We start from the raw sequence: 54,891 nt of genomic DNA on the forward strand, positions 1-54,891 counted from the left end.
CCCATTGCGCGGCTCGAACGCGCTGAATTCGACGCTGCCCAGGCACAGCCGGGGTTGCGGCGGCGGCGCCTGGGGCAGGGGAGTGTCGGCCGTCATCGCCTCAAGCTGCCTTGGGTTCCAGGCGTTCGAGCAACGCCTCGAGCACGTTGAAGCGCTCTTCGGCGCGCTCCATCGGCACGCTGAAACGGAACAGCGTGGCGCCTTCGAACTTGTAGCGGTTCGGCTGGCTCTGGATCAGTTTGATCAGCGTGAGCGGGTCGACCGGGGTTTGCCCGCCGAATTCCAGGCGCCCGCCCTGGGGCCCGGCATCGATCTTGACGATGCCCAATTGCTCGGCCTTGAGCTTGAGCAGTGTCAGGCGCATCAGGTGCTTGCTCGGCTCGGGCAGCAGGCCGAAGCGGTCGATCATCTCGACTTGCAGGTCTTTCAGGGCGTCTTCGTCCTGGGCCGAGGCGATGCGCTTGTAGAGGATCAGCCGCGCGTGCACGTCGGGCAGGTAGTCGTCGGGGATCAGCGCCGGCACCCGCAGGTTGATTTCCGGCCCGCCGCCCAACGGCTGCTCCAGGTTCGGCTGCTCGCCCTTCTGGATGGCCTTGACCGCGCGTTCGAGCATTTCCATGTACAGGGTAAAGCCCACGGCCTGGATCTGCCCGCTCTGGCCCTCGCCGAGCAGCTCGCCGGCGCCGCGGATTTCCAGGTCGTTGGTGGCCAGCACGAAGCCGGCGCCGAGGTCCTGGGTGTTGGCGATCGCCTCGAGGCGTTTTTCCGCGTCGGCGGTGATCGCCTGGCGCGACGGGGTGAGCAGGTAGGCATAGGCCTGGTGGTGGCTGCGCCCCACGCGGCCGCGCAACTGGTGCAACTGGGCCAGGCCGAACTTGTCGGCGCGCTCGATGATGATGGTGTTGGCGCTGGGCACGTCGATGCCGGTCTCGATGATGGTCGAGGCCACCAGCACGTTGAAGCGCTTGTGGTAGAAGTCGCTCATCACCTGTTCCAGCTCGCGCTCGCGCATCTGCCCGTGGCCGATGCCGATGCGCGCCTCGGGCACCAGCTCGGCGAGGTCGGCGGCGCATTTTTCGATGGTTTTCACATCGTTGTGCAGGAAGTACACCTGGCCGCCGCGCAGCAGTTCGCGCAGCAGCGCCTCCTTGATGGTGCTTTTGTTCTGCTCCATCACGAAGGTGCGCACCGACAGCCGCCGCGCCGGCGGGGTGGCGATGATCGACAGGTCGCGCATGCCGGCGATGGCCATGTTCAGGGTGCGCGGGATCGGCGTGGCGGTCAGCGTGAGGATGTCGACCTCGCTGCGCAGGGCCTTGAGCTGTTCTTTCTGGCGCACGCCGAAGCGGTGTTCTTCGTCGATGATCGCCAGGCCCAGGTTCTTGAACTTGACGTCGTCCGAGAGCAGCTTGTGGGTGCCGATGACGATGTCGATCTTGCCCTCGGCCAGCTCCGCCACGGCGGCATCGACTTCCTTGGCCGACTTGAAGCGGCTCATGACCTCGACCCGCACTGGCCAATCGGCGAAGCGGTCGCGGAAGCTGTTGTAGTGCTGCTGGGCGAGCAGGGTGGTGGGCACCAGCACCGCCACCTGGCGGCCGCTGTGCACGGCGATGAACGCCGCGCGCATGGCCACTTCGGTTTTGCCGAAGCCCACGTCGCCGCAGACCAGGCGGTCCATCGGCTTGGGCGCGAGCATGTCGGCGCGCACCGCTTCGATGGCGGTCTGCTGGTCGGGGGTTTCCTCGAAGGCAAAGCCGGCGCTGAAGGTGTCGTAGTCCAGCGCCGGGTCGCTGAACGCATGGCCCACCCGCGCAGCGCGGCGGGCGTAGATGTCGAGCAGTTCGGCGGCAACGTCGCGCACCTGCTCGGCGGCCTTGCGCTTGGCTTTCTGCCAGGTTTCCGAGCCCAGCCGGTGCAGCGGCGCCAGGGCGTCGTCGGTGCCGGTGTAGCGGGCGATCAGATGCAGGCTGGTGACCGGCACGTACAGTTTGGCCTCGTCGGCGTACTGCAGGGTGAGGAACTCGGCGGCCTGGTTGTCGACCTCCAGGGTAGTCAGGCCGAGGTAGCGGCCGACGCCGTGATCGATGTGCACCACCGGCGCGCCTTCGCGCAGCTCGGTGAGGTTCTTGATCACCGCGTCGCTGGCGCCGTCGTTGCGTTTGTCGCGGCGGCGGCGTTGCATCACCCGGGCGCCGAACAGCGGGCTTTCGGCCACCAGCGCCAGGGCGGGGTCTTGCAGGCACAGGCCTTCTTCGAGCGGGGCGATGGTGATCGCCAGGCGCGCGCTGCTGTGGGTGAAGGCTTCCCAGCCGTCGACCACCGCCGGGCGCAGTTTCAGCCGTTCGAGCAACTCCAGCAGCACCTCGCGGCGCCCGGCGCTCTCGGCGGTGAACAGCACCCGCCCGGGGAATTCATCGAGAAACCGCGCCAGCTTGCCCAGTGGCTGGCTGGCCTTGGCTTCGATGGCCAGGTCTGGCAGCGGCTGGCTGGCGAGGGTCAGCTCGGCGCGCGGCGCGTCTTCGCGGCTGAGCACCACCCGCGGCCAGCCCTTGAGCCGGGCAAAGCAGTCTTCCACCGGCATGAACAGCTCGGCCGGCGGCAGCAGTGGCCGCAGCGGGTCGATGCGGCGCTCTTCATAGCGCCCACGCACATCGCTCCAGAACTGCTCGGCGGCGCCTTCGATGCCCGGCAGCGACAACACCTGGGTGTTGGCCGGCAGGTAGTCGAAGAGGGTCGCGGTCTCTTCGAAGAACAGCGGCAGGTAATACTCGATGCCCGCCGGGGTGATGCCGCTGTTGAGGTCCTGGAAGATCGGGCTGCGGCGAAAATCCACGTCGAAGCGCTCGCGAAAGCGCGCCTTGAAGCGGGTCACCGCTTCTTTTTGCAGGGGGAATTCCCGCGCCGGCAGCAGCCGCACCGAGTCGACCTTGTCGACCGAGCGCTGGGTCTCCGGGTCGAAGGTGCGCAGGGTTTCGATTTCGTCGTCGAACAGGTCGATGCGGTAGGGCGCCTGGCTGCCCATCGGGAACAGGTCGATCAGCGCGCCGCGCACGGTGAACTCGCCGTGCTCGTACACGGTGTCTACATACCGGTAGCCGGCGGCCTCCAGGCGGCTGCGCATGGCGTTGACGTCGAGCTTCTGGCCGGCGTCCAGGACCAGGCTGCTGCCGAGCAGAAAGGAGGTCGGCGCCAGCCGATGTAGGGCCGTGGTGATCGGGACTACCAAAACCCCGTGGGCCAGCTCCGGCAGGCGATACAGGCTGCTGATGCGCTGCGAGACGATGTCCTGGTGCGGCGAGAAGAGGTCGTAGGGCAGGGTTTCCCAGTCGGGGAAGTGCAGCACCGCCAGCTCCGGGGCGAAAAACCGCAGCTCTTGCTCCAGGCGGTCGGCGCTCTGGCTGTCGGCGGTGAGCAGCAGGGTGAAGCGCCCGGCGCCGCGCGCGGCCTCGGCGATCGCCAGCGGCAGGGCCGCGCCGTGCAGGCCGGCCCAGGTCTGTTTGCCGGAGGCTGCGGCGGCGGCAGCGGTGGGTAGGGCGGGTAGGCGCAATACGGGCACGGTCGGGGAGCACTCCTGAAACGAACGGGCAACGACGAACAATCGACAATCATAACGGCGCGGAGTGCCACCTGTCAGTTCTGGGCGCGCGGGCGCGAACTTGCGGGGCGCTGGAAGGGTCTATGGCGCCGTGGTGACGGTCGTACGTTGCTATTCAAGGATGGGCGAAGTCATAATGTAGCCCTGTTTTTCATCCCCTACATATGGAAGGTTCACCGTGACTCAGAAGCCCGACCAGTGCCTTGGCGAATGGATCGACCGTGAAGCGCTCGCCGAAGCGATGATTCCGCTGATTGGCTCGCTTTACCGTAACAACAACGTGGTGACCTCGATCTACGGCCGCAGCCTGATCAACCGTTCGGTGATCCAGATCCTCAAGGCCCACCGCTTCGCCCGCCACCGCCAGGCGGATGAAAGCGAGTTGTCGGTGCACGAAACCTTCCCGCTGCTCAAGGCCATGAGCGAACTGAAACTCGGCGCCGCCTCGGTCGACATGGGCAAGCTGGTCGAGAAATTCAAGGCCGAAGGCAACGGCCGCAGCGCCGACCAGTTCGTGCGCGAAGAAATGGCCGACGTGGTCGGCAAGCAAACCACCACCGTCGGCGTGCGCAAGGGCCAGGACGTAGTGCTGTACGGCTTCGGCCGCATCGGCCGCCTGCTGGCGCGCATCCTGATCGAAAAAACCGGCGGTGGCGACGGCCTGCGCCTGCGCGCCATCGTGGTCCGCAAGGGCTCCAACGACGACCTCTCCAAGCGCGCCAGCCTGCTGCGCCGCGACTCGGTGCACGGCACCTTCGAAGGCACCATCCTGGTCGATGAAGAGCACAACACGCTCAACGTCAACGGCAACCTGATCCAGGTGATCTACGCCAAGCAGCCGAGCGAGGTCGACTACACCCAGTACGGCATCGAGAACGCCCTGCTGGTCGACAACACCGGTGTATGGCGTGACGCCGACGGCCTGGCCCAGCACCTGGGCTGCCCAGGCGTGGGCCGCGTGGTACTGACCGCGCCGGGCAAGGGCAAGCTGAAGAACATCGTGCACGGCATCAACCACGGCATCATCACCGACGACGACCAGATCATCTCGGCCGCCTCGTGCACCACCAACGCCATCGTGCCGGTGCTCAAGGCCGTGAACGACCGCTTCGGCATCGTCAATGGCCACGTCGAAACCGTTCACTCGTACACCAACGACCAGAACCTGATCGACAACTTCCACAAGGGCGAGCGCCGTGGCCGCAGCGCCGCGCTGAACATGGTACTGACCGAAACCGGCGCCGCCACCGCCGCCGCCAAGGCGCTGCCGGAGCTGGCTGGCAAGCTGACCGGCAACGCCATTCGGGTGCCGACGCCAAACGTGTCGATGGCCATCCTCAACCTGAACCTCGACAAGGCCACCAGCCGCGACGAGATCAACGAGTACCTGCGTGACACCGCGCTGCACTCTGAGCTGTCCAAGCAGATCGACTATGTCGATTCCTCCGAAGTGGTCTCCACCGACTTCGTGGGCTCGCGCTACGCCGGTGTGGTCGATGCCCAGGCCACCATCGCCAATGACAACCGCGTTGTGCTGTACGTGTGGTACGACAACGAATTCGGCTACAGCTGCCAGGTGGTCCGCGTGATGGAAGAAATGGCCAAGGTCAACCCGCCAAGCTTCCCGCGTTAAGCGTTGTCTGAAATGAAAAACCCGGCCTGGTGCCGGGTTTTTTTATGGGTGGTTGAAGGCCGGCTGCGCCGTAATGCTGTGCACTTAAGCCTTAAGGATGGGATCAATCTGTGAGCTCTGCTGATTTTGTGCATGAGCTTCAGGGCCCATCGCCCGGCACAGCCGGCCTCCCACGGGTTCTATGCTGCCTCGTAAATCAAGTACTTACACAAATCTGGTGGGAGGCCGTGGTCCGGCACTCCGGCTGTGCCGGGCGATAGGCCCTACAGCCCCTCCGCTTTATCCGTCACGATCTCCAGCAACGCCCGCGCCGCCGCGCTGGGCTCGTGGTCGCGCCGCGCCAGGGCGTACACATGCACATCGATCGCCGGCGAAATCGGGCAGGTGTCGAGCCCGGCGTTGCGCGCCGCCTGGGCGGTGAACGGGTCGACCAGGGCCAGGCCTTCGCCGGCTTCGACCATCGCCCGCAACAATTGGTAGCTTTGCACCCGCACGTGCACCCGCGGCGCCGGTGCCAGTTTGCGCAGGCGTTGCTCCAGGGCCAGCCCAAGGCCATCCGGGTGTTCCAGCCCCAACAGGCCTTGCCCGGCCAGTGCTGGCAAGCCCACATGGCGCTGGCGCGGCCCCAGCCAGCCGTGGGGGGCGATCAGGTGTACCTTGCCGGCCGCCAGCGCGGTGCTTTGCACCTGCGGGTGCTCGGCCGGCTCCAGCGCCAGGGCCAGGTCACAGTCGCCCAGCAGCAGCCCGCGCACTAGCTCGGCGAGGGTGGCGCTGCGCAGTTGGCACGTGCAATCGGGAAAGCGCCGGCGCAACGCGGCGACGCTGTGGGGCAGCAAGTGCGCCACCAGTGGCTCGCTGGCCCACAGGCGCAGGGGGGGCGCGCGGTGCTCGCGCAGTGCCTCGACCTGCCGCCGCACGCTGTCGAGGCGGTCAAACAGCGGCTGCGCCAGGGGCTGCAGGGCGAGCAGGTCGGGGGTGGGTTGCAGCCGGCCACGGCTGCGGGAAAACCACAGCAAGCCGCTGTCGCGCTCGGTTTCAGCCAGCAGGCTTTCGACCTCCGGCGGGTTCAGCCCCAGCCATTGGGCGGCGGCTTGAACGCTGCCGGTGCGCAGCAGGGCGTCGATCACTTCGAGGTGGCGCAAGTGCATGGGCGGGTTCCTGGGCGGACCTTAAGCGGGCCGCGCCCATGCTAGCGCATGGCCGCTTATCGAATCATCAGGGAATGCGGATGATTTCCACGCCGCTTTGCACAAGCTGGAAACGGTCATCGCCCAGATGGGTCACGCGGTCGCCAATGGCCAGGCGGTAGGTGGTGACGGGCGTGGCGGCGAAGCTGCCGTCCGCGCCCTGTGGGACTTCGTGGAATTCGTGAACCGGGTAAATGCGCCCCTCGGCATCACGTGCGTGGAATTGCCCAACCAAAATGGCGCTCATGTAAACCTCAACCTCTGCGAACGATCCGCTACCTGCCGTGTGCGGGTAGACCCTTGTTTTTACAACAAGTTTTACGGGGCATGAAAAATAGTCGCCGGGTGCTCAGCCGCGGTGCTGGAATCAGAATGCTCTGAAAAGGGGCGGGCGGTGAATCGATGCTGCCGCTGGCGCCCCGCAAAGGTGCGTTTTTGCCGGTTTTACGGTAGGCTGGCCGCCCTTGGCAGGGGCCTCCACAAGAAGCCGCCGCGCCACGCGCCCGATCCGGGTGCGCCCATGCCGTTCACCCACAAGGTCAAGGTCCCTTCCCAGACTTTTATTCCCCCGCAGTGTGGTTTCGCAAGCAATGAACGTGTTGAAAGGCCAGGACATCCTGGCACTCGGTTTTATGACCTTCGCGCTCTTCGTGGGCGCTGGCAACATCATCTTCCCGCCCATCGTCGGGCTGCAGGCCGGGCCCCATGTGTGGCTGGCCGCGGCGGGGTTCCTGATCACCGCCGTGGGCCTGCCGGTGATCACCGTGGTCGCCCTGGCCAAGGTCGGCGGCGCCATGGATGCCCTCAGCTCGCCGATCGGCCGCGCCGCCGGCACCTTGCTGGCGGTGGTCTGCTACCTCGCGGTGGGGCCGCTGTTCGCCACGCCACGCACGGCGACGGTGTCGTTCGAGGTGGGCGTCGCGCCGCTGGTGGGTGAGGGGCCGCTGCCGCTGTTCCTCTACAGTGTGGTGTATTTCGCGCTGGTGCTGTTGGTTTCGTTTTACCCAGGGCGCCTGCTCGACACCGTTGGGCGTTTTCTCGCCCCGCTGAAAATCCTCGCCCTGGCGGTGCTCGGCGCGGCTGCCTTCATGGCGCCGGCCGGCCCGGTGGGGGAGGCCACCCCGGCCTACACCGCCGCGGCGTTCTCCCAGGGCTTCATCAACGGCTACCTGACGATGGATACCCTCGGCGCGCTGGTGTTCGGCATCGTCATCGTCAATGCCATTCGCTCGCGCGGCGTCGAGGCGCCACAGTTGGTCACCCGCTACGCGGTGATCGCCGGGCTGATCGCCGGGCTGGGCCTGGTGCTGGTGTATGTCAGCCTGTTCCGCCTGGGCGCTGGCAGCCACGCGATCGCCGCCGGTGCCAGCAACGGTGCCGAAGTATTGCGCCAGTACGTGCAGGTCACTTTCGGTTCGCTGGGCAGCCTGTTCCTGGCGCTGCTGATCGCGCTGGCCTGCCTGGTGACCGCGGTGGGCTTGACCTGCGCCTGCGCCGAGTACTTCGCGCGCCTGCTGGGCGCGCCGTACAAGGCCCTGGTGGTGGCGCTGGCGGGGTTCTCGCTGCTGGTGTCGAACCTGGGGCTGACCCAACTGATCCACGTGTCGGTGCCGGTGCTCACGGCCATCTACCCGCCGTGCATCGTGCTGGTGGCGTTGAGCTTCTGCCACGGGCTGTGGCGCTCGCCGCGCACGGTAGTCGGCCCGGTGATGCTGGTGGCGTTGGCGTTCGGGGTGGTCGATGGGCTCAAGGACGCGGGGCTGGCGATGCCGATGGCACTCAAACACCTGCCGCTGGCGGAGCAGGGCATGGCCTGGCTGGTGCCGGCGGTGGTCACCCTGGCGTTTGCGCTGCTGTGTGACCGTGTACTCGGTGCCCAGGCCCTGCGCAAGGCCTGAGCCCGTGGCCGCCAGGTGCTCGCCTGGCGGCTGAGGGTGTTACTGCTGCTTTTGCGCGGCCGGGTTGGCGGCGTCCGGCGCCGGTGCCATGGTGCCGGCCGGGGCGCTTTCCTGCTGGGCCTTTTGCTGCGCTTCGGCAGCGTCTTTGTTGCCCTCGGCGTTCTCTTTGGCCGCGTCGTTCACGTGCTCCTGGGCTTTGTCCATCTGCTGCTGGGCAGCTTCCTTGTGCTGCTGGGCGTCCTTGGCTTTGTCCGAGGCGTTGTCGCAGGCGGCGAGGCCCAGGGAAGCAGCAAGGATCAAGGCAGTGGCGAGGGTCTTTTTCATGGGGTGTTTCTCCTTATGGGTGATCTGCACCTTCAGAACCTGAGCGCGCGCGTTGGTTCCGTTTACCCAATAAAGTAAACCGTGGATCCGTAAGGAAATTTTCGTCACCTCCTGCCCCTTGAAATCCGTTCGGCTGGGCCCCATCTGCTTGTCATCGCGCCGGGTAAACCGGCATTGACCTGAACTGCCAGAGCCATCAGATCGGAGTGACAACCATGAGTGTGGAGACTCAAAAAGAAACCCTGGGCTTCCAGACCGAGGTGAAGCAACTGCTGCACCTGATGATCCATTCGCTGTATTCCAACAAGGAAATCTTCCTTCGCGAATTGGTCTCCAACGCCTCGGACGCCGCCGACAAGCTGCGTTTCGAATCCCTGGCCAAGCCTGAACTGCTCGAAGGCGGCGATGCCCTGCGCATTCGCGTGTCGTTCGACAAAGACGCCCGCACCGTTACCCTCGACGACAACGGCATCGGCATGAGCCGCGAAGACGTCATCGCCCACCTGGGTACCATCGCCAAGTCCGGCACCGCTGACTTCATGAAGCACCTGAGCGGCGACCAGAAAAAAGACTCGCACCTGATCGGCCAGTTCGGCGTGGGCTTCTACTCGGCCTTTATCGTCGCCGACAAGGTCGACGTGTACAGCCGCCGCGCCGGCCTGCCGGCCAGCGAGGGCGTGCACTGGTCGTCCCGTGGCGAAGGCGAGTTCGACGTCGCGACCATCGACAAGCCCGAGCGCGGCACCCGCATCGTGCTGCACCTGAAGGCCGACGAAGCCGAGTTCGCCGATGGCTGGCGCCTGCGCAACGTGGTGAAGAAGTACTCCGACCACATCGCCCTGCCCATCGAGTTGCCCAAGGAGCAAGCCGCCGCCGAGGGCGAAGAAGCCCCGGCCGAGCAGGAGTGGGAAACCGTCAACCGCGCCAGCGCGCTGTGGACCCGTTCCCGTTCCGAGGTCAAGGACGAGGAATACCAGGAGTTCTACAAGCACATCGGCCATGACTTCGAGAACCCGCTGGCCTGGAGCCACAACAAGGTCGAAGGCAAGCTGGAGTACAACTCGCTGCTGTACGTGCCCGGCCGCGCGCCGTTCGACCTGTACCAGCGCGAAGCGCCCAAGGGCCTGAAGCTGTACGTGCAGCGTGTGTTCATCATGGACCAGGCCGAGTCGTTCCTGCCGCTGTACCTGCGCTTCATCAAGGGCGTGGTCGATTCCAACGACCTGTCGCTGAACGTCTCGCGGGAAATCCTGCAGAAAGACCCGATCATCGACTCGATGAAGTCCGCACTGACCAAGCGCGTGCTCGACATGATCGAAAAACTCGCGCAGAACGAGCCCGAGAAGTACGCGGGCTTCTGGAAAAACTTCGGCCAGGTGCTGAAGGAAGGCCCGGCCGAGGATTTCGCCAACAAGGAAAAAATCGCCGGCCTGCTGCGCTTTGCCTCCACCAGCGACGACAGCGGCGAGCAGTCCGTTGGCCTGGCCGCCTACCTGGCCCGCGCCAAGGAAGGCCAGGACAAAATCTACTACCTCACCGGCGAAAGCTACGCGCAGGTCAAGAACAGCCCGCACCTGGAAGTGTTCCGTAAAAAGGGCATCGAGGTGCTGCTGCTGACCGACCGCATCGATGAGTGGCTGATGAGCTACCTCACCGACTTCGACGGCAAGGGCCTGGTCGACGTGGCCCGTGGCGACCTCGACCTGGGCAACCTCGACAGCGAGGAAGACAAAAAAGCCCAGGAAGAAGTGGCCAAGAGCAAGGAAGGCCTGGTCGAGCGCCTCAAGGGTGCGCTGGAGCAGAGCGTCAGCGAAGTGCGCGTGTCGCACCGCCTGACCGATTCGCCGGCCATCCTCGCCATTGGCGAGCAAGACCTCGGCCTGCAAATGCGGCAGATCCTCGAAGCCAGCGGGCAGAAGGTGCCAGACTCCAAGCCGATCTTCGAATTCAACCCGGCCCACCCGCTGATCGAGAAGCTCGACGGCGAGCCGGATGAAGACCGCTTCAACGATTTTGCCCACATTCTGTTCGACCAGGCCGCGCTGGCCGCCGGTGACAGCCTCAAGGACCCGGCCGCTTACGTGCGCCGGCTGAACAAGCTGTTAATCGAGTTGTCGGTGTAAAGCCGCTACGCTACAAGGCCCGCTTCGGCGGGCTTTGTATTTGGGATGTTTTTTTCGGGGTTTCTTAGGAGCAACCAATGAGCACGATCACCCTTGAATCGCTGGTGTATCAGGTCGCTGGCAAAGCGTACGAAAGCCGCCTGGTGTTCGACGCCGACATCAGCTCGCCGCGCCCGGGCCTGGTCATGGCGCCTAACTGGATGGGTATCTCCGAAGGTGCCGAGCGCATCGCCCAGGCCGTTGCCTCGCAGGGCTACGTGGTGCTGTTGGCCGACCTCTACGGCCAGGGCGTGCGCCCGACCAGCGCCGATGAAGCGCTGGCCGCGATGATGCCGCTGAAGAACGACCGTGGCCAGTTGCGCACCCTGATGAACGAGGCCCTGAGCCAACTGCAAAGCCAGAGCAGCGCCACCGTCGACACCGCCAACCTGGCGGCGTTTGGCTTCTGCTTCGGCGGTTGCTGCGCCCTCGACCTGGCCCGCACCGGCGCGCCACTCAAGGCGGCGGTGTCGTTCCATGGCACGCTCGATGCCACCGACCCGGCCGAAGCCAAGAATATCAAGGGTTCGGTGCTGGTGCTGCACGGCGAGGCAGACCCACTGGTGCCGCGCGAGCAGTTGCCAGCGTTCGTCGATGAAATGAACGCCGCCGGCGTGGATTGGCAGTTGGTCAGCTACGGCGGCGCCTACCACTCGTTTACTGACCCGGAGGCCAACAACCCGGGCAAGCAGATGTTCGACAAGAAGGTCTCTGACCGGGCGTTCCAGGCCATGTACAACCTGCTGGGCGAGGTGTTCCCGCCCAAGGCGTGAAGGCCTTTTGGCAGGCAATAAAAAACGGCGCCCTCAGGCGCCGTTTTTTATGTCACTTACCTTGCCAGCGCTTGAGCACCAGGGTGGCGTTGGTGCCGCCGAAGCCGAAGCTGTTGCTCATCACGGTGTCGATCTTGGCGTTTTCGCGGGTTTCGCGCAGGATCGGCAGGTCGGCCACTTCAGGGTCGAGTTCGTCGATGTTGGCGGAACCGGCGATGAAGTTGCCTTCCATCATCAGCATGCAGTAGATGGCCTCGTGCACGCCAGCGGCGCCCAGCGAGTGGCCCGACAGGCTCTTGGTCGAGCTGATGGCTGGGGCCTTGTCGCCGAACACGGCGCGTACGCCCTTCATCTCGGCCACGTCGCCCACCGGCGTGGAGGTGCCGTGGGTGTTCAGGTAGTCGATCGGGGTGTCGACGGTGGCCAGCGCCTGCTGCATGCAGCGGATGGCGCCTTCGCCGCTCGGGGCGACCATGTCGTAGCCGTCGGAGGTGGCGCCGTAGCCTACGATTTCAGCGTAGATCTTCGCGCCGCGGGCCAGGGCGTGTTCCAGCTCCTCGACCACTACCATGCCGCCGCCGCCAGCGATGACGAAACCGTCACGCTTGGCGTCGTAGGCGCGGGAGGCTTTTTCCGGGGTGTCGTTGTACTCGGTGGACAGCGCGCCCATCGCGTCGAACAGGAACGACTGCGACCAGTGTTCTTCTTCACCGCCGCCGGCGAACACGATGTCTTGCTTGCCCAGTTGGATCTGTTCCATCGCGGTGCCGATGCAGTGCGCGCTGGTGGCGCAGGCCGAGGCGATGGAGTAATTCAGGCCCTTGATCTTGAACGGGGTGGCCAGGCAGGCCGACACGGTGCTGCTCATGGTGCGGGTCACGCGGTACGGGCCCACGCGCTTCACGCCTTTTTCGCGGAGGATGTCCAGCGCTTCCATCTGGTTCAGCGTGGAGGCGCCGCCGGAACCGGCGATCAGGCCGGTGCGCGGGTTCGACACCTGCTCTTCGCTCAGGCCCGAATCGTCGATGGCCTGCTGCATCGCCAGGTAGGCGTAGCCCGCGGCGTGGCCGACGAAGCGATAGACCTTGCGGTCGATCAGCTCTTCGAGGTTGATGTCGACGGAGCCAGATACCTGGCTACGCAGGCCCATTTCCTTGTACTCGGGATTGGAGCGGATACCCGGACGGCTTTTACGCAGGTTGTCGGAAACGGTCTGTTTGTCATTGCCCAGGCAGGAAACGATGCCAAGGCCGGTGATTACGACGCGACGCATGCCAATAACCCTTAGAAGTTTTCAGTGGAGGTGAACACGCCGACCCGCAGGGCTTCGGCGGTGTAGATCTCGCGGCCGTCGACACTGACCGAACCATCGGCGATGGCCATGTTCAGCTTGCCCTTGAGCACGCGCTTGATATGAATGTTGTAGGTCACCTTCTTGGCGGTGGGAAGCACCTGGCCAAAGAATTTGACTTCGCCCGAGCCCAGAGCCCGGCCGCGGCCCGGCAGGCCTTGCCAGCCGAGGAAGAAACCGACCAGTTGCCACATGGCGTCGAGGCCCAGGCAGCCTGGCATCACCGGGTCGCCCTCGAAGTGGCAGGCGAAGAACCACAGGCTCGGATCGATATCGAGCTCGGCGACCAGTTCACCCTTGCCGTACTTGCCTCCCTCGGCGCGGATGTCGGTGATGCGATCGACCATCAGCATGTTGGGGGCGGGCAATTGCGCGTTACCTGGGCCGAACAGCTCACCGCGACTGCAGCGCAGCAGGTCTTCCCGAGTAAAGGCGTGTTGTGTGGTCATGCGAGCTCCTCAATAGTCCCTGCCTGTGCAGGGCGAATCTTTCCGCCGGCCATCCCCGTATCGCGTTACTGGCCGTTATGCACAGTCATAGACTATTGCGTATTGTTTAAAGTCACAGCGCCAGGTGCAGACGATGTACACCTGTGCACTGAAATTGTATCGCCACGCCGCTGCCTGCGGCGGGCAAGCCCATGGGCCGCAGCACTTTACCACCGTTCCCGGCATGATTCGACCGTCTCTCTACGTTCAGGCCAGCCAGCGTTGCAGCAAGTGCTGCAGGTCGGTGCGCTTGAACGGCTTGGCCAGGTAATCGTTCATCCCGGCGGCCAGGCATGCCTCGCGGTCGCCCAGCAGGGCATTGGCGGTCAGGGCAATGATAGGCAATGCGCCACAACCCGGTAGCAGGCGGATTTGCCGGGTACTCTCGTAACCGTCGACCACCGGCAAGCGGCAATCCATCAGCACCGCGTCGAAGCGCCCGTCGCGTACCTGGGTCACCGCTTGCGCGCCGTCGCTGGCCACGCTCACTTCATAACCCAGGCTGCGCAGCATCGCTTCGATCACCGTCTGGTTGACCGGGTTGTCCTCGACCAACAGTACATGTTGATTGTGACCGGCAAGTGCCGCGGTGGTTCGCCCCGGCCCGGCCAGGGCCTGTTCGTGGCGCGCCGGCGGCGGCTGCAAGGCCAGGGGCATCTCCAGGGTGAACACCGAGCCCTGGCCCTGCTCACTGCGCGCCTGCAGGGTGCCACCCATGCGTTCGGCCAGGGTGCGGGCGATCGGCAGGCCCAGGCCGGTGCCGCCGTAGCGGCGGGAAATCGAGCTGTCGGCCTGCTGGAAGGCGATGAACATGCGCTCGAGGGTTTCGGCGGCAATGCCGATGCCGGTGTCGGCCACCTGGCAGGTGAACCAGATCAACTGCGCGTCGAGCACCTGGCAGTCGGCCTGGATGCGCACGCTGCCCTGGTCGGTGAACTTCAGCGCGTTGCCCACCAGGTTGACCAGGATCTGGCGGATACGGGTCGGGTCACCGGCCACCTGCCAGCGCTCGAAACCCTCGGCCAGTTGCAGGTCCAGGGCCAGGCCGCGTTGCTGGGCGGCGTGCACGAAGGGGCTGGCGCTGTCGCGGATGAGCTCGGCAAGGTTGAACGGAATGTGTTCGATCTCGACGTTGGCGCGCTCGATGCGGGAGAAATCGAGGATGTCGTTGATCACCTTGAGCAGGTGTTCGGTCGACTGAGTGGCGAGCATCGCGTATTCGTGCTGTTCATCGTTCAGCGGCGTGGTTTCAAGCAGTTGCAGCATGCCCAGCACGCCGTTCATCGGTGTGCGCAATTCGTGGCTCATCATCGCCAGGAATTCGCTCTTGGCATTGTTGGCGCGTTCGGCTTCCTCGCGGGTCTGGATCAACTGCGCCATCGCTTCGCGTTGCTCGCGGCTGGCCTGTTCCAGGCCCAGGGCGAGGTCATTGATGTGCCGCGCCAGCTCGCCCAGCTCGCTGCCCTGTTCCTCGGGCAGGGTGGTGCGAAACTCACCGCGGCGGATCGCCTTGACCGCCTCGCTCATGTCGCTGATCGGCTGCGACAGGCTGCGCGCCAGGCGCCGCGCCAGCAAGAAGGTCATCAGCAGGGTGAACAGCGCCAGCACCCCGGCCTTGAGGAGGATTTCCTGCTGGCGCTCGTTGAAGGCGTCGTCGCTCATGCCCACCAGCACGCGGCCGAGGTAGTCGTCTTCGCGCAGCGGTTCGCCGCCGGGGTGGTCACGGTCGCTGGTGAGGTAGCGCTGGGCGCGGATCGGCGCCTGGAACAGCTCGATTTTCGGCGCCCGCGGGCCGGCCCCGGGCTGCTCGACGTAGACCAGGGTGTTGCCGGCGTGGTCCTGTACTTCCAGGAAACGCACATGGGGGATGCTCAAGGTGGCCCGCAGCAGGCTGTCGAGCACGCCGTCGTTGGCCGAGACCACGCCATATTCGGCGGCCGGCGCCAACTGGTTGGCGATGAGCTGGCCGGTGTGGTTCATCTCCTGGCGCAAATCCTGGATGCGCACGAAGGTGAAGAAGCAGATCAGCAGCAGCGTCAGCAGCAGGGCCGGGCCCAGGCTGATGATATGGGTGCGGGCATGGATGTCGCCGCGCCACCTTAAACTCATGGAAACGATTCTCCGAAGGCGCGGTCGAGAGCAGGGTGGACGGCCATGTTACCCGGCTTTTAGGGGCGCCGGCCATGCGCGGCTGACCGAAAGCGCAACGGCATGGGGCTGGCCGTGCCCGGCCGGCGCCGTATAATGCCCGCACCCTCTCGCAAGAGCGTTCTACTGGACTGATTTATGACTGAACGGCAACCGATCGCGGTGCTTGGAGGCGGCAGCTTCGGCACCGCGGTGGCCAACCTGCTGGGCGAGAACGGCCACGCCGTGCGCCAGTGGATGCGCGACCCCGAGCAGGCCCGCGCGATGCGCGAGCAGCGCGAGAACCCGCGCTACCTCAAGGGCATCAAGCTGCACCCGGCGGTCGAGCCGGTCACTGACCTGGCCGCGACCCTGCGGGGCGCCTCGCTGATTTTCGTCGCACTGCCCTCCAGCGCCCTGCGCGCGGTGCTGGCGCCCCATGCCGGGGTGCTGGCCGGGCGCATGCTGGTCAGCCTGACCAAGGGCATCGAGGCGCACACCTTCATGCTGATGAGCGAAATCCTCGCCGAAATCGCCCCCCAGGCGCGCCTGGGCGTGCTTTCCGGGCCGAACCTGGCGCGGGAGATCGCCGAGCACGCGCTCACCGCCACGGTGGTCGCCAGCGAAGACGACGCCCTCTGCCAGGCGGTGCAGGCCGCCCTGCATGGGCGCACCTTCCGCGTGTACGCCAGCGCCGACCGTTTCGGCGTTGAACTGGGCGGCGCGCTGAAGAACGTCTACGCGATCATGGCCGGCCTGGCCGCGGCGTTGAACATGGGCGAAAACACCAAGAGCATGCTGATCACCCGTGCGCTCGCCGAGATGACCCGCTTCGCCGTGAGCCAGGGCGCCAACCCGATGACCTTCCTCGGCCTGGCCGGGGTGGGCGACCTGATCGTCACCTGTTCCTCGCCGAAAAGCCGCAACTACCAGATCGGCCAGGCGCTGGGCCAGGGCTTGTCGCTCGATGAGGCAGTCACCCGCCTGGGCGAGGTCGCCGAAGGCGTGAACACCATCCGCGTGCTCAAGGCCAAGGCCGACCAACTGGGCATTTACATGCCGCTGGTCGCCGGGTTGCACGCGATCCTCTTCGAAGGGCGCACGCTGGCCCAGGTGATCGAGTTGCTGATGCGTGGCGAGCCGAAAACCGATGTCGACTTCATTTCCCTCGACGGCTTCAAATAACAAGGAGGCCCAGATGGCCGGCCCACGTGATACCGATGCCCGCGAGTCGATCCTGCTGCGGGTGATCTGGATGCTGCTGTACCTGCTGGTGTGGCAGGCGGCGCAGATGCTGTTGGGGGTACTGGTGGTGGCGCAACTGGTGTACCGCCTGATCTACGGCGCGCCCAGCGGCACGATGATGACTTTCGGCGACAGCCTCAGCCGGTTTCTCGCCCAGATCGGCCGCTTCGGCACCTTCCATACCGAACAGAAGCCCTGGCCGTTCGCCGACTGGCCAGCGCCCCGCGCGCCCCAGGGCGAGGCCCCGCACCGGGTACCGCCCGCGCCGCACCCGGTGCGCGACGAGGAGCCCAAGCTATGAAACTGTGGGTGCTGCGCCACGGTGAGGCCCAGGCCCAGGCGCTCACCGACGCCCAGCGCCGGCTCACGCCGCGTGGCCGCGAGCAGGCGCTGCAAAGCGCCGGGCGCCTGCTCGGCGTGCCGCTGGCCGGCATTCTCGCCAGCCCCTATGCCCGCGCGCAAGAAACCGCGCTGCTGGTGCGGCAAGCGCTGGGCGGCGAGCTATCCTTGAACACCGTGCCCTGGCTGACCCCCGACAGCGACCCTGCCGCCACGCTGCTGGGGCTCGACGAGCACGGCCCGGGCGACTGGCTGCTGGTCAGCCATCAGCCACTGGTGGGTTGCCTGTTGGGTTGGCTCGAGCGCGGCGAGCGCGCGGCGCTGCACCCCATGGGCACCGCCAGCCTGGCCGAGCTCGAGGGCGAGGGCGCGCTGGCGGGGCTGATGACCCTGCGCAGCTTGTATCACCCCACTCACTGACAAGGACCGGCCCATGAGCCTGTGGCACGATACCCCCGACATAGACGCCATGAACGCCAAGCAGCGCAACAGCATCGGCGAGGTGCTCGGCATTCGCTTCGAGGCCTTCGACGAGCACTCGCTGACCGCCAGCATGCCGGTCGACGCGCGCACCCACCAGCCTTATGGGTTGCTGCATGGCGGGGCGTCGGTGGTGCTGGCTGAATCCGTAGGGTCTTCGGCCAGTTACCAGTGCATCGACACCAGCCGCTTTTATTGCGTGGGCATCGAGGTCAACGCCAACCACCTGCGCGCGGTGCGTACCGGGCGGGTGACTGCCACCGCCCGGCCGGTGCATATAGGCCGCAGCACCCATGTATGGGATATTCGCCTGACAGACGACAGCGGCAAGCCCAGTTGCATTTCACGGCTCACCGTGGCCGTGGTGCCGCTGGGTGAAACCCCGGCGGGGCGCTGAGCCCAGTAGTGAGGCGCCCGTAGTGAGGCACCCGTAGTGAGGCAAGAGGTAGCGCATGAAGCAATCGCAAGCCACGATTCAGCCGTTGCATGGCCCAGTCGAACCGGTCGATGGCCCGGCGCAGTTCGTACGTTTTCAGGTGCTGCGCGACGGTGCCGAAGCCGAGCTCGACGCACTGTTGCGCCAGTACGACGATCACCCTGAGTTGCTGAGGGTACAAGAGGCCTCCCGGGTGCTGGCGCGGGCCCTGCAAGCCGCCTGCCTCGACCTGCGCCGGCAGAACCCGGCAAGCCAGGCCGAGGTGCGCCAGGTGCTCGAAAACCAGCTCGATTACCTGCAGGCCTGCCTGAAGCGTTCGTTCAGCGATTACTGACCTGTTCGCCCTAGGCCTTGGCCATTGCGCGCATTGCCGGCGCCGGGGCCAAGGCCAACAATGGCGGCACTTCGTTGACTTTCCAGGGCGGCAGCATGGCCGACACGCTGTTCTTCGCGCACGCCAATGGCTTCCCCTCGGGCAGCTACGGCAAGCTGTTTCGGGCCCTGGCGCCGCAGTTCGAGGTGGCGCACCTGGCGCTGCATGGGCACGACCCACGCTTCCCGGTCACCGATAACTGGCCCCACCTGGTGCAAGAGCTGATCCACCACCTGCAGGCCCAGCCCGGCAAGGTGTGGGGCGTGGGCCATTCGCTGGGCGGCGGGCTGCACCTGCACGCTGCGCTGCTGCGGCCTGACCTCTACCATGGCTTGATCCTGCTCGATGCGCCCTTGCTGACAGCCTGGGAGCGCTGGTTGCTGGGCTGGGCCAAGCGCGCGGGTTGGATCGACCGCATCACCCCGGCCGGGCGCACCCTGGGCCGGCGCGAGCGCTTCGCCAACCTGGCCAGCGCGCGCCGTTATTTCGCGGGCAAGGCGCTGTTCCGCGGGTTCGACCCCGACTGCCTGGAGGCCTACCTGCAGCATGGCTTGTGCGAAGATGAACACGGCCTGCGCCTGCGCTTTAGCGCGGCCATCGAAATCAGCATCTACCGCAGCTTGCCGCACCGAATACCCGCGCCGCTGCGGCGCCTGCAATTGCCCGTGGCGCTGGTACGCGGCGAGGCCTCCAGGGTGGTAGCGGCGTACCATGGGCGGCAGGTGCGGCGCTTGCCGCGCGGGGAGTGCTACCGGGTGCCGGGTGGGCATATGTTCCCGCTGGAACAGCCCGAGCACACTGCGGCGTTGATCACACAGGTTCTGGGCCGCTGGCGCGCGCCCGCTAATACAGGAGGCTGACCGTGGCCGAGCTGGAACCCTTTCATCTGAGTTTGCCGCACATCGAACTGGCGGGGTACTTCAGCGGCCCCGTGGGCGGCCGCCCGGCGTTGTCGTTGCACGGCTGGCTGGATAACGCCGGCAGCTTCAGCCGGCTGGCGCCGCGCCTCGAAGGGGTGCGCGTGCTGCACCTCGACATGGCCGGGCATGGGTTGTCTGGCCACCGCGCGGCGGGCGCCGACTACCCCTTATGGGCCTATGCCGAAGACGTGCTGCACGTGGCCGAGCACCTGGGCTGGGCCCGTTTCGGCCTGCTCGGCCATTCCCTCGGGGCGATCGTCGCGGTGCAGTTGGCCGCGGCCTGCCCGCAGCGCATCGAGCGGCTGGCGTTGATCGACGGCCTGCTACCGCACACTGAAGCCGCCAGCGAGGGGCCGGCGCGGCTGGGCCAGGCCCTGGCCGAGCGCTTGGCCCTGGCGAGCAAGCGGCGGCCGCTGTATGCCGAGCGCGAACAGGCCATTGCCGCGCGCCTGCGCGGGCGCCTGGCCGTCACTGAAAGCGGCTCCGCGCTGCTCGCCGAGCGTGGCCTGCAAGCAGTACCGGGCGGCTTTACCTGGCGTACCGACAGCCGCCTGATGCTGAGTTCACCGGTGCGCCTGAGCTTCGAGCATGCCGTGGCTTATGCCCGCGCGGTGCAATGCCCGGCGCTGTTGATTCTGGCGGATAAAGGCGTGTTGATGGCCCACCGCGAGGCCATTGGCGGGTTGGCCATGGAGCAGGTGGTATTGCCCGGGGGGCATCATTTGCACCTCGACGACGAGGCTGGCGCAACCCTTGTAGCAGACTGTATCAATCGTTTTCACGCCGCGACTTGACTTGCCAGGGGCAACTGCCGAGGCTTGGCGCCCTGTTCAGGAGATCGCCATGCCGTTGCCCATTGCCCTTGCCGTCAAATGCGCCCGCTGCATTGCCCACCTTGGCCGCGCGGCGCTAGCCCTGGGCGTGCTCGCCGTGGCCGGCGCGGTACAGGCCGCGCAACCCCTCGAGGCACTGCTGCCCCAGGCCGATGGCCAGGTGCTCGAACAGCGCCCGGCGCAAGCGGCCGAGCGCCTTTACCCCTTGGGTGCGCTGCGCAAGATCAGCGGCCAGTTGCGCATGGAAGGCCGCGTGCTGGCCCAGGGCACGGTGAGCTCGATCACCTACGAACTGCCGCCGGAGCGCTCGGTGGCGTCCACCTTCGCCCAAGCCCGCGAGGGCCTGCGTGACCCGCAGGCGCAGGTACTGTTCTGGTGCCAAGGCCGTGATTGCGGCGAGAGCAGCCTGTGGGCGAACGAGATTTTCGGCAATGCGCGCCTGCTCGGCAGCGACGGCCAGCAGGCCTTCCTGCTGGTGCGCCAGGGCCCCAGCACCTTGCTGGCGGTGTACGCGGTGACCCGCGGTAACCGCCGGGTGGCGCTGCACCTGGAGCGTTTCGAGGCCAGCCAACCCTTGGGTACGCTGCTGCCAACCCCCGCCACGTTGCTGCGTGAATTGCGCGAAAGCGGCCAGCTCAACTTCGCTGAACTGGGCAATGGCCCCGACGCGCCGTGGGTCAGCGTGATCGCCCGGGCGTTGAACCTCGACAGCGCGCTGCGGGTGAAGGTCAGTGGCACCGGCGCGCAAGGGTGGAGCGAGGCGCTGGAAGCGCAGGGCGTGCGGGCAGCACGCCTGGAGAGCGACGAACGCACGGGCCCGTTAGCGCTCCAATGGTTGCGGTAAACGTGCCGCGGTGATTTTCAGGATATTTCAATGATCAATACTGACCGGCTACTGGTGCAGATCCTGCTGTTGGTGCTGCTGGTGGCCTGTGTGTGGGTGCTGATGCCGTTCGCCTCGGCGTTGCTGTGGGGGGCGATCCTGGCCTATGCCAGTTGGCCGCTGATGCGCGGGCTCACCCGCCTGCTGGGCGGCCGCGCCACCCTGGCGGCGGCGGTGCTGACGCTGGGGTGGGTGCTGCTGGTGCTGCTGCCACTGGTGTGGCTGGGCTTCAACCTGGTCGACCACGTTCGCGATGCCACGGCCTTCGTACGCGACGTGCAGGTCGACGGCCTGCCTGACGCCCCGGCCTGGCTCGGCCAGGTGCCGCTGTTCGGCGAGCGCCTGGTGGCCTGGTGGAACACCCTCGATCAGCAGGGCGCGGCCATGCTGCAATCGCTCAAGCCGTACATGGGCCAGTTGGGCAACTGGCTGCTGGCGCGCAGCGCGCAACTGGGCGGTGGGGTGCTGGAACTCACCCTGAGCCTGGTTTTCGTGTTCTTTTTCTACCGTGACGGGCCACGGGTCGAGGCCTTTGTGCTGGGGCTGCTGCAGCGGCTGATCGGCGAGCGCGCCGAGCATTACCTGCAACTGGTGGCCGGTACCGTGCAGCGGGTGGTCAACGGGGTGATCGGCACCGCGGCGGCGCAGGCGGTGCTGGCGCTGATCGGCTTCCTCATCGCCGGCGTGCCGGGCGCGCTGGTGCTGGGCATCTTCACCTTCCTGCTCAGCCTGATCCCCATGGGCCCGCCCTTGGCGTGGATCCCCGCCACCGCCTGGCTGTTTTGGAACCAGTCGTGGGGCATGGGTATCTTCCTGGCGGTGTGGGGCACCTTCGTGATCAGTGGCGTGGATAACGTGCTCAAGCCCTACTTGATCAGCCGTGGCGGTGACCTGCCGCTGGTGATCGTGCTGCTCGGGGTGTTCGGCGGGTTACTGGCGTTCGGCTTCATCGGCCTGTTCATTGGCCCGACCTTGCTCGCGGTGGGCTACAACCTGCTCACCGACTGGACCCGGGGCCAGGGCGTAAAAACACCCTGACCCACGGGCTTAGGCGGCGGTGCTAACGGTGCTGCCGCTGCTGCTGGTAGCGGTGCCGTACTGCTTGTTGAGGTTGGCGATCATCCGCTGCAGTGCCTGCGCGGCCAGTTGCTGGCTGCTTTGCGAGCTGCTGCTGGTGCTGCTGCCACTGCTGCTGGCCTGCACGCTGTCGTCGCTGTTGCTGCTGCTGAAGGCATCCGCGGCGGGTGGCGGCGGGGGCGGCATCATCGCCGCGGCCAGTTCGCTTTCGCTGATCGCGCCGCTGTCGTCGCTGTCCAGTTCGCTGAGCAGGTCGGCCACCTGGCTGCTGCTGGTGCTCGAGGTGCTGTCGCTGCTGCTTAGCGCGCTGGTGAGTTCGTCGCTGCTGATTTCCCCATCGCCGTCGGTGTCCAGGCTGCTGAACAGGTCGTCGACCGAGTCCTGGCCGCTTGGCGGTGGCGGTGGCGGCGCCATGGCCGAGAGCTCGTCAAGGCTCAGGCTGTCATCGCCGTCGCTGTCCAGCTCGCTGTAGTTCTGGCTGAGGCTGACCAGCACGCCGGCCTTGCCCTGGTCGCCACTTTGCTCGGCGCTGTCTAGCGCGGTGGTCAGCTCGCTGCTGCTGACCTTGCCGTCGCCGTCGGTGTCGAGCTCTGCAAGCAGTTTTTTCTGGAACGAGGTATCGCTGGTTTTCGCCGAGGTACTGCTGCTCGAGCTGTTGTAGTAATAGCTCGAGGAACCACTGACGCCACTGATCATGGGGCTGCTCCTGTGTTGTGCCTGCGCTGTTACGCAGGCTTCGCACGCTGCCGGAGCCAGGTGTCGGGGGTATCTAGACTTTGTAACGGGGGTTATATCTGCCTAGCGCGGCAAGCGCACCGTCGCGGTCAGGCCGCCCCCGGGGGTTTCCTCCAGGCTCAGCGTACCGCCCAGGCGCTGCGCGGCCTCGCGGGCGATGGTCATGCCCAGCCCGACGCCGCCGGAGTTGCGGTTGCGCGAGCCTTCCAGGCGGAAGAACGGCTCGAACACCGCCTCGCGCTTGTCGGCGCTGATGCCCGGCCCGTGGTCGATCACCCGCACCACCAGCTCGGTGGGGCTGTCCTGCAGGGCCACCAGGGTGGCGCCACCGTAGCGCAGGGCGTTGTCGAGCAGGTTGGAGATGCACGAGCGCAGCGCCATCGGTTGGGTCACCAGTGGCGCGCATTCACCCTCGGCCTGGGCCGGGCTGCCGTTGTCCTGGGCGTTTTCGCACAGCGACTCGACCAATGCCTGCACGTCGTAGCGTTGCAGCGCCTCGCTGGTGCGCTGCTCGTGCAGGTAGGTCAGGGTGGCGTCGAGCATGCCGATCATGTCGTCCAGGTCCTGGCGCATCTGGTTTTGCAGTTTTTCCTCGGGCACCTGCTCGAGCCGCAGCTTGAGCCGCGACAGCGGCGTGCGCAGGTCGTGGGACACCGCCCCGAGCATGCGCGCGCGCTGTTGTACCTGCTCGCGAATGCGCCGTTGCATGCGGTTGAAGGTTTGCGCGGCCTGGCGCGCTTCGCGCGGGCCGACGTCTTCGTCCAGTGGCGCGCTGTCGAGGTTTTCAGACAGCCGCTCGGCCGCCTCGCTGAAGCGGCGGATCGGCCGGGTGAGGAACTTGGCGCCATACCAGGCGGCAACCACCAGCGTCACCAGTTGAAACAGGAACGGCACGATCGGGCCGCGCAGCGGGCCCGGTGGCGGCGGCCGGAAGCGCCCTTCATCCTCGCCGGGCGCGCCGTCGTGGTCGCCGGCGAACGGGCCGTCGCGGTCTTCACCGGGGCGATGCTCCGGCGGCCCGGCGAACGGCCCTTCAGCGCCCATCATGTGTTCCGGCGCGGGTGGCGGGGGCGGGAAGCCATACTGCTGGAACCACAAGAAGGCGAGCACATGGGCCAGCACGATGGCCACCAGCGATACGCCGAACAAACGAGCGAACAGCGTATCGGCGCTGCGCATCAGCTGATGTCTCGGGCGTCGAACAGGTAGCCTTCACCGCGCACGGTCTTGATCAAGGCAGGAGATTTTGGGTCATCGCCGAGCTTCTGGCGCAGGCGCGAGACCAGCAGGTCAATGCTGCGGTCAAAGGCTTCGATCGAACGGCCGCGGGCGGCATCGAGCAGTTGCTCGCGGCTCAGCACCCGCCGTGGGCGCTCGAGGAACACCCACAGCAAGCGAAATTCGGCGTTGGACAACGGCACCACCAGGCCCTCGACCGACACCAATTGGCGCAGCACGCTGTTCAGCCGCCAGTTGTCGAAGCGGATGTTGCCGCGCTGGTCGCTGCGGTCGTCGCGCACCCGGCGCAGGATGGTCTGGATGCGCGCCACCAGTTCGCGGGGTTCGAAGGGCTTGGCCATGTAGTCGTCGGCGCCCAGTTCCAGGCCGATGATGCGGTCGGTGGGCTCGCAGCGGGCGGTCAGCATCAGGATCGGGATGTCGGATTCCGCGCGCAGTTGGCGGCACAGCGCGAGGCCGTCTTCACCGGGCAGCATCAAGTCGAGCACCACCACGTCGTAGCTGTCTTGCTGCATGGCTTCGCGCATGGCCACGCCATCGGTCACGCCGTGGCCGAGGATGCCGAAGCGCGCGAGGTAGTCGATCAGCAGTTCGCGGATCGGCACGTCGTCGTCCACGATCAGCGCGCGGGTGTTCCAGCGTTTGTCATCGTCGAGCGTGCTTTTGGCATCGCCGGGGGCGGTTGTTTGCATGCTTAGGTTCATCTGCCCCAGGGGGCGCCCGTGAAGGAGAATGGAAGGATAAGCCCTGTACGGCAAGGCCGAAAGGGCTGGAGTGGCGGCAGGCTAAGCGGGCAAGGTGTAGGGGGGATTTCCTGAAGGTATCGGCCTTGATACAAAGTGTGTTTCAAGCTGCATAATTGGGAGAGGTAGAGCAAGTTTCCAGTTACAAGGGGCAAGTCACAGCCACTTGAAGCTTGCCGCTTGCTCCTTGCCTCTCTCTTCCCCCCTCAGTCCTTCGCGATCACATTCCCAGCATGCAACCCACATTCCTTCTGGGTAGCTTCTTCCCACCACCAGCGGCCTTCGCGCTCGTGTTGGCGCGGCAGCACCGGGCGGGTGCAGGGTTCGCAGCCGATGCTGATGAAGCCGCGTTCGTGCAAGCTGTTGAACGGCAGTTCGAGCATGCGGATGTACATCCACACCTCTTCGCTGGGCATTTGTGCCAGCGGGTTGAATTTGTACAGCGGGCGCTCGGGCGTGGAGAACGCGCCGTCGATTTCCACCGCGGCCACGTGGCTGCGGGTGCCCGGGCTCTGGTCGCGGCGCTGGCCGGTAGCCCAGGCGCGCACGCCGGCGAGCTTTTTGCGCAGCGGGGCGATCTTGCGGATGCCGCAGCATTCGCCGTGGCCGTCTTTATAGAAGCTGAACAGGCCTTTTTCCTTCACCAGGGCCTGCAGCGGCTCGGGCTCCGGGGAGAGTACGTCGATGCTGATGCCGTAGTGCTCGCGCACCTGGTCGATGAAACGGTAGGTTTCCGGGTGCAGGCGGCCGGTGTCGAGGCTGAACACCTTGACCTGCTTGTTCAGCTTGTAGGCCATGTCGACCAGCACCACGTCTTCGGCGCCGCTGAACGACACCCACAGCTCATCGCCGAAGTGCTCGAACGCCAGCTTGAGGATGTCTTGCGGGCTTTTGTTTGCATACGCCGCCGCGGTCTCGGCAACATCGAAAGGATGGTTCATCAGGCGGGTTCCTAATCAGGTTGGCGCTTAGGCGCTCGAATGGCCAAATGGTAACAAAAAGTCACGGCGCCGGGTGCGCCAGCGCCTCCAGCAGCACCCGCACCTTGTAGTAAGACTCCTCGAACTCCGCCTCGCAGGTTGAGTCGGCCACCACTGCGCCGCCACCCCAGCAGTGCACGCGGCCGTGCTTGACCAGCAGCGTGCGGATGGCGATGGAGCTGTCCATTTCGCCGCGTACGTCGAGGTACAGCAGCGAGCCGCAGTAGATGGCGCGCTGGGTCGGCTCGACCTCATCGATGATCTGCATGGCCCGCACTTTGGGCGCGCCAGTGATCGAGCCGCCGGGGAAACTGCCGGCGAGCAGCTCGAGGGCGTCGCGGCCGGGCGCCAGCTCGCCGCGCACGCAACTGACCATATGGTGCACGTTCGGGTAGCTTTCGAGGGCGAACAGCTCCGGTACCTGCACGCTGCCGATGCGGCAGTTGCGGCCCAGGTCGTTGCGCAGCAGGTCGACGATCATCAGGTTTTCCGCCCGGTCCTTGGGGCTGGCGAGCAATTCGGCGGCGTTGGCGCGGTCTTGCTCGGCGCTCGCGCCGCGCGGGCGGGTGCCTTTGATCGGGCGGGTTTCGACCTGGCCGCCGTGCACGGCGATGAACCGCTCTGGCGACAGGCTGAGCAGGGTGCTGCCATCGGCCAGCGGCATGTAGGCCGAGAACGGCACCGGGCAAGCCTGGCGCAACTGCCGGTAGGCGGCCCAGGGCTCGCCTTCGCAGTGGCCGCTGAAGCGCCGGGTGAGGTTGATCTGGTAGCAATCGCCAGCCGCCAGGTAGGCCTGCACCTGGTCGAAGGCCTGGCGGTACTGCGCGGCGTCGATATCGCTGGCCATCGGTGCCAACAGGCGGAACGCGGCGTTGCTGGGCGCCGCCTCGGCGGTGAACAGCGCGCGCAGGCGCTCGCCCTCGGCCGCCGGCAGGCTGGGGTGCAGCATCAGTTGGCTGGTGCGCGCCTGGTGGTCAGTGATCAGCGCCCAGGCATACAGCCCGAGGGTGGCCTGGGGCAGTTGCAGGTCATCGTGGTTGGGCTGCGGCAGCGGCGCCAGGCGGCGGCCGAAGTCGTAGGCCAGGTAGCCGATCAGGCCGCCGGCGAAGGGCAGCGCGCAGCCGCCGGGCAGTTGTGCCTCGCCCAGCTCGGCCAACGCCTGCCGGGCCCGTTGCAGGAACGCCGCGCCCGCCTCGCCGGTGGCGGGCTGCAGCACGGCCCGTGGCCAGGCGCTGAGCAGATCGAAGCGGCCTCGCTCGGCGGCCGGGCGGCCGCTGTCGAGCAATACCGCGCCCGGGGCGTGGCGGATGGCTTGGAAATACTGGGCCGGGTCGGGCCGGTAGGGCAGGGGCAGCAGGGTACACACAGGCATGGCGGCGGGAGAAGCACTCAGGGGCTGACGTGGCCGAACAGGGTTTGGGTGAATCGTACCCGTTCTTCAGGCGTTTGGCTGGTGCCGTGTTGCGCCAGTTCCAGCAGGTGCCGCTCCACCGCTTCGGTGCGATGGGTCAGCCCGCAGTCGTTGGCGATCTGGATGTTCAGCCCGGGGCGGGCGTTCAGCTCGAGGATCAACGGGCCTTGGGCTTCATCCAGCACCATGTCGACGCCGATGTAACCCAGCCCGCACAGCTCGTAGCAGCCGGCCGCCAGTTGCATGAAGCCGTCCCAGTAGGGCAGTTGCACGCCATCGACGGCATGGGTGGTGTCGGGGTGCTTGCGGATGATCTTGTTCAGCCAGGTGCCGCGCAGCGTGACCCCGGTGCTGAGGTCGACACCCACGCCGATGGCGCCCTGGTGCAGGTTGGCCTTGCCGCCGGATTGCCGCGTGGGCAGGCGCAGCATGGCCATGATCGGGTAGCCCATCAGCACGATGATGCGGATGTCGGGCACCCCTTCGTAGCTGATGGCGCGGAAGATCGGGTCGGGCTTGACCCGGTATTCGATCAGCGCGCGGTCGCGGTGGCCGCCCAGGGAGTACAGCCCGGTGAGGATGCTCGAGATCTGGTGTTCGAGGTCGGCGCGGCTGACCAACCGCCCCGACACGGTGCGGTAGTGCTCCTCGAAGCGGTCGGCGATCACCAGGATGCCATCGCCGCCGGCGCCCTGGGCCGGCTTGATCACGAAATCGTCGCGCCCGCCAATCAGCTCATCGAGCCGGCTGATCTGTTTTTCGGTGCTGATCACCCCATACAGCTCGGGCACCCGCAGGCCGGCGGCGAGGGCGCGCTCCTTGGTGATGATCTTGTCGTCGACCAGCGGGTACAGGCGGCGGTCGTTGTACTTGAGCACGTAGTCGGCGTTGCGCCGGTTGATGCCCATGATGCCGCGGGCGCTGAGGGCCTTCCAGGTGTTCCAGAAGCCGAACATTACAGGTCGGCCTCGCGGTCCTTGAGGAAGGCCTTGAAGCGCACCAGTTCGCTCAGGCGGTAGCCGCGGTACCTGCCCATCGCCAGCATGAAACCGACCAGGATCAGCAGGATGGCCGGGAAGGTGAACACGAAGTAGACCATTTCCGGCACGGTCATGATGATGTGCGCCAGCGAGGCGGCGAACAGCGTGCCGATCGCCACCTTCATGGCATGGCCGGCGCCGCGCTCCTCCCAGGTGATCGACAGCCGCTCGATGGTCATGGTGAGGATCACCATCGGGAACAGCGCCACCGACAGCCCGCGCTCCAGCCCTAGCTTGTGGCTGAACAGGCTGATGGCGGCGATCATCACCACCACGAAGGTCAGCACAACAGACAAGCGCGGCAGCATTTGCAGCTTCAGGTGCTCGAGGTAGGAGCGCAGCGACAGGCCCAGCGCGGTGATCAGGCTGAACAGCACGATGCCGTAACCCAGCTGGGTTTCGCGGAAGGCCAGGGCGATCAGCACCGGGGTGAAGGTGCCGAGGGTTTGCAGGCCGATCAGGTTGCGCAAGATGAGGATCACCAGCACGCCGATCGGGATCATCACCATGATCATGAAGGTTTGCTGGGTTTGCAGCGGCAGGCTGTACAGCGAGTATTCGAGAAAATCCGCGTCGGTGTTGGCGTCGGTCAGCTTGGCCAGGCGGATGGCGTTCATCTCGCTGTTGTTGAGGGTGAAGGTCACCAGCGACTTGCGCCCGCCCTCCACGCTGATCAGGTTGTCATCGCCCGTCCACCAGATCAGCCGGTCGGCCGGCAGGCCCTGCTCGCCGGTTTCCGGGTTGAAGTACAGCCAGTCGCTGCCATTGAAGCTGCGCAGCCACAACTCGGGGGTTTGCGGCACTTCGGCGGCCAGGCGCAGGGTGTGCACGCGCTCGATCGGCACGTGGGCGACCGACAGCAGCAGGTCGACCACCCGCGCCTTGTGCGCCGGCGAGGCGTCGCCGCCGAGCAGCAGCTTGACGTTGTCGTCGGTGGTGGTGTTCACCCGCTTGATGGTCTCGCCGATGAAGGTCTCGACATCCGCCGAATGCTGGCGGATGGGGGCCAGCAGCGCGTCGGCGGCGATTTTCTCCGGGCCTTCGAGCACCACCGAGTCGCGGAAGATCGGCCCCTTGGCCTTGGTTTTTTCCGTGCTGTAGCGTTTGGTCAGCACCAGCCGGTAGTACAGCGTCTGGTTGCCGCTGGCGCGCCGGGCCGACCAGGTAACCTTGCGGTTGCCGTCGATGCGGTTGACGTTCACCCCGTAGTTGTTGGAGATGAAGCTCTCGTTGAGGCTCACGTAGTCGCGGGTCAGTGGCGGCACGAACATCTGCACCTTGACCGGGGTGCTGGGGCTGGCGACGAATTCGATCTTGGCGTCGATGTTCCACAGGTCGTCGGTTTCATCCTCGCTGACCGGGATGCCGAGCACGAAGATCTGGTAGCCGGTGATGCCCGCGCCGAGCAGCACCAGTACGGTGATGAGGATCTTCAGGTGAAGGTTCAGCGAGCGCATTGTTATTACTCTGACGTGGGCGCGGTATTGGCGCAGGCGGGTTTGCCGGCGCTGTACTTCACGCTGGGATCGACCATGGCGTTGAACCGTTTCAGCCCTTCGGCGCCGATCAGCAGCGGGTATTGGAATGCGCTACGGTCGGTCAAGTTCACCTCCAGGGTGCGTTGCACGTTGCCCATGCACACGTTCAGCGCCACCACCGGCCGCGCGGTGTAGGCCTCGCCTTGGCGCGGGTCGTAATCGCCGGCGCGGCGCTTGATGCGGCTGACCCGCGCCAGTGGGCGTTCGATGGGGTGGGAGTGGGCGTTGTCGATCGCCAGGTAAAAGCGTACCCAGGGTTGCCCATCGCGCTTGAAACGCTGGATGTCTCGGGCGCTGAGCGAGGCGGTGACCGCGCCGGTGTCGAGCTTGGCGGCCACTTCGAGGTCGATGTCGAGCCGGGCGTACTCGTTGAGGCCATACACCACCTTGCCCTGGGCCAGGCTCAGGCCAGGTAGCCACAGCAGGCCAAGCAGGGGGAGGAGGGTGGCGTAGTTCATGAGTCCTTGGAGGCGGCAGGCTGCCCGTCAATGGGCGGCGGATTCTAACATGATGGTTTTATGGCGCCAGCGCGGGCGGCCCGCTGGGGGCCGCCACGTGGCGAATGGCGGTTTGGCCGGTTTTTGACGGTTTTGTTCCCATTGCCCGGCGTTCGCCTTATTTGAACCGCCGTTCGACGCCCATATCGGCGAGAATCCGTGTAGAAATCTCCTCCACGGAAAAGTGTGTCGAATTGATATTCGGAATGTTCTCGCGGCGGAACAGGTTCTCCACCTCGCGCACCTCGAAGTCGCACTGGGCGAAGCTCGAATAGCGGCTGTTGGGCTTGCGCTCGTGGCGGATGGCGGTCAGGCGGTCGGCGTCGATGGTCAGGCCGAACAGCTTCTGCCGGTGCGCCTTTAGCGCGTTGGGCAGTTGCAGGCGTTCCATGTCGTCTTCGGTGAGCGGGTAGTTGGCGGCGCGGATGCCGAACTGCATGGCCATGTACAGGCACGTCGGGGTTTTGCCGCAGCGCGACACGCCGACCAGGATGATGTCGGCCTTGTCGTAGTAGTGGGTGCGGGCGCCGTCGTCGTTGTCGAGGGCGAAGTTGACCGCCTCGATGCGCTCCATGTAGTTGGAGTTGCGCGCGATCGAGTGGGACTTGCCCACCGAGTACGAGGAATGGTCGCCCAGCTCCTGCTCCAGTGGCGCGAGGAAGGTGGAGAAGATGTCGATCATGAAGCCGTTGGAGGTGGCCAGGATGTCGCGGATGTCGCGGTTGACGATGGTGTCGAAGATGATCGGGCGGACCCCGTCGCGCTCTGCCGCGGCGTTGACCTGGGCGACCATGGTGCGCGCCTTGTCGATGCTGTCTATATACGGCCGGGTGAACTTGTTGAAGGTAATGTTTTCAAATTGTGCCAGCAGGCTCTGGCCCAAAGTTTCGGCGGTGATGCCGGTACCGTCGGAAATGAAGAAGGCTGAACGTTTCATCTGCGTAGGGGGCCTGTAGCGGCTGATTGTTTGCGGCTATGATACGCCCGTTTCGCCGGTAGCCGGTGCCCTTCTCACAATAACAGAGGGCACGCTATCCCGATGCCAGGAGGCATTCGTTGCCTCTTCTGGCCCTGAGTTGTTCCAACCCCGTCAGTGGAGAGATCACCTTGGTAGAGTACGTAGTTTCCCTCGATAAGCTCGGCGTCCATGATGTAGAGCACGTGGGGGGCAAGAACGCATCCCTGGGCGAGATGATCAGCAACCTTGCCGGCGCTGGCGTGTCGGTGCCCGGGGGCTTTGCCACCACCGCCCAGGCCTACCGCGACTTCCTCGAGCAGAGCGGCCTGAACGATCGCATCCACGCTGCCCTCGATGCGCTGGACGTCGACGACGTGGTCGCGCTGGCCAAAACTGGCGCGCAAATCCGCCAGTGGGTGATGGAAGCCGAATTCCCCGAACAGCTCAACAGCGAGATCCGCCAGCACTTCGCCGAGCTCTCCAAGGGCAACCCGGACGTCGCCGTGGCGGTGCGCTCCTCGGCCACCGCCGAGGACCTGCCGGATGCCTCGTTCGCCGGCCAGCAGGAAACCTTCCTGAACATCCGTGGCGTCGACAACGTGATCCGCGCCGCCAAGGAGGTGTTCGCCTCGCTGTTCAACGACCGCGCGATTTCCTACCGCGTGCACCAGGGCTTCGACCACAAGCTGGTGGCGTTGTCGGCCGGCGTGCAGCGCATGGTCCGTTCGGAAACCGGCGCCGCCGGGGTGATGTTCACCCTCGACACCGAATCGGGCTTCCGCGACGTGGTGTTCATCACCTCGTCCTATGGCCTGGGCGAAACCGTGGTGCAGGGCGCGGTCAACCCGGACGAATTCTACGTGCACAAGGCCACCCTGCAGGCCGGGCGCCCGGCCGTGCTGCGCCGCAACCTGGGCAGCAAGGCGATCAAGATGATCTACGGCGACGAGGCCAAGGCCGGCCGTTCGGTGAAAACCGTCGACGTCGAGCCCGCCGAGCGCGCGCGCTTCAGCTTGACCGACGGCGAGGTCAGCGAGCTGGCCAAGCAGGCGCTGATCATCGAAAAACACTACGGCCGGCCGATGGACATCGAGTGGGCCAAGGACGGCGACGACGGCCAGCTGTATATCGTCCAGGCGCGCCCGGAAACCGTTAAAAGCCGCGCCAACGCCAACGTGATGGAGCGCTACCTGCTCAAGGAAAAGGGCAAGGTGCTGGTCGAGGGCCGTGCCATTGGCCAGCGCATCGGCGCCGGCAAGGTGCGGGTGATCCACGACGTCAGCGAAATGGACAAAGTCCAGCCCGGCGACGTGCTGGTGTCGGACATGACCGACCCGGACTGGGAGCCGGTGATGAAGCGCGCCAGCGCGATCGTCACCAACCGCGGCGGGCGTACCTGCCACGCGGCAATCATCGCCCGTGAGCTGGGCATCCCGGCGGTGGTGGGCTGCGGCAACGCCACCCAGTTGCTCAAGGACGGCCAGGGCGTGACCGTCAGCTGCGCCGAGGGCGACACCGGTTTCATCTTCGAAGGTGAACTGGGCTTCGACATCAAGCAGAACTCGGTCGATGCCATGCCCGACCTGCCGTTCAAGATCATGATGAACGTCGGCAACCCCGACCGCGCCTTCGACTTCGCCCAACTGCCGAACGCCGGCGTGGGCCTGGCGCGGCTCGAGTTCATCATCAACCGCATGATTGGCGTGCACCCCAAGGCGCTGCTCGGTTATGCCGACCTGCCGGCCGAGGTCAAAGACAGCGTCGACAAGCGCATCGCCGGCTACGCCGACCCGGTGGGCTTCTATGTCGAGAAACTGGTCGAAGGCATCAGCACCCTGGCCGCGGCGTTCTACCCGAAAAAAGTCATCGTGCGCCTGTCGGACTTCAAGTCCAACGAGTACGCCAACCTGATCGGCGGCAAGCTGTTCGAGCCGGAAGAAGAAAACCCGATGCTGGGCTTCCGCGGCGCCTCGCGTTACATCAGCGAGAGCTTCCGTGACTGCTTCGAGCTCGAATGCCGCGCGTTGAAGCGGGTGCGTGAAGTGATGGGGCTGGACAACGTCGAGATCATGGTGCCGTTCGTGCGCACCCTGGGCGAGGCCAGCCAGGTGGTCGAGCTGCTCGCCAGCAACGGCCTCAAGCGCGGCGAGAACGGCCTGAAGGTCATCATGATGTGCGAGTTGCCGTCCAACGCGCTGCTGGCCGATGAGTTCCTCGAGTTCTTCGACGGCTTCTCGATCGGCTCGAACGACCTGACCCAGCTCACCCTGGGCCTGGACCGCGATTCGGGTATCATCGCCCACCTGTTCGATGAGCGTAACCCGGCGGTCAAGAAGCTGCTGGCCAGCGCCATCGCCGCCTGCAACAAGGCCGGCAAGTACATCGGCATCTGCGGCCAGGGCCCTTCGGACCACCCGGACTTGGCCAAATGGCTGATGGAGCAGGGCATCGAAAGCGTGTCGCTGAACCCCGACACCGTGCTGGAAACCTGGTTCTTCCTCGCTGAAGGCCAGGCGTGAACCGTGCCCCGGGGCAACCCGGGGCGCACAGTTTTGACAGGGCGGGCCCACACACCCGCCCTTTTTCATGCAAGAGCACCATGCAGAGCAGTAGCCAATTGTTTCCCGTCGCCTTGATCAGCGCCGAACGCCGGGGCGACCTGAGCGAAGACGTGTACCTGATCAAGGCCAACAACAGCCTGGACTTCACCACCGAGCTGGCGGTCACCCGCCTTGGCCTGGCCGATCGCGCCGGGCCACCGGGCGCCGCGGTGGTGCTGGTGCATGGCAGTTTTTCCAACCGGCGCTTCTGGTATTCGCCCAAGGGCCAGGGCCTGGGGCCCTGGCTGGCGCGCGCCGGCTTCGACGTGTGGATCGCCGAAATGCGCGGCCACGGGCTGTCGCCGCGCAACCAGGGCTATGCCAGCAACCGCCTCGACGACTACGCCCGCTATGACCTGCCCGCCATTGGCGCGTTCGTCGCTGAAATGAACGGCCACCCGGCCTACTGGGTGGGCCACTCGATGGGCGGCACCACCCTGGCCATGGCCTTGGGCCTGGGCACGCTGGCAGGCGCCCGCGGCGTTGCGGTGTTCGGCAGCCAGGTCAGCCGGCGCTACGCCGGGCTGCGCCTGCCGCCACTGAACTGGGCGCTGCGCCGAGTGCTCAAGGGCTTCGGCCGGGTATCTGGGGCGCGGTTCAAGCGTGGCCCGGAGGATGAACCGGCCGGCATCGCCATCGAACTGCTGCGCTGGCAAAGCCTGCTCGGCCGCCCCGGCGCCTGGTGGGCGGGGCTGGCGCAGAGCCAGGCGCCGGTGTTGGTGGCCGCGGGCAGCGCCGATGAGCAAGACCCAGCCTGGGCCTGCCGCGCACTGTTCGAGCAACTGGGTGGCGAGCACAAGCAGTTCATCGAGCTGGGCCGGGCCCAGGGCCTGGCCCAGGATTTCGGCCATGTCGACATGCTCCACGGCCCCCAGGCCCAGGCCGAGGTATGGCCGTTGCTCGAACGCTGGTTGCGCCAGCCCGAGGCACCGCTGCTGCGCGAGGCGCCGGCGGCCCCTGGGGCGCCGATAAGCGGCTAAGCTGTTGCCTTCACCCGCCTTTTTGGAGCCTGCCATGCACTACAGCACCCCGGACCTGTGTGACGCCTACCCCGAGCACGTGCGCGTGCTCGAGCCGATGTTCAGCAACTTCGGTGGCCGCGATACCTTTGGCGGGCAGATCGTCACGGTCAAATGTTTCGAAGACAACTCGCGGGTCAAGGAGCAGGTCGAGCTGCCCGGCCAGGGCAAGGTGCTGGTGGTCGATGGCGGCGGTTCGCTGCGCTGCGCGCTGCTCGGCGACATGCTCGCCGAAAAAGCCGCGCACAACGGCTGGCAGGGCTTGGTGATCTACGGCTGCGTGCGCGACGTAGACGCCCTGGCGCAAACCGACCTGGGCGTGCAGGCGCTGGCCTCGCACCCGCTGCGCACCGAAAAACGCGGCCTGGGCGACCTCAACGTGGTACTCAACTTCGCTGGCGTCACCTTTCGCCCGGGCGAATTCATCTACGCCGACAACAATGGCGTTATCGTATCGGCGGTGGAACTCAGCCAGCCTGAATAAAAGGAAGCAGTGGTCAGGATGTTCGAAGACGAAAACGCCCCTTACGGCCTGGTGTACGCCCTGGTCCTCGATGGCCAGGGCGGTGCCCGCGGGCTGCGCTACAGCGAACTGGCCAGCCTGCAATTGGCCCCCGAGCAAAGCCTGTGGTTGCACTGGGACCGCAGCCACCCCGAAGCCCAGGCCTGGTTGCGCCGTGACAGCGGCCTGAACGAGTTCGTTTGCGACCTGCTGCTGGAAGAAAACACCCGGCCGCGGCTGGTGCCGCTGCCAGAGTCGGAACTGCTGCTGTTCTTGCGCGGGGTCAACCTCAACCCCGGTGCCCAGCCTGAAGACATGGTCTCGGTGCGCATCTACGCCCAGGCCCAACGGGTGGTGTCGCTGCGCTTGCGGCAACTGCGCGCCACCGACGAAATGATCGCCCTGCTGATGGCCGGCAAAGGCCCGCGCACCGCCTCGGAGCTGGTGCTGTACATCGCCCAGCGCCTGACCGAGCGGGTGCAAGAGCTGGTCACCGGCCTGACCGAAACCCTCGACAGCGAAGAAGACCGCATCGACGCCGACGAATGCTACGAGCCCGAGCACGGCAGCCTGCTGCAGTTGCGCCGGCGCGCCGCCGGGCTGCGGCGCTTCCTCGCGCCGCAGCGCGACATCTATGGCCAGTTGGCGCGCATTCGCCTGCCGTGGTTCGTCGAAGACGACGGCGACTACTGGAACGAACTCAACAACAGCCTGACCCGCCAGCTCGAAGAGTTGGAACTGTCGCGTGAGCGCGTGGCGCTGTTGCTCGAGGCCGAAGACCGCCGCCTGGGCGAGCGCATGAACCGCACCATGTACCGCTTCGGGGTGATCACCGGGATTTTCTTGCCGATGACCTTCCTCACTGGCCTGCTCGGGATCAACGTCGGCGGCATTCCGGGCTCCTCCAGCCCCTATGGCTTTTTTGCCACCTGCGCCTTGCTGTTGCTGCTGGCGGCGGGGCAGTGGTGGATGTTCCGCCGGTTGCGCTGGCTGTAGCGGCGATGAAACTTCGCTCAGCCCATGTGACCTGCCGGCGGCCGGCCTCGTCTCCCGTTGACCTTTAACGAGGAGTGCCACAATGCACGATCCGTTCGAACAATCGCTGCGCGACATGCTCAATGCGCCTGGCAACCAGCAAGACCACGGCAAGCGCCTGGGCCGCGTGCTGAAAACCGCCAACCGGCAGGTGGGCGCCACCGACCTGTTCGGCCTGATGGGGCGTTGCCTGAAGGCCTGCATGATCGCCGTGAACAATGGCTCGGCCCATGTGGCCCCCGTTTCCCGTCGTACCGACCGCGCCAAAGGCGCGGATAAGGCTGATTGAACATGGAACTCGATCTCTGGACGCAAAGCCTGGTGACGGCAATGACCGCGCTGTGGACCAAAATCGCCCAATTCATCCCCAACCTGCTCGCCGCGCTGGTGGTGATCCTGCTGGGCTTCGTGGTAGCCAAGCTGCTCGATGCGCTGCTCTCGCGGCTGCTCGCCAAGGTCGGCCTGGACCGCCTGATGGCCGGCACCGGGCTGACCAAATTGATGAGCCGCGGCGGCATTCGCGTGCCGATCTCGGCGCTGGTGGGCAAGATCGTCTACTGGTTCGTGCTGCTGGTGTTCCTGGTCTCGGCCGCTGAGTCGCTGGGCATGACCCGCGTGTCGGCCACCCTCGACGTGCTCGCGCTGTACCTGCCGAAGGTGTTCGGTGGTGCGCTGGTGCTGCTGGTGGGCGTGCTGCTGGCGCAACTGGTCAACGGCATCGTGCGCGGCGCCGCCGAAGGGGTAGGGCTCGATTATTCCGCCAGCCTCGGGCGTATCGCCCAGTGGCTGGTGATCATCATCAGTATTTCGGTTGCGATCAGCCAGCTCGAGATCAAGACCGACCTGCTCAACCACGTGATCGTGATCGTGCTGGTGACCATCGGCCTGGCCGTGGCGCTGGCGCTGGGCCTGGGCAGCCGGGATCTCGCTGGGCAGATCATCGCCGGCATCTATGTGCGCGAGCTGTTCGAGGTGGGCCAGCACGTGAGCCTGGACGGCGTCGAGGGCCACATCGAGGAAATCGGTACGGTCAAGACCACCCTGCTCAACGACGCGGGTGAGCTGGTATCGCTGGCGAACAAGCGTTTGCTCGAGCACAACGTGACTAGCCGCTGAGAGGGCAAATGCTGGTAGTATGCCGCCCCGAAAAATGCCCGCTGGCGCGGGCATTGGTGGATGTGAACCTGACCCGGCCCAACCCGACTTGACTAACGTGCCTGCGCCCCCTCAGCGATACGACCCGCGAGCGCTCTCCGACGAGGAGTTGGTGGCGCGGTCGCATGACGAATTGTTTCATGTAACGCGCGCGTACGAAGAGCTGATGCGGCGCTATCAGCGCACCCTCTTCAACGTCTGCGCGCGGTACCTGGGGAACGATAGGGATGCTGACGATGTCTGTCAGGAGGTGATGTTGAAGGTGCTGTACGGCCTGAAGAACTTCGAGGGTAAATCGAAGTTCAAGACCTGGCTCTACAGCATCACCTACAACGAATGCATCACGCAGTATAGGAAGGAACGGCGCAAGCGCCGCCTGATGGACGCCCTGAGCCTCGACCCGATCGAGGAGGCATCCGAGGAGAAGGCGCCGAAGCCGGAGGAGCGAGGAGGACTTGACCGCTGGTTGGTGTATGTCAACCCGATCGACCGTGAAATTCTCGTGCTGCGCTTTGTCGCGGAGCTGGAGTTTCAGGAGATCGCTGACATCATGCACATGGGGTTGAGCGCTACCAAAATGCGATACAAACGTGCCCTGGACAAGCTGCGAGATAAATTCGCAGACATGTCTGAAACTTAAAACGGCACGGCTATCTCTAACGGGCGTCAAGTTCTGCTAGAATTGACGCCGAGTTGCCCCTCCAACGCATTTGGGTAGGGGCCGCTTAACAATCACCATATGGGGATTTAACGGATGAAATTGAAAAACACCTTGGGCCTGGCCATTGGCTCTCTTGTTGCCGCAACCTCGTTCGGCGTATTGGCACAGGGCCAAGGCGCAGTCGAGGGTGAGCTGTTCACCAAGAAGTACTACACCGACAGCTCGCGCGACCTGGACAACGGCAACCTGTACGGCGGTTCGGTCGGTTACTTCCTGACCGACGACGTCGAGCTGCGCCTGGGTTACGACGGCATCCACAACATGCGTTCGAACAACGGTACCGGCAACCAGAAGATCCACGGTGGCGACGCCGCGATCGACGCCCTGTACCACTTCGGTACGCCTGGCGTTGGCCTGCGCCCGTATGTTTCGGCTGGCTTCTCCCAGCAGAGCATCAGCAACGTGCAAGCTAACGGCCACAGCGGTCGTGACCACTCCACCTTCTTCAACGCAGGTGCCGGTGCCAAGTACTACTTCACCGAAAACCTGTACGCCCGTGCTGGCGTAGAAGCCATGTACAACATCGATCGCGGCGAAACCGAATGGGCGCCGAGCGTAGGTGTTGGCGTGAACTTCGGTGGCGGCACCAAGAAGGTCGCTGCTGCTCCTGCCCCGGCTCCGGTCGCTGACGTCTGCTCCGACGCCGACCAAGACGGCGTGTGCGACAACGTCGACAAGTGCCCGAACACCCCGGCCAACACCCCGGTTGACGCTGATGGCTGCCCAGCCGTCGCTCAAACCGTTCGCGTTGAGCTGGACGTCAAGTTCGACTTCGACAAAGCTGTGGTCAAGCCCAACAGCTACGCCGACATCAAGAACCTGGCTGACTTCATGAAGCAGTACCCACAAACCTCCACCACCGTGGAAGGTCACACTGACTCCGTGGGTACCGACGCTTACAACCAGAAGCTGTCCGAAAAACGTGCCGCTGCTGTTCGTAACGTGCTGGTCAACCAGTACGGCGTTCAAGGCAGCCGCGTGAATTCGGTTGGCTACGGTGAGTCCAAGCCGGTTGCTGACAACGCCACCGAAGCCGGTCGCGCTGTTAACCGTCGCGTAGAAGCTGAAGTAGAAGCCCAAGCCAAGTAATTGGTAAGCGCTTGAAAAAACCCGGCCTCGGCCGGGTTTTTTCGTTGTTGGGTTGCGTGGGTGCCCTTCAAGCAACCCCCTTTCTAACCCCCTCCCACAGCCCATTCAGATACACCGCGCCCAGCGCCCGGTCGTACAGGCCATAGCCCGGCTTCCCCTGCTCACCCCAGATCATTCGCCCATGGTCCGGCCGGTAATACCCCTCGAAGCCCACCTCCACATAGGCCTTGACGATTTCGCCCATGTCCAGCGAGCCGTCTTCGGAGCGGTGCGCGGTTTCGTGGAAATCCCCAGCGGCGTTGACCTTCACGTTGCGCAAATGGGCGAAGTGAATGCGCCCCTGGGCGCCGAACTCGCGCACCAGCGCCGGCACGTCGTTGCCCAGGTCGGCGCCGAGCGAGCCGGAGCACAGCGTCAGGCCGTTGGCCGGGTCATCGACCATGGCCAGGATGGTGGCCAGGTCCTGGCGGTTCTTCACCACCCGCGGCAGGCCGAAGATCGGCCGGGGTGGGTCGTCCGGGTGCAGCGCCATGCGCAGCCCCACCTCGCGCGCCACCGGGATGATCCGCTGGAGAAAGTACTCGAGGTTGGCCCGCAGCGCGTGCTCGTCCACGCCCTGGTAGGCCTGCAGCAGCTCGCGCAGCGCCTCGGGGGCGTAGCTCATGTCCCAGCCGGGCAGGTGGATGCCCTGGTCGGGCCGCACCTCGGCGGCCAGGCGGGCGTCGAAGGCGAGGGTGGTCGAGCCGTCTGGCAGCACTTTGGCCAGTTCGGTGCGGGTCCAGTCGAACACCGGCATGAAGTTGTAGCACACCACCTTCACCCCGCATTGGGCCAGGTGGCGCAGGGTTTGCCCGTAGTGCTCGATCAACTGGTCGCGCTCGGCGCCGCCGAGCTTGATCGCCTCGTGCACTGGCACGCTCTCGATCACCTCCATGGCCAGCCCATGGGCCTCGACCTTGGCCTTGAGCGCCTGGATGTGCGCCAGTGGCCACACCTCGCCAACCGGAATGTCGTAGATCGCCGTGACCACGCCGGTCATGCCGGGGATCTGGCGGATGTAGCCGAGCGGGACGGGGTCGGTGTCGCCGAACCAGCGGAAGGTCATCTTCATCGGGGTGGGCCTTTTGTTGTTATGGGTGCCCAGCAGTATAGATTGGTCAGTCCAGTTGCGCGGGCGAACCGCCACTGAGCGATGAAAGGCCGGCTATTTTACGGGCGTTTCTTTGCGCTATTGCCCTGGCGGCACTAGGCTCTGACCTAGCCCAAGAGAAGAGGTCAGGCCAATCTGACCGCTTGCGGTAGTCACATCGAGTCTTGCGCATAACAATAACGACGGAGAACTCGCCATGCAGAAGAAGGGTCGTTGGCTCGTCATCTTCCTGTGCTTCCTCGCAGTAGCCATCAACTACATCGACCGCGCCAACCTGGCTGTGGCCGCCCCCTACATCCAAAAAGAACTGAACTTGAACGCCGGTGAAATGGGCCTGCTGCTGAGCGGGTTTTTCTGGACCTACGCCTTGATGCAAATGCCCTTTGGCTGGTTCGTCGACCGCGTGGGCGCGCGCGTGGCCTTGCCGCTGGCGGTGGGCTGGTGGTCGCTGTTCACCGCGGTCACCGCCGCGGCCCACAGCATGCTCGCGCTGTTTGGTTGCCGGCTGTTGTTGGGGATTGGCGAGGCGGGCGCCTACCCCTCGTGCGCCAAGGTGGTCAGCCAGTGGTTCGACGTGAAAGAGCGCGCCTTTGCCACGTCGATTTTCGACAGTGGCTCGCGGGTCGGCTCGGCGCTGTCGATCCCGGTGGTGGCGCTGATCATCGAGCACTGGGGCTGGCGCGCCTCGTTCGTGATCACCGGGGTGGTCGGGGTGGTGTGGATCCTCGGCTGGATGATGATCTACCGCGAACCCGCCGCGGTCGCCGAGCGCGACCAGCGTGAGGCGGCCGCCGGGCAACCGGCGCTGGCCCCGGCCTACCCCAAGGTGCGCTGGGCGCAGCTGTTTCGCTACCGCACCCTGTGGGGGATGATGCTGGGGTTCTTCTGCCTGAACTTCGTCATCTACTTCTTCATCACCTGGTTCCCCACCTACCTGGTGCAGGAGCGCGGCTTTTCACTGAAATCGCTCGGCACCCTGGGGACCTTGCCGGCGATCTTCTCGATCGCCGGCGGCTGGGTCGGCGGGCTCACCTGCGACGCCCTCTACCGGCGCGGCTGGAGCCTGACCAAGGCACGCAAGACCTGCATCGTCGGCGGCATGCTGACCAGTTCGTGCATCGCGTTGTCGGCGTTCACCGAGAACACCTACATGATGCTCGCGCTGTTCGCCCTGGCCTACGCCAGCCTGGCCTTCGCCGCCGCCGGCATCTGGAGCCTGCCGGCCGACGTGGCGCCGACCCCGGCCCACGTGGCCTCGATCGGCGGCATTCAGAACTTCGCCTCGAACCTGGCCGGGATCTTCATCACCACCTTCACCGGGCTGATGCTGATGCTGGGTAATGGCTCGTTCGCCGCGCCGTTGATGACCGCCGGCGGTTTCGCCGTGCTTGGGGCGTTCAGCTACCTGTTCATCGTCGGCAAGATCGAGCCGCTGCCGCCGCTGCCGGAGAAGGGCAGCGCTGAAGTGGCGGCGAGTGCTCGGGGCGCAAGCTAAAAGGACGAACGGCGTGCGCGGCGTCAGATTTCACGGGCGCCGCGTGCTGGCTGTGGGAGAATTGGCGGTTATTGTCCGCCGCTCAATTGGTCCTGCTCGTGCCGTCCACCCTGCCTTTCAATTCGTTTTGCCAAGCCATTGCCCAAGCCCTGTGTGACGACGGCGTGGCCTGTGACGCCGTGCGCCTGCGCCACGGTGTGCATGCCACGCTCAAGGCCATGGGCCTGTATGGGCGCACCGAGCCGTTGCCGGCGCCGGCGTTGTTGATCCAGCCGTTTCTGGAGCGCTGGGTGCCGCTGCTCGAAAGCGAACTGGGCCTGACCAGCGATGGCCAGCAGGACGAAGTGCGCTTTCGCGACATGCCCGCGCTCAACGCGCGCTTGGCCCAGCTGCGCCAGGCGGCGCCGCGCAAGGCGGTACGCATGGAGCTCGACCTGCCGAGTTTTTGCGAAGGCCTGAGCCAGGCCCTGGCCGCCGATGGCGTGCAAGTGCCGGCGCGCTGGGTCGAAAGCACTTGGCTGGCGGTGGTCGGCGCCGAGCACGGCGAGGCCCAGGGCCTGCGCCGTGAAGACGGCCGCTGGAAGCTCGAACTGGGCACCCTGGCCCAGCACTACCCGGCCTGGTTGATGCGCCTGGCGGCGGTGCTGGGCGTGGCCGGGCAGCCGGCCGGCTGGCTGCATGCCTGGCCCCACGCCCAAGCCAAGCTCGAGCAACTCGAACAGGTGCTGCACACCCAGTTGGAACTGGCCGGCGGCAAGGTCGGCGGTTTTCGCGGCTGGGTCGGCCAGGCGATCGCCGCCGCCGCCGCCGGCGAGCCCGCCGAGCAGGTCAATGCCCGCGTGCACCGCGCCCGTTTTGGCCTGCGCGCGGTCCAGTGAAGCGCCGCCGCGGGGCTTCTGCTATGCTCCGCGGCCGTTTGCCTAGCCCCCTGAGTGTGTGCGCCCGATGAAGCCCCAGTTGCTCGAACTCATCACCCTGATCAGCTCCGGCTGCCTGCCCGCCGAGGCCATCGAGCGGATTGCCAGCGAGGCCCACGAGGCCCGCGAGGGCGCCGACGCGTTCCTGGCCGCCAACCCCGACATCAACTACGACGCCAGCTTCCCGTTCCCATTGTGGCAGTGGGTGGTGGTCGGCAGCCTGCCCGACACGGTGTTCTTCCAGGCCGACACCTACTCGGAACTGTTCGAGCAGATCAGCGCCTCGTTCGGCGCCCAGGTCGACATCCACCTCAAGCCCAAGCAACTGGCGCGCACCGAGCCGCTGGCCGCGCTCAACCGCATCCAGACCCAACTCTCGGCCCTGAGCAAGGACCTCGGCGGCTACGTGCTGGTGGATTTCGCCGCGCCGCTGGATTTCGACCTGCAGGCAGTGCTGGTCTTTGGCCAGGACCTGCCGCGGGTGCTCGAGCTGTGCGAGGCGCTGGGCATCGCCGCCGCGCCGTCGCTCGAAGCCCTGCGGGTGGCGCTGCACCAGTAGGGAACCGAGGCGGCCCGGGGGCACCTAACAGGTACCGACAACCGCAAGGAGTGCAGCATGGGCGCAACCTTCAACAGCCTGGTGGGCCTGGTGATCCTGGCCCTGGATATCTGGGCGATCATCAATGTGCTGAAGAGCCGGGCCGAGATCGGCATGATGGTGCTGTGGATCCTGCTGATCGTACTGCTACCGGTGCTGGGGCTGATCATCTGGGCCGTGGCCGGCCCGCGCGGCAACGTTCGCTTATAAACCCCTGGGTTCTATTTCCTCCCGCAAACCCCTTAAAATGCCGACCTCCTGCCCATGGCCCGGTACTGGCCGCGGGCAAGGAGGGCGCGAGCCTGCCTGATTCACAACGAATTTTTCACCGGCGATCACTGAGAATCGCCGGCTAGCCACGCGCGGCCTCTTTACACCTGGGCCCGCGCACTCCCATTACATCCGCGCACGGAACCACACCCTACATGGCCACACAGGACGCCCTGAGCCCGAACCGCCAGCCACCCCGGCGGCGCCAGCCCACCCTGAAGTCGCACCTCGCCTACCTGTTGCTCTGCGCCATTGCCCTGCTGTTGCTGCAGGCTGGCCTGCGCCTGGCCCTGTTGATGTACAACCGCGACCAGATCGGCGACACGCCCGCCTCGACCTTTCTCGAGGCGTTGTTCAACGGCGCCCGGTTCGACCTGAAAATCGCCGTGTTCCTGCTGGTGCCGGTGCTGTTGGCCACGCTGTTCGCCTTTACCCTGCGCTGGCGCGGGCTGTTCCGCCTGTGGCTGACCGCCACCTCCAGCCTGGTGCTGTTCCTCGGGGTGATGGAGCTCGACTTCTACCGTGAATTCCACCAGCGCCTGAACGCCCTGGTCTTCCAGTACATGAAGGAAGACCCGAAAACCGTGATGAGCATGATCTGGTACGGCTACCCGGTGGTGCGCTACCTGCTCGCCTGGGCGCTGGTCACCTGGTTGCTGAGCCTGGTATTCAAGGGCATCGACCGCCTCACCCTGCGCCGTGACGCGCTGGAGGCCGACCTCGGCGGCCGCCGCGTGGCGCCCTGGTACGGCCGCGTGGTGGTGTTCCTGGTGCTGCTGTGCGTGGCCGTGGTCGCCGCCCGTGGCACCCTGCGCCAGGGCCCGCCCCTGCGCTGGGGCGATGCCTTCACCACCGATTCGATCTTCGCCAACCAGTTGGGCCTCAACGGCACCCTGAGCCTGATCGAAGCCTACCGCACCGCCAACGGCGAAGACCGCGCCAATATCTGGAAGGCCACGCTGCCCCAGGCCCAGGCCACCGCCGAAGTGCGCAAGCTGCTGCTGACCCCGAACGACCAACTGATCGACGCCGATTCGGCGGCCGTGCGCCGGGTGTTCACCCCGCCAGTGGAAAACACCCTGCCAGGGGTGAAGAACGTGGTGGTGATCCTGCTCGAAAGCTTTGCCGGGCACTCGGTCGGCGCGCTGGGCAGCGACGCCGGCATTACCCCGTATTTCGACGCGCTGGCCAAGCAGGGCCTGCTGTTCGACCGGTTCTTCTCCAACGGCACCCATACCCACCAGGGCATGTTCGCCACCATGGGCTGCTTCCCCAACCTGCCGGGCTTCGAATACCTGATGCAAACCCCGGAAGGCAGCCACAAGCTGTCTGGCCTGCCGGCGATGCTCAGCCCGCGCCACTACAGCGACGTGTACGTGTACAACGGTGATTTCGCCTGGGACAACCAGTCCGGCTTCTTCGCCAACCAGGGCATGACCACCTTCATCGGCCGCAACGACTTCGTCAACCCGGTGTTCTCCGACCCCACCTGGGGCGTGTCCGACCAAGACATGTTCAGCCGTGGCAACCAGGAGCTCGACAAGCTCGCGGCCACCGGCAAGCCGTTCTACGCGTTGCTGCAGTCGCTGTCGAACCACGTGCCATACGCCTTGCCGCCGCAACTGCCGGTGGAGCGCGTGACCGGCCACGGCAACCTCGACGAGCACCTCACCGCCATGCGCTATTCCGACTGGTCGCTGGGGCAGTTCTTCGAGAAGGCGAAAAAATCGCCGTACTACAAGGACACCCTGTTCGTGATCGTCGGCGACCACGGTTTCGGCACCAACTACCAAGTGACCGAGCTGGACCTGGCGCGTTTCAACGTGCCCATGCTGATGATCGCCCCGGGCATCCAGGAGAAGTTCGGCGCGGTGAGCCACACCGTCGGCACCCAGATCGACATCGTGCCGAGCATCATGGGCCGCCTGGGCGGCGCCGCCCAGCACCAGTGCTGGGGCCGCGACCTGCTCAACCTGCCCGCCGGGGACCCAGGCTTCGGCGTGATCAAGCCCTCGGGCAGCGAGCAGACCATCGGCATCGTGCGTGGCGACCGCTTGCTGATCGAATCCAAAGAGCTTGACCCGCGCCTGTACCAGTACACCCTCGGCCGCCACTTCGAGGCGCAGAAGGTCGAAGACCAGGCCACCGTCGACAGTTGGCGCCTCCAGCTTGAAAGCTTCATCCAGACGGCGACCAAGAGCCTGCTCGACAACACCGCCGGTGCCCAGCAAAGCACCCGGGAATAAAAAAAGGCCCGGCAAGTTATTGCCGGGCCTTTTTTGTGTGTACGGGGTTGGGGCCCTTAAGCCCCCTTCCCGAACCCGGTCAAACGCAAGCCACTGGCCAGCGCCCCCACCAACGCAAAGCCACACCCCAACCACAGGGCCACCTGCGGCCCCGCCGTGGTCGACAGGTGAAAGCACAGCGCCACCAGCGAAGCCCCCAGGGTTTGCCCCACCAGCCGCGATGTCGCCACCACGCCGCTAGCCCCACCGCTGCGGGCGGGCGGGGCGCTGGTCATCAGCGCCTTGAGGTTGGGCGACTGGAAGAAGCCAAAGCCCGCCCCGCACAGCGCCATGCGCCAGCCGATGTCCCAGGCGCTGGCGCCCGGTTGCAGCAGCGCCAGGCTGGCCATGCCCAGGCACAGCCCGAGCAGGCCGATGCCGCCCAGTAGCCCGGGCGGGTAGCGGTCAGACAACCGCCCGGCCACCAACGCCATCACCGCCACCACCGCCGGCCACGGGGTGATCAGGTAACCGGTGGCCACCTGGCTGTGGCCGAGTTGGTATTGCAGCATGAACGGCAGCGACACGAACGCCAGCCCCTGGGTGCAGAACGAGCACACCGCGGTGAGCGACGACAGCGCGAACAGCGGCCGGCGGTACAGGTCTTGGGCGAGGATCGGCGCCGGGTGCCCGGCCTGGCGGCGCACCAGCGCCACCCCACAGGCCAGCGCCAGCAGCAGCTCAGCCACGGTGAGCCAGGGCGACACGCCATGCACGCCAGTGGTCAGCGCCAGGGTCAGGCCGCCGAACAACAGGCTGCACAGCAGCGCCGCGCCGCGGTCGTAGCTGTGGCTGGAGCGTTCGAGGGTGGGCAGGTTGCGCCGGGCCATCCACCAGGCCGCCACGCCGATCGGCACGTTGATCAGGAACAGCCAGTGCCAGGAGGCAAACGAGAGGATCGCCGAGGCCACGGTCGGTCCCAGGGTGAACGACATGCCCACCACCAGCGAGTTGATGCCCATGCCGCGGCCGAGCATGTGCGAGGGGTAGATGAAGCGCAGCAGCGCAGCGTTCACGCTCATCAACGCCGCCGCGCCCAGCCCTTGGGCAACCCGGGCGATGGCCAGCGACGGCAGCGACCAGGCCAGGCCGCAAAACAGCGAAGCGAGCACGAACACCCACAGCCCGCCCAGGTACACGCGGCGGTGGCCGAGCACTTCACCCAGCGAGGCGAACGGCAGGATGGTCGCGACCATCACCAGTTGGTAGGCGTTGACCACCCAGATCACCGACGCCGAATCGGTGTTCAAGCCTACGGCCATGGTCGGCAGGGCGGTGTTGACGATCGCGGTGTCCAGCGTGGCCATACCCACGGCCAGGCACACGGCGATTACGGCGGGGATCAGGCGCTCACGGGGCAACCCATCGTCTAGGGCGGGCATTGGTGTCCTTAGCTAGCTACGTAACGGAATCGCTAGCGTAGCAGCTTGCCGGGGCCGTTTCGGTAGATTTTTCAGGGGGCTCGCGGGCCGCGCGCCGGGGCCATGGAACTTGCCGAAAGCCGCCAGGCTCTGAGCGCTAACCCCCTGCAGGATTCGGCCATGGCCACCGCCCCTGATGTTTCCCCCCGCGCCTTGCGCGCGCTGGATGCGTTGAACTTCTTCCTGGCCGATGTACGCGATGGCCTGGGCCCGTACCTGGCGATTTACCTGCTGGCGGTGCGTGGCCCGGAGCAGGGCTGGAATGAGGCCACCACGGGCGTGGTGATGACCCTCGCCGGGTTGGCCGGGCTGGCTGCGCAGATGCCGGCCGGGGCGCTGCTCGACCGCTGGGTGCGCAAGCGCGCGGTGGTGATCGCCGCGGCGCTGGTGGTCACCGCCGGCTGCCTGCTGCTGCCGTGGGTCAATGGCTTCTATGCCGTGGCCGCGACCCAGGCCGCCGCGCAAATCGCCGCGGCGTTCTTGCCGCCGGCGTTGGTGGCGATCACCCTCGGCGTGGTCGGCCCCAAGGCCCTGGCGCGGCGCATCGGCCGCAACGAGGGCTTCAACCATGCCGGCAATGCCACCAGCGCCGCGTTGGCGGCCGGGCTGGCCTGGTACTGGGGGCCGCAAGTGGTGTTCTGGTTGATGGCGCTGCTGGCGCTGTTGTCGATCGTCGCGGCCAGTGGCTTGCCGGCAGCCTCGCCGGTGCCGCATACCGCCAGCGAGGCCGCGCCCGCGCAGAACCCGCTGCGCTGGCTCAAGCAACAACCCACGTTGGTGCTGTTCGCTTGCCTGGCGGCGCTGTTCCATCTGGCCAACGCGGCGATGCTGACGTCGGTGAGCCAGTTGCTCGCCCGGCAGGTGGGGCAGGCCAGTGCCACCTCGCTCACGGCGATTTGCATCGTTGCGGCGCAGTGCGTGATGGTGCCGGTGGCCTTGCTGGTGGGGCGTTATGCCGAGCGCATCGGGCACAAGCCGATCTTCCTGTTGGGCTTCGCCGTGCTGGCGCTGCGGGGGCTGTTGTACCCGCTCTCGGACAGCCCCGGCTACTTGCTGGCCGTGCAATGCCTCGACGGCATTGGCGCGGGCATCTATGGCGCGTTGTTCCCCTTGGTGGTGGCGGCACTGTGCCCGGGGCGGCGCTTCAACTTTGCCCAGAGCGTGGTCGGCACGGCCCAGGGCCTGGGCGCGGCGGTCAGCGCCAGCCTGGCCGGCGGGGTGATCGTCGCCGCCGGCTATGGCCCGGCGTTCTGGATGCTCGGGGGGATAGCCGGCGCCGGCGCGCTGCTGTACCTGTGGCGCATGCCAGAGACGGCTAATCGTTCACGGCCAACGCCGCCGGTTGCATCATCTGCCGCACCACCGCCAGGGCCTTCTCCACGCCCCGGCCATTGAGGTGGTCGTTGTCTTTGTACCAGGACTGCTGGTCGCCGATCAGGCAGCGCTGGCTGTCGCAGAATACGGGGTCCATCGAGAACAGGCGGATCTGCCCGGGCGCGGCCAGGGCGCCAAACACCTCGCGGGTAAAGTGCTGCATGTGTTCGTGCTCGGCATAGGGCACCGACAGGGTGCGCACGGTGTCGAGCTTATCGCCCTCGCTTTGCTCGGTCTGGTGCGCCAGGCGGTAATACAGGTTGCGCGGGCTGGCCAGTTGTTGCGGCGCCTGGGCGAGCACATCCACCTGCACGCCAAGCGCGCGGTAGGCCGCCACGGTGCGTTGCAGGCCGGCGCGGAACACCTCCCGCGAGGTGGCGAGGTCTTGCCCGCTGTGTTCGGCGTCGGTGAGGAAATAACGCACCTTGCGCTGCTCCTGATAGCCGCCGTCGGTGTACAGCGCCCAGCGGGCGATCAGCACCACGTGGCGGGTGTTGTGCGCCTTGATGTAATCGTACTGGCGCTGGGCAAGGTTTTCGCAGGCGCCCTGGGCATAGTTGCCGGCCACCACGCTCACCCCCAGCAGCGGCGGGCAGCCGCCCACGCCCAGGTGCACCACGCTCAGGCCCAGGCGCTCGCCCAACTCGGCGAAGGCCGGCAGCATGGCCTCGGAATGGCTGTCGCCGAACACCGCCAGGTCCGCGCCGCGGTCGCCCACCGGCGGGCCGAAGAAGCACAGGTCGATGCCAAAGCCAGTGCCGTTGTAGCCGCGGTCGCAGCCCTCGCGGATGGTCGGGTCGTCGAAGGCGGTGAGCATGGCGGGGTCGACGTTATAGCGCTGCGGAAAGCCCTGCTTCAGGTAGCCCACCAGCCCCACGCCGACGAACAGCATCGATGCCAGCGCGCCGGCGGTGAAGATCTGCCGGCGGCTGACCCGGCGTTTGTCGCGAAAGGGTGTTTCGATGTACTTCCAGCTCAGCCACGCCAGCACCAGCGACAGCAGCGCCAGGCCGAGCATCACCGGCAATGGCGGCGGCACCAGGCTGCGGTTGCGCGCCAGGGCGAACAACGGCTGGTGCCACAGGTAGGCGCTGTAGCTGATCAAGCCGATGAACACCATCGGCCGCCAGGCCAGCGCGCGCCCGACCAGCGTGTGGCGGCTGGCGCAGGCGATGATCAGCGCCGCGCCAAGGGTGGGCGGCACGGCGTGCAGGCCAGGGAAGGGGGTGGCGTTGCCGTAGCTGAACAGCGCAAAGGCAATCAGGCCCAGGCCCAGCAGGCCGCCGGCCTCGTGCAGCAGGCCCTGGGGTGTGGGGCGTTGCGGCCGGGCGACCAGCCAGAACGCCAGGAACGACCCCAACAGCAGCTCCCAGGCCCGCGAGGGCAGCAGGTAGAACGCCGCGCTCGAGGCCGCCTGGGCGCCGGTTTCCGCCCACAGCAGGCTGGCCACCGCCAGCACTGCCAAGGCCGCTACCAGCAGCCGGCGGCCGGCCTTGAAGCCGAGCATCATCAGCAGCGGGAACAGCACGTAGTACTGTTCTTCCACGGCGAGTGTCCAGGTGTGCACCAGCGGCTTGAGGTCGGTGCCGCTGTCGAAGTAGCCGGTTTCCATCCAGAACAGCGCATTGGAGGAAAAAAACGGCACCGCCACCAGGCTTTTGGCGAAGCCGCGCAAGGCGATGGGGTCAAGCCACTGCCAGGCGAACGGCAGGCAGAAGGCCAGGACCACGAACAACGGCGGCAGGATGCGCCGCGCTCGGCGTTCGTAGAAGGTCACCAACGAAAAGCGCTGCTGGCTCAGCTCGGTGGCGATGATCGAGGTGATCAGATAGCCGCTGATCACGAAGAACACGTCTACGCCCACGAAGCCGCCGGCCATTGGCTCGAAGCCGGCGTGGTAGAGAATCACGGCAAGCACGGCAATCGCGCGCAAGCCGTCGACCTCCGCGCGGTAGGCCACGGAGGGGGCGTGTTGGGCATTGTTCATGGTCAGAACCTGCAGGAGGGGCAAACGCCGGGCGCGCCCACGCTACCGCCACTGCACGGGGCAGGCGGGTGGGAACATGTCGGGGGAGATACGAACAGGTTTTTACGCCTGTTCGCGGGGGATGTCGAGGGGGCAGATGCGGGCGAGGGGCCGCGCGGGCTTACTGCGGCTGGTAGATCTTGTCGAAAATCCCACCGTCGGCGAAGTGGGTTTTCTGCACGGTGCGCCAGTCACCGAAGGTTTTTTCCACGCTGATCAGCTCGACTTTCGGGAAGCGGTCGGTGTACTGGGCGGCCACCGCCGGGTCCCGCGGGCGCAGGAAGTTCTGCGCGGCGATGTTCTGCCCTTCCGGCGACCACAGGTACTTGAGGTAATCCTCGGCCACGGCGCGGCTGCCTTTCTTGTCGACCACTTTGTCGACCACCGCCACCGGTGGCTCGGCCTCGGCCGAGACGCTGGGGTACACCACTTCGAACTGGTCGCGGCCGAACTCGCGGGCGATCATTTCGGCTTCGTTCTCGAAGGTCACCAGCACGTCGCCGATCTGGTTCTTCATGAAGGTGGTGGTGGCGGCGCGGCCACCGGTGTCGAGCACCGGCACGTGCTTGAACAGTTGGCCGACGAACGCCTGGGCGGCGGCGGCGTCACCGCCGTGCTTGAGGGTGTAGGCCCAGGCCGAGAGGTAGGTGTAGCGGCCGTTGCCGCTGGTTTTCGGGTTGGGCACGATCACCTGCACGTCGCCCTTGACCAGGTCGGGCCAGTCTTTCAGGCCCTTGGGGTTGCCCTTGCGGACGATGAACACGGTGGCGGAGGTGAACGGCGCGCTGTTGTTCGGCAGGCGCGCGGCCCAGTCTTGCGGCACCAGCCCGCCGTTGTCGGCAAGGGCGTTGATGTCGGTGGCCATGTTCATGGTGATCACGTCGGCGGGCAGGCCGTCGATCACCGAGCGCGCCTGCTTGCTCGAGCCGCCGAACGACAGCTGCAGGTTCAGCCCGGCATCGGGGTGCTCGGCGCTCCAGTGCTTCTGGAAGGCGGCGTTGTAGTCGCGGTAGAAATCGCGCATCACGTCGTAGGAAACGTTCAGCAAGGTGGTGGTGGCGGCCAGGGCGGTACCGCTCACGGCCAACCCGGCGGCCAGCAGGGAGGCGCTTAACAGTTTATTCACGTGCGTAGGTCCAGGTGATGTGGCAGGGCAGACAACGCACGCGACTATAGCGGGCCGCCGCCCGCGCCGAAAGCACCGAAACTGCTGACCTTATGCCGGTTTTACAGGTGCCGCAGCGGCGCGCTGCGCAGCAGTTCGCTCACGTAGCCCACCGGGCTGGGGCTGTTGACGATGTCATACATCATTTCGCGTTTGGCCCGTGGCAGTTTTTTGGCCACCCGGCGGGCGGTGTCGGCCACGGCTTTCTCGTTGCCATGGATGGCCATGGCCAGGCTCACCGAGAGGAACGCGTCGGTCAGGCTGTAGGCCGGTGCCTTGGAAGAAGAAGGGGCCAGTTGGCCGAAGCGTTGGGCAAGCGTACGCAGCATCGCAAAGCTCCTTGGGTGAACGGGGTTAGTCCTGTTGGGTATCTCGGGAAAACACCAGGTCCAGCGCGGGCAGGGCGAACGGGCTGGCGGCGAGGGTGGCGAACGAAGCGATCAATAAGGTCAGCAAGGGCAGGGACATGGCGGCGGCCTCGGTTGCGGTGGGCGGTGTGAGGGTAATCCTACGCCCGGCGCCGTTTGGCGGAAGTCGTTTGCCATGATGGTGGCTATTGACGCGAATGATGGACGCCGCCACCGGTGGTATAGTCCGCGCTTTTGCCAAGAGGCTTGCGATGAAACCGTACCTTGTTGCCGCCGCCCTGCTGGCCCTGACCGGCTGCGCGGGCATGAAGATGGGCCACGCCCGCGACGCTGGCGCGATCGCCAGCCTCGACTCGGCGCGCCCGGCCGCGGACCTGGCGCAGTGCGTGGAAGTCACCTGGGCCAGCCAAAGCCTGTTCGGCGCCGAGGCCGACGCCTTCACCGAGCGCTCGGGCAAGGGCTTGTACACCGTGTCGGACCACGCCTCGGACTACTTCGCCGACATCACCGCCAGCGGCGCCGGCAGCCAGGTGAAGTTCTACGGCAACCCGCGCAGCGGCGACCAGGCGCGCAAACGCCAGGCCACCCTGGCCACCTGCCTGTAACCCCGGCACGCCACGGTGGACCTGTTCCAGGCCATGGGCGTGTTCGTGCAGGTGGTCGAGCGCGGCAGCCTGACCGCCGCCGCCCAGGCCTGCGGGCTGTCGGTGACGATGGTCGGCAACCACCTCAAGGCGCTCGAACAGCGCCTGGGGGTCAGCCTGCTCAACCGCACCACCCGCCGCCAGCGCCTGACCGAATTCGGCCAGGCCTATTACCGCCAATGCCAGGAGGTGCTCGGCCTGGTCAGCGCCAGCGAGCAACTGGCCGAACAGGCGCGCAGCGAGCCGCGCGGCCGCCTGCGCCTGGCCGCCCCGCAAACCCTGGGCGCCGAGCAACTGGCCCCGGCCCTGGCCCGCTACATGCAGCGCTGCCCGCAGGTGGAAGTGGAACTGGTGCTGAGCAACCTGAAGGTCGACCTGCTCGAAGACGGCTTCGACGCGGCCATCCGCTTGGGCCCGCTCGGCAACCCCGGGGTGATCGCCCGGCCGCTGCGCGACTACACCCTGACCGTGTGCGCGGCACCCGAGTATCTGGCCCGGCGTGGTACGCCGCGGCACCCGCAAGCGCTGGCCGAGCACGACTGCCTGGCGTTCATCTACCCGGCCGGGGATGACTGGAGCGAACAAAGCCAGTTATGGCTGCTCGGTGGGGAGCGGGTCAACGTCGCTGGCCGGTTGCGGCTGAACAGCTCGCAGGGCTTGTACCGCGCCGCCCGCGCCGGCATGGGCATCGCCATGCTGCCCACGGCGTTGGTGGCGGCCAGCGTCAGCGACGGCAGCCTGGTCGCGCTGCTGCCCGATTACCCGTGCCCGACCCGGCCGATGCACCTGGTGTACCCGGCCGACCGCTACCGTTCAGCCAAGCTGCGCAGCTTCGTTGATTACCTGATCGAGCTGTGGGGCAAGTGAGCCGCCGAGCAGCGCCGCCAGGCCGGCGACCAGGGTTGCCGCCTCGGCATCGCTGAGGTTCAGCGCCGGCGCCAGGCGTATCAGCCGGTTTTCGTGCACCGTGAGCAGCAGGTTCTGCTCCTGCAGCGCCCGGCGGGCCAGCCCGGGCACCACCTGGGGCAGGGCCAGGGCCAGGTGTAGGCCCTCGCCGCGCACCTCCACGCCGCTGCCGCTGAAGCACGCCCGCAGCGCTTGGCGCAGGCCCGCCTGGCCGGCGCGTGCCGGCAGCCCCTGCTGCGCCATCACGCCGAGGGTTTCCCAGCCCAGCCGGCAGGCGAGGGCGCTGACGCCGGGCACTTCCAGGCCGAGGTCACAGAAGCGCGCCAGCCGTGGCGCCACCAGGCAGGCGCCCCAGGGTGCGCCTTCACTGAGCCCACCGGCCACGCTGAGAACATCCGGGCGCACCCCGGCGCCCTGGCAACTGAACCAGTGGCCGGTACGGCCGATGCCAACCTGGGTGTCGTCGAGCATCAACAGCCAGCCTTGGCGCTGGCACAGCGCCGCCACCGCCGGCAGCCAGCCGGCCGCGGCCGTTGGGCCCTGCAGCGGCAGCCCGGGCAGCCACACCGCGGCGATCCGCGTGCCGTGCTCGGTGGCCGCCGCCTGCAGCGCGCCGAGGTCGCCGTAGGGCACCCGCACGCTCTCCCCCGGCGCGCCGCCCAAGGCCAGCCGGTGGTCGTCACTGGCGCTCAGGGTGGCCAGGGTATGGCCGTGGTGGGCGCCGCCGAACACCAGCACCTGGGGCTGGCCAATGCCCTTGTACCAACCCCAGAGCCGCGCCAGCTTCAGCGCGGTTTCGTTGGCGTGGCAGGCGCTGGGGGTGAGCACCGCCCGCTCGGCCTCGGCCAGCTCGCAGAGGCGCTGGGCCAGCCGGCCGTGCCAG

At 66.2% G+C, this 54,891-nt stretch carries 52 protein-coding genes (2 of these 52 cut by a window edge); 29 read left to right on the forward strand and 23 right to left on the reverse strand.

Annotated features, from left to right (window positions below):
* Together ACFZCE_RS13600 and mfd are read right to left on the reverse strand one after the other, a co-directional pair.
* Positions 1-96 carry the 5' end (the start) of an SNF2-related protein gene (locus ACFZCE_RS13600; protein WP_390939719.1) on the reverse strand. Its footprint begins 2,205 nt before the window's first position, so only the first 96 of its 2,301 coding nucleotides appear in the window; it begins with the start codon at positions 94-96; its stop codon lies beyond the left edge, outside the window.
* Between the two features lie 4 nt (positions 97-100).
* Positions 101-3,559, reverse strand: coding sequence for a transcription-repair coupling factor (gene mfd, locus ACFZCE_RS13605; RefSeq protein ID WP_390939721.1), 3,459 nt, complete (start codon positions 3,557-3,559; stop codon positions 101-103).
* 217 nt (positions 3,560-3,776) lie between these two features.
* Here mfd and ACFZCE_RS13610 point away from each other — a divergent pair, with 217 nt between their 5' ends.
* The gene (locus ACFZCE_RS13610) at positions 3,777-5,231 is read left to right on the forward strand and encodes a glyceraldehyde-3-phosphate dehydrogenase (RefSeq protein ID WP_390939723.1); all 1,455 of its coding nucleotides are present in this window, start codon (positions 3,777-3,779) and stop codon (positions 5,229-5,231) included.
* A 263-nt stretch (positions 5,232-5,494) separates the two neighbouring features.
* Here ACFZCE_RS13610 and ACFZCE_RS13615 read toward each other — a convergent pair whose 3' ends face one another.
* Both ACFZCE_RS13615 and ACFZCE_RS13620 read right to left on the reverse strand, forming a co-directional pair.
* The gene (locus ACFZCE_RS13615; RefSeq protein WP_390939725.1) at positions 5,495-6,379 is read right to left on the reverse strand and encodes a LysR substrate-binding domain-containing protein; all 885 of its coding nucleotides are present in this window, start codon (positions 6,377-6,379) and stop codon (positions 5,495-5,497) included.
* A 67-nt stretch (positions 6,380-6,446) separates the two neighbouring features.
* Positions 6,447-6,665 carry a hypothetical protein gene (locus ACFZCE_RS13620; protein WP_390939727.1) on the reverse strand — a complete coding sequence of 73 codons (219 nt, stop codon included), beginning with the start codon at positions 6,663-6,665 and terminating at the stop codon, positions 6,447-6,449.
* 343 nt (positions 6,666-7,008) lie between these two features.
* Between ACFZCE_RS13620 and brnQ the strand changes: the two genes are divergently transcribed.
* A complete protein-coding gene (gene brnQ / locus ACFZCE_RS13625; RefSeq protein ID WP_390939729.1) occupies positions 7,009-8,316 on the forward strand; it encodes a branched-chain amino acid transport system II carrier protein in 1,308 nt (435 codons plus the stop codon).
* Between the two features lie 39 nt (positions 8,317-8,355).
* On the opposite strand, the gene ACFZCE_RS13630 is transcribed toward brnQ, so the two are convergent.
* Positions 8,356-8,640, reverse strand: coding sequence for a hypothetical protein (locus tag ACFZCE_RS13630; RefSeq protein ID WP_390939731.1), 285 nt, complete (start codon positions 8,638-8,640; stop codon positions 8,356-8,358).
* Positions 8,641-8,855: 215 nt separating this feature from the next.
* Here ACFZCE_RS13630 and htpG point away from each other — a divergent pair, with 215 nt between their 5' ends.
* Together htpG and ACFZCE_RS13640 are read left to right on the forward strand one after the other, a co-directional pair.
* A complete protein-coding gene (htpG, locus tag ACFZCE_RS13635) occupies positions 8,856-10,763 on the forward strand; it encodes a molecular chaperone HtpG (RefSeq protein WP_390939733.1) in 1,908 nt (635 codons plus the stop codon).
* Between the two features lie 77 nt (positions 10,764-10,840).
* A complete protein-coding gene (locus ACFZCE_RS13640; RefSeq protein WP_390939735.1) occupies positions 10,841-11,575 on the forward strand; it encodes a dienelactone hydrolase family protein in 735 nt (244 codons plus the stop codon).
* Between the two features lie 52 nt (positions 11,576-11,627).
* Here ACFZCE_RS13640 and fabB read toward each other — a convergent pair whose 3' ends face one another.
* The 3 genes from fabB to ACFZCE_RS13655 all read right to left on the reverse strand — a co-directional run bounded on the left by fabB (position 11,628) and on the right by ACFZCE_RS13655 (position 15,523).
* On the reverse strand, positions 11,628-12,848 hold the full coding sequence (gene fabB, locus ACFZCE_RS13645; protein WP_390939737.1) for a beta-ketoacyl-ACP synthase I: 1,221 nt from the start codon (positions 12,846-12,848) through the stop codon (positions 11,628-11,630).
* Positions 12,849-12,859: 11 nt separating this feature from the next.
* On the reverse strand, positions 12,860-13,375 hold the full coding sequence (gene fabA / locus ACFZCE_RS13650; RefSeq protein ID WP_390939739.1) for a 3-hydroxyacyl-[acyl-carrier-protein] dehydratase FabA: 516 nt from the start codon (positions 13,373-13,375) through the stop codon (positions 12,860-12,862).
* Between the two features lie 246 nt (positions 13,376-13,621).
* Positions 13,622-15,523: an ATP-binding protein gene (locus tag ACFZCE_RS13655; protein WP_390939741.1), complete on the reverse strand. Its 1,902-nt coding sequence runs from the start codon at positions 15,521-15,523 to the stop codon at positions 13,622-13,624.
* Positions 15,524-15,700: 177 nt separating this feature from the next.
* On the opposite strand from ACFZCE_RS13655, the gene ACFZCE_RS13660 reads away from it, so the two are divergent.
* From ACFZCE_RS13660 to ACFZCE_RS13700, 9 genes are all read left to right on the forward strand, one after another.
* Positions 15,701-16,726 (forward strand): NAD(P)H-dependent glycerol-3-phosphate dehydrogenase, encoded by a 1,026-nt coding sequence (locus tag ACFZCE_RS13660; RefSeq protein ID WP_390939743.1) that lies wholly within the window; start codon positions 15,701-15,703, stop codon positions 16,724-16,726.
* Positions 16,727-16,739: 13 nt separating this feature from the next.
* The gene (locus tag ACFZCE_RS13665) at positions 16,740-17,087 is read left to right on the forward strand and encodes a DUF4389 domain-containing protein (RefSeq protein ID WP_390939745.1); all 348 of its coding nucleotides are present in this window, start codon (positions 16,740-16,742) and stop codon (positions 17,085-17,087) included.
* Positions 17,084-17,545, forward strand: coding sequence for a histidine phosphatase family protein (locus tag ACFZCE_RS13670; RefSeq protein ID WP_390939747.1), 462 nt, complete (start codon positions 17,084-17,086; stop codon positions 17,543-17,545). Before ACFZCE_RS13665 ends, ACFZCE_RS13670 begins: the two co-directional genes overlap by 4 nt.
* Positions 17,546-17,558: 13 nt before the next feature.
* Entirely contained in the window at positions 17,559-18,002 is a 444-nt protein-coding gene (locus tag ACFZCE_RS13675) for a hotdog fold thioesterase (protein ID WP_390939749.1), read from the forward strand.
* Positions 18,003-18,057: 55 nt separating this feature from the next.
* Positions 18,058-18,375 (forward strand): hypothetical protein, encoded by a 318-nt coding sequence (locus ACFZCE_RS13680; RefSeq protein ID WP_390939751.1) that lies wholly within the window; start codon positions 18,058-18,060, stop codon positions 18,373-18,375.
* A gap of 95 nt (positions 18,376-18,470) precedes the next feature.
* On the forward strand, positions 18,471-19,274 hold the full coding sequence (locus ACFZCE_RS13685) for an alpha/beta fold hydrolase (RefSeq protein WP_390939982.1): 804 nt from the start codon (positions 18,471-18,473) through the stop codon (positions 19,272-19,274).
* Positions 19,275-19,276: 2 nt separating this feature from the next.
* Positions 19,277-20,128 carry an alpha/beta fold hydrolase gene (locus tag ACFZCE_RS13690; protein ID WP_390939753.1) on the forward strand — a complete coding sequence of 284 codons (852 nt, stop codon included), beginning with the start codon at positions 19,277-19,279 and terminating at the stop codon, positions 20,126-20,128.
* 49 nt (positions 20,129-20,177) lie between these two features.
* Entirely contained in the window at positions 20,178-21,011 is an 834-nt protein-coding gene (locus ACFZCE_RS13695) for a DUF4892 domain-containing protein (protein WP_390939755.1), read from the forward strand.
* Positions 21,012-21,041: 30 nt separating this feature from the next.
* A complete protein-coding gene (locus ACFZCE_RS13700; protein WP_390939757.1) occupies positions 21,042-22,088 on the forward strand; it encodes an AI-2E family transporter in 1,047 nt (348 codons plus the stop codon).
* Positions 22,089-22,097: 9 nt separating this feature from the next.
* Here the strand turns inward: ACFZCE_RS13700 and xopAW are convergent, their stop codons facing one another.
* From xopAW to ACFZCE_RS13745, 9 genes are all read right to left on the reverse strand, one after another.
* The gene (xopAW, locus tag ACFZCE_RS13705; protein ID WP_390939759.1) at positions 22,098-22,823 is read right to left on the reverse strand and encodes a XopAW family type III secretion system calcium-binding effector; all 726 of its coding nucleotides are present in this window, start codon (positions 22,821-22,823) and stop codon (positions 22,098-22,100) included.
* Between the two features lie 102 nt (positions 22,824-22,925).
* Entirely contained in the window at positions 22,926-24,041 is a 1,116-nt protein-coding gene (locus tag ACFZCE_RS13710; RefSeq protein WP_390939761.1) for an ATP-binding protein, read from the reverse strand.
* Positions 24,041-24,793, reverse strand: coding sequence for a response regulator (locus ACFZCE_RS13715; protein WP_390939763.1), 753 nt, complete (start codon positions 24,791-24,793; stop codon positions 24,041-24,043). Before ACFZCE_RS13715 ends, ACFZCE_RS13710 begins: the two co-directional genes overlap by 1 nt.
* Before the next feature lie 257 nt (positions 24,794-25,050).
* Entirely contained in the window at positions 25,051-25,785 is a 735-nt protein-coding gene (locus ACFZCE_RS13720; RefSeq protein ID WP_390939765.1) for a phosphoadenylyl-sulfate reductase, read from the reverse strand.
* Positions 25,786-25,846: 61 nt separating this feature from the next.
* Positions 25,847-27,196: an aminodeoxychorismate synthase component I gene (pabB, locus tag ACFZCE_RS13725; RefSeq protein ID WP_390939767.1), complete on the reverse strand. Its 1,350-nt coding sequence runs from the start codon at positions 27,194-27,196 to the stop codon at positions 25,847-25,849.
* Positions 27,197-27,213: 17 nt separating this feature from the next.
* Positions 27,214-28,191 carry an alpha-L-glutamate ligase-like protein gene (locus ACFZCE_RS13730; RefSeq protein WP_390939769.1) on the reverse strand — a complete coding sequence of 326 codons (978 nt, stop codon included), beginning with the start codon at positions 28,189-28,191 and terminating at the stop codon, positions 27,214-27,216.
* Positions 28,191-29,732 carry a UUP1 family membrane protein gene (locus ACFZCE_RS13735; protein ID WP_390939771.1) on the reverse strand — a complete coding sequence of 514 codons (1,542 nt, stop codon included), beginning with the start codon at positions 29,730-29,732 and terminating at the stop codon, positions 28,191-28,193. Before ACFZCE_RS13735 ends, ACFZCE_RS13730 begins: the two co-directional genes overlap by 1 nt.
* Before the next feature lie 5 nt (positions 29,733-29,737).
* Positions 29,738-30,271, reverse strand: coding sequence for a RimK/LysX family protein (locus ACFZCE_RS13740; RefSeq protein WP_390939773.1), 534 nt, complete (start codon positions 30,269-30,271; stop codon positions 29,738-29,740).
* A 157-nt stretch (positions 30,272-30,428) separates the two neighbouring features.
* Positions 30,429-31,247 (reverse strand): pyruvate, phosphate dikinase/phosphoenolpyruvate synthase regulator, encoded by an 819-nt coding sequence (locus ACFZCE_RS13745; protein ID WP_390939775.1) that lies wholly within the window; start codon positions 31,245-31,247, stop codon positions 30,429-30,431.
* 170 nt (positions 31,248-31,417) lie between these two features.
* On the opposite strand from ACFZCE_RS13745, the gene ppsA reads away from it, so the two are divergent.
* From ppsA to ACFZCE_RS13785, 8 genes are all read left to right on the forward strand, one after another.
* Positions 31,418-33,787 carry a phosphoenolpyruvate synthase gene (ppsA, locus tag ACFZCE_RS13750; RefSeq protein WP_390939777.1) on the forward strand — a complete coding sequence of 790 codons (2,370 nt, stop codon included), beginning with the start codon at positions 31,418-31,420 and terminating at the stop codon, positions 33,785-33,787.
* Between the two features lie 80 nt (positions 33,788-33,867).
* Positions 33,868-34,848: an alpha/beta fold hydrolase gene (locus ACFZCE_RS13755; protein ID WP_390939779.1), complete on the forward strand. Its 981-nt coding sequence runs from the start codon at positions 33,868-33,870 to the stop codon at positions 34,846-34,848.
* 34 nt (positions 34,849-34,882) lie between these two features.
* The gene (rraA, locus tag ACFZCE_RS13760) at positions 34,883-35,371 is read left to right on the forward strand and encodes a ribonuclease E activity regulator RraA (RefSeq protein WP_390939781.1); all 489 of its coding nucleotides are present in this window, start codon (positions 34,883-34,885) and stop codon (positions 35,369-35,371) included.
* A gap of 18 nt (positions 35,372-35,389) precedes the next feature.
* On the forward strand, positions 35,390-36,385 hold the full coding sequence (locus tag ACFZCE_RS13765) for a CorA family divalent cation transporter (protein WP_390939783.1): 996 nt from the start codon (positions 35,390-35,392) through the stop codon (positions 36,383-36,385).
* 82 nt (positions 36,386-36,467) lie between these two features.
* Positions 36,468-36,713, forward strand: a complete 246-nt coding sequence (locus tag ACFZCE_RS13770; RefSeq protein ID WP_390939785.1) for a CrfX protein — start codon at positions 36,468-36,470, stop codon at positions 36,711-36,713.
* 2 nt (positions 36,714-36,715) lie between these two features.
* Entirely contained in the window at positions 36,716-37,540 is an 825-nt protein-coding gene (locus tag ACFZCE_RS13775) for a mechanosensitive ion channel domain-containing protein (protein WP_390939787.1), read from the forward strand.
* A gap of 34 nt (positions 37,541-37,574) precedes the next feature.
* Positions 37,575-38,219: an RNA polymerase sigma factor SigX gene (sigX, locus tag ACFZCE_RS13780; RefSeq protein ID WP_390939983.1), complete on the forward strand. Its 645-nt coding sequence runs from the start codon at positions 37,575-37,577 to the stop codon at positions 38,217-38,219.
* 114 nt (positions 38,220-38,333) lie between these two features.
* Positions 38,334-39,389, forward strand: coding sequence for an OmpA family protein (locus ACFZCE_RS13785; protein ID WP_390939789.1), 1,056 nt, complete (start codon positions 38,334-38,336; stop codon positions 39,387-39,389).
* A gap of 67 nt (positions 39,390-39,456) precedes the next feature.
* Here the strand turns inward: ACFZCE_RS13785 and uxuA are convergent, their stop codons facing one another.
* Positions 39,457-40,500, reverse strand: a complete 1,044-nt coding sequence (gene uxuA / locus ACFZCE_RS13790) for a mannonate dehydratase (RefSeq protein ID WP_390939791.1) — start codon at positions 40,498-40,500, stop codon at positions 39,457-39,459.
* Positions 40,501-40,735: 235 nt separating this feature from the next.
* Here uxuA and ACFZCE_RS13795 point away from each other — a divergent pair, with 235 nt between their 5' ends.
* From ACFZCE_RS13795 to ACFZCE_RS13815, 5 genes are all read left to right on the forward strand, one after another.
* Positions 40,736-42,034, forward strand: a complete 1,299-nt coding sequence (locus ACFZCE_RS13795; RefSeq protein WP_390939793.1) for an MFS transporter — start codon at positions 40,736-40,738, stop codon at positions 42,032-42,034.
* Between the two features lie 98 nt (positions 42,035-42,132).
* Positions 42,133-42,912, forward strand: a complete 780-nt coding sequence (locus tag ACFZCE_RS13800; RefSeq protein ID WP_390939795.1) for a hypothetical protein — start codon at positions 42,133-42,135, stop codon at positions 42,910-42,912.
* A gap of 67 nt (positions 42,913-42,979) precedes the next feature.
* Complete coding sequence (locus ACFZCE_RS13805; protein WP_390939797.1) at positions 42,980-43,510, forward strand: hypothetical protein; 531 nt, start codon at positions 42,980-42,982, stop codon at positions 43,508-43,510.
* Positions 43,511-43,567: 57 nt separating this feature from the next.
* Positions 43,568-43,759, forward strand: coding sequence for a PLDc N-terminal domain-containing protein (locus ACFZCE_RS13810; protein WP_390939799.1), 192 nt, complete (start codon positions 43,568-43,570; stop codon positions 43,757-43,759).
* Between the two features lie 215 nt (positions 43,760-43,974).
* On the forward strand, positions 43,975-46,065 hold the full coding sequence (locus ACFZCE_RS13815; protein ID WP_390939802.1) for a sulfatase-like hydrolase/transferase: 2,091 nt from the start codon (positions 43,975-43,977) through the stop codon (positions 46,063-46,065).
* Positions 46,066-46,121: 56 nt separating this feature from the next.
* On the opposite strand, the gene ACFZCE_RS13820 is transcribed toward ACFZCE_RS13815, so the two are convergent.
* A complete protein-coding gene (locus tag ACFZCE_RS13820; RefSeq protein WP_390939804.1) occupies positions 46,122-47,486 on the reverse strand; it encodes an MFS transporter in 1,365 nt (454 codons plus the stop codon).
* 159 nt (positions 47,487-47,645) lie between these two features.
* Between ACFZCE_RS13820 and ACFZCE_RS13825 the strand changes: the two genes are divergently transcribed.
* Positions 47,646-48,920, forward strand: coding sequence for an MFS transporter (locus tag ACFZCE_RS13825; RefSeq protein WP_390939806.1), 1,275 nt, complete (start codon positions 47,646-47,648; stop codon positions 48,918-48,920).
* On the opposite strand, the gene ACFZCE_RS13830 is transcribed toward ACFZCE_RS13825, so the two are convergent.
* The 3 genes from ACFZCE_RS13830 to ACFZCE_RS13840 form a co-directional block, all read right to left on the reverse strand.
* Positions 48,841-50,886, reverse strand: a complete 2,046-nt coding sequence (locus tag ACFZCE_RS13830) for an SGNH hydrolase domain-containing protein (protein WP_390939808.1) — start codon at positions 50,884-50,886, stop codon at positions 48,841-48,843. The genes ACFZCE_RS13825 and ACFZCE_RS13830 overlap by 80 nt on opposite strands.
* 160 nt (positions 50,887-51,046) lie before the next feature.
* The gene (locus tag ACFZCE_RS13835) at positions 51,047-52,051 is read right to left on the reverse strand and encodes a sulfate ABC transporter substrate-binding protein (protein WP_390939810.1); all 1,005 of its coding nucleotides are present in this window, start codon (positions 52,049-52,051) and stop codon (positions 51,047-51,049) included.
* A 101-nt stretch (positions 52,052-52,152) separates the two neighbouring features.
* Positions 52,153-52,419 carry a hypothetical protein gene (locus ACFZCE_RS13840; RefSeq protein WP_390939812.1) on the reverse strand — a complete coding sequence of 89 codons (267 nt, stop codon included), beginning with the start codon at positions 52,417-52,419 and terminating at the stop codon, positions 52,153-52,155.
* A gap of 290 nt (positions 52,420-52,709) precedes the next feature.
* On the opposite strand from ACFZCE_RS13840, the gene ACFZCE_RS13845 reads away from it, so the two are divergent.
* Together ACFZCE_RS13845 and ACFZCE_RS13850 are read left to right on the forward strand one after the other, a co-directional pair.
* Positions 52,710-53,063, forward strand: coding sequence for a hypothetical protein (locus ACFZCE_RS13845; protein WP_390939814.1), 354 nt, complete (start codon positions 52,710-52,712; stop codon positions 53,061-53,063).
* 15 nt (positions 53,064-53,078) lie between these two features.
* Positions 53,079-53,969 carry a LysR substrate-binding domain-containing protein gene (locus ACFZCE_RS13850; protein WP_390939816.1) on the forward strand — a complete coding sequence of 297 codons (891 nt, stop codon included), beginning with the start codon at positions 53,079-53,081 and terminating at the stop codon, positions 53,967-53,969.
* On the opposite strand, the gene ACFZCE_RS13855 is transcribed toward ACFZCE_RS13850, so the two are convergent.
* Positions 53,916-54,891, reverse strand: the 3' portion of a protein-coding gene (locus ACFZCE_RS13855) for an aminotransferase class III-fold pyridoxal phosphate-dependent enzyme (RefSeq protein ID WP_390939818.1). Its footprint extends 173 nt past the window's final position; only the last 976 of its 1,149 coding nucleotides appear in the window; its start codon lies beyond the right edge, outside the window; it ends in the stop codon at positions 53,916-53,918. The two genes, ACFZCE_RS13850 and ACFZCE_RS13855, sit on opposite strands and share 54 nt — an antisense overlap.

Origin of the sequence: Pseudomonas sp. NPDC007930 (assembly GCF_042958985.1) — a bacterium.
Lineage (GTDB): Bacteria > Pseudomonadota > Gammaproteobacteria > Pseudomonadales > Pseudomonadaceae > Aquipseudomonas.

What these genes read in the sequence shown, in the direction of transcription:
- ACFZCE_RS13695 (WP_390939755.1), top strand. Translation starts at nt 20,178, where the DNA reads ATGCCGTTGCCCATTGCCCTTGCCGTCAAATGCGCCCGCTGCATTGCC.
- fabB (WP_390939737.1), bottom strand. Translation starts at nt 12,848, where the DNA reads ATGCGTCGCGTCGTAATCACCGGCCTTGGCATCGTTTCCTGCCTGGGC.
- ACFZCE_RS13755 (WP_390939779.1), top strand. Translation starts at nt 33,868, where the DNA reads ATGCAGAGCAGTAGCCAATTGTTTCCCGTCGCCTTGATCAGCGCCGAA.
- ACFZCE_RS13640 (WP_390939735.1), top strand. Translation starts at nt 10,841, where the DNA reads ATGAGCACGATCACCCTTGAATCGCTGGTGTATCAGGTCGCTGGCAAA.
- ACFZCE_RS13670 (WP_390939747.1), top strand. Translation starts at nt 17,084, where the DNA reads ATGAAACTGTGGGTGCTGCGCCACGGTGAGGCCCAGGCCCAGGCGCTC.
- ACFZCE_RS13830 (WP_390939808.1), bottom strand. Translation starts at nt 50,886, where the DNA reads ATGAACAATGCCCAACACGCCCCCTCCGTGGCCTACCGCGCGGAGGTC.
- ACFZCE_RS13615 (WP_390939725.1), bottom strand. Translation starts at nt 6,379, where the DNA reads ATGCACTTGCGCCACCTCGAAGTGATCGACGCCCTGCTGCGCACCGGC.
- xopAW (WP_390939759.1), bottom strand. Translation starts at nt 22,823, where the DNA reads ATGATCAGTGGCGTCAGTGGTTCCTCGAGCTATTACTACAACAGCTCG.
- ACFZCE_RS13815 (WP_390939802.1), top strand. Translation starts at nt 43,975, where the DNA reads ATGGCCACACAGGACGCCCTGAGCCCGAACCGCCAGCCACCCCGGCGG.
- ACFZCE_RS13710 (WP_390939761.1), bottom strand. Translation starts at nt 24,041, where the DNA reads ATGCGCAGCGCCGATACGCTGTTCGCTCGTTTGTTCGGCGTATCGCTG.
- ACFZCE_RS13795 (WP_390939793.1), top strand. Translation starts at nt 40,736, where the DNA reads ATGCAGAAGAAGGGTCGTTGGCTCGTCATCTTCCTGTGCTTCCTCGCA.
- uxuA (WP_390939791.1), bottom strand. Translation starts at nt 40,500, where the DNA reads ATGAAGATGACCTTCCGCTGGTTCGGCGACACCGACCCCGTCCCGCTC.
- ACFZCE_RS13840 (WP_390939812.1), bottom strand. Translation starts at nt 52,419, where the DNA reads ATGCTGCGTACGCTTGCCCAACGCTTCGGCCAACTGGCCCCTTCTTCT.
- ACFZCE_RS13685 (WP_390939982.1), top strand. Translation starts at nt 18,471, where the DNA reads ATGGCCGACACGCTGTTCTTCGCGCACGCCAATGGCTTCCCCTCGGGC.
- htpG (WP_390939733.1), top strand. Translation starts at nt 8,856, where the DNA reads ATGAGTGTGGAGACTCAAAAAGAAACCCTGGGCTTCCAGACCGAGGTG.
- ACFZCE_RS13730 (WP_390939769.1), bottom strand. Translation starts at nt 28,191, where the DNA reads ATGTTCGGCTTCTGGAACACCTGGAAGGCCCTCAGCGCCCGCGGCATC.
- ACFZCE_RS13655 (WP_390939741.1), bottom strand. Translation starts at nt 15,523, where the DNA reads ATGAGTTTAAGGTGGCGCGGCGACATCCATGCCCGCACCCATATCATC.
- ACFZCE_RS13770 (WP_390939785.1), top strand. Translation starts at nt 36,468, where the DNA reads ATGCACGATCCGTTCGAACAATCGCTGCGCGACATGCTCAATGCGCCT.
- ACFZCE_RS13810 (WP_390939799.1), top strand. Translation starts at nt 43,568, where the DNA reads ATGGGCGCAACCTTCAACAGCCTGGTGGGCCTGGTGATCCTGGCCCTG.
- fabA (WP_390939739.1), bottom strand. Translation starts at nt 13,375, where the DNA reads ATGACCACACAACACGCCTTTACTCGGGAAGACCTGCTGCGCTGCAGT.
- ACFZCE_RS13820 (WP_390939804.1), bottom strand. Translation starts at nt 47,486, where the DNA reads ATGCCCGCCCTAGACGATGGGTTGCCCCGTGAGCGCCTGATCCCCGCC.
- pabB (WP_390939767.1), bottom strand. Translation starts at nt 27,196, where the DNA reads ATGCCTGTGTGTACCCTGCTGCCCCTGCCCTACCGGCCCGACCCGGCC.
- ACFZCE_RS13735 (WP_390939771.1), bottom strand. Translation starts at nt 29,732, where the DNA reads ATGCGCTCGCTGAACCTTCACCTGAAGATCCTCATCACCGTACTGGTG.
- ACFZCE_RS13660 (WP_390939743.1), top strand. Translation starts at nt 15,701, where the DNA reads ATGACTGAACGGCAACCGATCGCGGTGCTTGGAGGCGGCAGCTTCGGC.
- ACFZCE_RS13740 (WP_390939773.1), bottom strand. Translation starts at nt 30,271, where the DNA reads ATGAACTACGCCACCCTCCTCCCCCTGCTTGGCCTGCTGTGGCTACCT.
- rraA (WP_390939781.1), top strand. Translation starts at nt 34,883, where the DNA reads ATGCACTACAGCACCCCGGACCTGTGTGACGCCTACCCCGAGCACGTG.
- sigX (WP_390939983.1), top strand. Translation starts at nt 37,575, where the DNA reads ATGCCCGCTGGCGCGGGCATTGGTGGATGTGAACCTGACCCGGCCCAA.
- brnQ (WP_390939729.1), top strand. Translation starts at nt 7,009, where the DNA reads ATGAACGTGTTGAAAGGCCAGGACATCCTGGCACTCGGTTTTATGACC.
- ACFZCE_RS13620 (WP_390939727.1), bottom strand. Translation starts at nt 6,665, where the DNA reads ATGAGCGCCATTTTGGTTGGGCAATTCCACGCACGTGATGCCGAGGGG.
- ACFZCE_RS13745 (WP_390939775.1), bottom strand. Translation starts at nt 31,247, where the DNA reads ATGAAACGTTCAGCCTTCTTCATTTCCGACGGTACCGGCATCACCGCC.
- ACFZCE_RS13675 (WP_390939749.1), top strand. Translation starts at nt 17,559, where the DNA reads ATGAGCCTGTGGCACGATACCCCCGACATAGACGCCATGAACGCCAAG.
- ACFZCE_RS13715 (WP_390939763.1), bottom strand. Translation starts at nt 24,793, where the DNA reads ATGCAAACAACCGCCCCCGGCGATGCCAAAAGCACGCTCGACGATGAC.
- ACFZCE_RS13805 (WP_390939797.1), top strand. Translation starts at nt 42,980, where the DNA reads ATGAAGCCCCAGTTGCTCGAACTCATCACCCTGATCAGCTCCGGCTGC.
- ACFZCE_RS13680 (WP_390939751.1), top strand. Translation starts at nt 18,058, where the DNA reads ATGAAGCAATCGCAAGCCACGATTCAGCCGTTGCATGGCCCAGTCGAA.
- ACFZCE_RS13720 (WP_390939765.1), bottom strand. Translation starts at nt 25,785, where the DNA reads ATGAACCATCCTTTCGATGTTGCCGAGACCGCGGCGGCGTATGCAAAC.
- ACFZCE_RS13700 (WP_390939757.1), top strand. Translation starts at nt 21,042, where the DNA reads ATGATCAATACTGACCGGCTACTGGTGCAGATCCTGCTGTTGGTGCTG.
- ACFZCE_RS13785 (WP_390939789.1), top strand. Translation starts at nt 38,334, where the DNA reads ATGAAATTGAAAAACACCTTGGGCCTGGCCATTGGCTCTCTTGTTGCC.
- ACFZCE_RS13765 (WP_390939783.1), top strand. Translation starts at nt 35,390, where the DNA reads ATGTTCGAAGACGAAAACGCCCCTTACGGCCTGGTGTACGCCCTGGTC.
- ACFZCE_RS13845 (WP_390939814.1), top strand. Translation starts at nt 52,710, where the DNA reads ATGAAACCGTACCTTGTTGCCGCCGCCCTGCTGGCCCTGACCGGCTGC.
- ACFZCE_RS13825 (WP_390939806.1), top strand. Translation starts at nt 47,646, where the DNA reads ATGGCCACCGCCCCTGATGTTTCCCCCCGCGCCTTGCGCGCGCTGGAT.
- ACFZCE_RS13665 (WP_390939745.1), top strand. Translation starts at nt 16,740, where the DNA reads ATGGCCGGCCCACGTGATACCGATGCCCGCGAGTCGATCCTGCTGCGG.
- ACFZCE_RS13775 (WP_390939787.1), top strand. Translation starts at nt 36,716, where the DNA reads ATGGAACTCGATCTCTGGACGCAAAGCCTGGTGACGGCAATGACCGCG.
- ACFZCE_RS13630 (WP_390939731.1), bottom strand. Translation starts at nt 8,640, where the DNA reads ATGAAAAAGACCCTCGCCACTGCCTTGATCCTTGCTGCTTCCCTGGGC.